General features: G+C 44.5%; 52 protein-coding genes and 1 tRNA gene (2 of these 53 only partly in view). 45 read left to right on the top strand and 8 right to left on the bottom strand.

What is annotated here, in order from left to right:
• From NUW02_02975 to NUW02_02920, 12 genes are all read left to right on the top strand, one after another.
• Nucleotides 1-1,450 carry part of the coding region annotated (locus NUW02_02975) for a hypothetical protein (protein ID MCR4274985.1) on the top strand (this coding region is incomplete at its 5' end). The annotated region extends 831 nt beyond the left edge of the window, so 1,450 of the 2,281 annotated nt are shown.
• Nucleotides 1,348-5,646: a LamG domain-containing protein gene (locus NUW02_02970; protein MCR4274984.1), complete on the top strand. Its 4,299-nt coding sequence runs from the start codon at nucleotides 1,348-1,350 to the stop codon at nucleotides 5,644-5,646. The genes NUW02_02975 and NUW02_02970, both read left to right, overlap by 103 nt.
• A gap of 68 nt (nucleotides 5,647-5,714) precedes the next feature.
• Complete coding sequence (locus NUW02_02965) at nucleotides 5,715-6,707, top strand: class A beta-lactamase-related serine hydrolase (GenBank protein MCR4274983.1); 993 nt, start codon at nucleotides 5,715-5,717, stop codon at nucleotides 6,705-6,707.
• 65 nt (nucleotides 6,708-6,772) lie between these two features.
• Nucleotides 6,773-7,192, top strand: a complete 420-nt coding sequence (locus tag NUW02_02960) for a hypothetical protein (protein MCR4274982.1) — start codon at nucleotides 6,773-6,775, stop codon at nucleotides 7,190-7,192.
• A 5-nt stretch (nucleotides 7,193-7,197) separates the two neighbouring features.
• Nucleotides 7,198-7,713, top strand: coding sequence for a hypothetical protein (locus NUW02_02955; protein ID MCR4274981.1), 516 nt, complete (start codon nucleotides 7,198-7,200; stop codon nucleotides 7,711-7,713).
• A gap of 186 nt (nucleotides 7,714-7,899) precedes the next feature.
• The gene (locus tag NUW02_02950; protein MCR4274980.1) at nucleotides 7,900-9,180 is read left to right on the top strand and encodes a dockerin type I domain-containing protein; all 1,281 of its coding nucleotides are present in this window, start codon (nucleotides 7,900-7,902) and stop codon (nucleotides 9,178-9,180) included.
• Between the two features lie 9 nt (nucleotides 9,181-9,189).
• Complete coding sequence (locus NUW02_02945) at nucleotides 9,190-10,080, top strand: hypothetical protein (GenBank protein MCR4274979.1); 891 nt, start codon at nucleotides 9,190-9,192, stop codon at nucleotides 10,078-10,080.
• Entirely contained in the window at nucleotides 10,040-11,104 is a 1,065-nt protein-coding gene (locus NUW02_02940; protein MCR4274978.1) for a hypothetical protein, read from the top strand. The genes NUW02_02945 and NUW02_02940 overlap by 41 nt, the downstream gene beginning before the upstream one ends.
• Nucleotides 11,105-11,113: 9 nt before the next feature.
• Nucleotides 11,114-12,007, top strand: coding sequence for a hypothetical protein (locus NUW02_02935; protein MCR4274977.1), 894 nt, complete (start codon nucleotides 11,114-11,116; stop codon nucleotides 12,005-12,007).
• Nucleotides 12,008-12,053: 46 nt separating this feature from the next.
• Nucleotides 12,054-15,611 (top strand): class I tRNA ligase family protein, encoded by a 3,558-nt coding sequence (locus NUW02_02930; protein MCR4274976.1) that lies wholly within the window; start codon nucleotides 12,054-12,056, stop codon nucleotides 15,609-15,611.
• A gap of 126 nt (nucleotides 15,612-15,737) precedes the next feature.
• Nucleotides 15,738-16,328 (top strand): recombination protein O N-terminal domain-containing protein, encoded by a 591-nt coding sequence (locus NUW02_02925; GenBank protein MCR4274975.1) that lies wholly within the window; start codon nucleotides 15,738-15,740, stop codon nucleotides 16,326-16,328.
• Nucleotides 16,329-16,485: 157 nt separating this feature from the next.
• Nucleotides 16,486-17,295 carry a hypothetical protein gene (locus NUW02_02920; protein MCR4274974.1) on the top strand — a complete coding sequence of 270 codons (810 nt, stop codon included), beginning with the start codon at nucleotides 16,486-16,488 and terminating at the stop codon, nucleotides 17,293-17,295.
• Between the two features lie 50 nt (nucleotides 17,296-17,345).
• Here NUW02_02920 and NUW02_02915 read toward each other — a convergent pair whose 3' ends face one another.
• Both NUW02_02915 and NUW02_02910 read right to left on the bottom strand, forming a co-directional pair.
• Nucleotides 17,346-18,167: an A/G-specific adenine glycosylase gene (locus NUW02_02915; GenBank protein ID MCR4274973.1), complete on the bottom strand. Its 822-nt coding sequence runs from the start codon at nucleotides 18,165-18,167 to the stop codon at nucleotides 17,346-17,348.
• A gap of 9 nt (nucleotides 18,168-18,176) precedes the next feature.
• A tRNA-Ser gene (locus NUW02_02910) sits at nucleotides 18,177-18,263 on the bottom strand.
• 249 nt (nucleotides 18,264-18,512) lie between these two features.
• On the opposite strand from NUW02_02910, the gene NUW02_02905 reads away from it, so the two are divergent.
• The 4 genes from NUW02_02905 to NUW02_02890 all read left to right on the top strand — a co-directional run bounded on the left by NUW02_02905 (nucleotide 18,513) and on the right by NUW02_02890 (nucleotide 20,589).
• Nucleotides 18,513-19,031 (top strand): hypothetical protein, encoded by a 519-nt coding sequence (locus tag NUW02_02905; GenBank protein MCR4274972.1) that lies wholly within the window; start codon nucleotides 18,513-18,515, stop codon nucleotides 19,029-19,031.
• A 147-nt stretch (nucleotides 19,032-19,178) separates the two neighbouring features.
• Nucleotides 19,179-19,667, top strand: a complete 489-nt coding sequence (locus NUW02_02900; protein MCR4274971.1) for a hypothetical protein — start codon at nucleotides 19,179-19,181, stop codon at nucleotides 19,665-19,667.
• 12 nt (nucleotides 19,668-19,679) lie between these two features.
• Nucleotides 19,680-20,126, top strand: a complete 447-nt coding sequence (msrB, locus tag NUW02_02895; GenBank protein ID MCR4274970.1) for a peptide-methionine (R)-S-oxide reductase MsrB — start codon at nucleotides 19,680-19,682, stop codon at nucleotides 20,124-20,126.
• Between the two features lie 40 nt (nucleotides 20,127-20,166).
• The gene (locus NUW02_02890; GenBank protein ID MCR4274969.1) at nucleotides 20,167-20,589 is read left to right on the top strand and encodes a DUF1761 domain-containing protein; all 423 of its coding nucleotides are present in this window, start codon (nucleotides 20,167-20,169) and stop codon (nucleotides 20,587-20,589) included.
• On the opposite strand, the gene NUW02_02885 is transcribed toward NUW02_02890, so the two are convergent.
• Nucleotides 20,586-21,266, bottom strand: coding sequence for a phosphoribosyltransferase family protein (locus NUW02_02885; GenBank protein ID MCR4274968.1), 681 nt, complete (start codon nucleotides 21,264-21,266; stop codon nucleotides 20,586-20,588). The two genes, NUW02_02890 and NUW02_02885, sit on opposite strands and share 4 nt — an antisense overlap.
• A 41-nt stretch (nucleotides 21,267-21,307) precedes the next feature.
• Between NUW02_02885 and pilM the strand changes: the two genes are divergently transcribed.
• The 24 genes from pilM (at nucleotide 21,308) to rpsR (ending at nucleotide 45,019) form a co-directional block, all read left to right on the top strand.
• Nucleotides 21,308-22,435 (top strand): type IV pilus assembly protein PilM, encoded by a 1,128-nt coding sequence (gene pilM, locus NUW02_02880; protein MCR4274967.1) that lies wholly within the window; start codon nucleotides 21,308-21,310, stop codon nucleotides 22,433-22,435.
• 219 nt (nucleotides 22,436-22,654) lie between these two features.
• Nucleotides 22,655-23,350, top strand: a complete 696-nt coding sequence (locus tag NUW02_02875; protein ID MCR4274966.1) for a hypothetical protein — start codon at nucleotides 22,655-22,657, stop codon at nucleotides 23,348-23,350.
• 6 nt (nucleotides 23,351-23,356) lie between these two features.
• Nucleotides 23,357-23,905: a type 4a pilus biogenesis protein PilO gene (gene pilO, locus NUW02_02870; GenBank protein ID MCR4274965.1), complete on the top strand. Its 549-nt coding sequence runs from the start codon at nucleotides 23,357-23,359 to the stop codon at nucleotides 23,903-23,905.
• A gap of 8 nt (nucleotides 23,906-23,913) precedes the next feature.
• On the top strand, nucleotides 23,914-24,276 hold the full coding sequence (locus NUW02_02865) for a hypothetical protein (protein MCR4274964.1): 363 nt from the start codon (nucleotides 23,914-23,916) through the stop codon (nucleotides 24,274-24,276).
• Nucleotides 24,277-24,301: 25 nt separating this feature from the next.
• Entirely contained in the window at nucleotides 24,302-26,098 is a 1,797-nt protein-coding gene (locus NUW02_02860; GenBank protein ID MCR4274963.1) for a GspE/PulE family protein, read from the top strand.
• Nucleotides 26,099-26,110: 12 nt separating this feature from the next.
• Nucleotides 26,111-27,184, top strand: a complete 1,074-nt coding sequence (locus tag NUW02_02855; GenBank protein MCR4274962.1) for a PilT/PilU family type 4a pilus ATPase — start codon at nucleotides 26,111-26,113, stop codon at nucleotides 27,182-27,184.
• A 78-nt stretch (nucleotides 27,185-27,262) separates the two neighbouring features.
• A complete protein-coding gene (locus tag NUW02_02850) occupies nucleotides 27,263-28,468 on the top strand; it encodes a type II secretion system F family protein (GenBank protein ID MCR4274961.1) in 1,206 nt (401 codons plus the stop codon).
• A gap of 385 nt (nucleotides 28,469-28,853) precedes the next feature.
• Nucleotides 28,854-29,384, top strand: a complete 531-nt coding sequence (locus NUW02_02845; protein ID MCR4274960.1) for a prepilin-type N-terminal cleavage/methylation domain-containing protein — start codon at nucleotides 28,854-28,856, stop codon at nucleotides 29,382-29,384.
• A gap of 148 nt (nucleotides 29,385-29,532) precedes the next feature.
• Nucleotides 29,533-30,348 (top strand): prepilin peptidase, encoded by an 816-nt coding sequence (locus tag NUW02_02840; protein MCR4274959.1) that lies wholly within the window; start codon nucleotides 29,533-29,535, stop codon nucleotides 30,346-30,348.
• Between the two features lie 29 nt (nucleotides 30,349-30,377).
• Nucleotides 30,378-31,040 (top strand): type II secretion system GspH family protein, encoded by a 663-nt coding sequence (locus NUW02_02835; GenBank protein MCR4274958.1) that lies wholly within the window; start codon nucleotides 30,378-30,380, stop codon nucleotides 31,038-31,040.
• Nucleotides 31,041-31,061: 21 nt separating this feature from the next.
• Nucleotides 31,062-31,664 (top strand): type II secretion system GspH family protein, encoded by a 603-nt coding sequence (locus tag NUW02_02830; GenBank protein ID MCR4274957.1) that lies wholly within the window; start codon nucleotides 31,062-31,064, stop codon nucleotides 31,662-31,664.
• A 29-nt stretch (nucleotides 31,665-31,693) separates the two neighbouring features.
• The gene (locus NUW02_02825; protein MCR4274956.1) at nucleotides 31,694-32,293 is read left to right on the top strand and encodes a hypothetical protein; all 600 of its coding nucleotides are present in this window, start codon (nucleotides 31,694-31,696) and stop codon (nucleotides 32,291-32,293) included.
• A gap of 61 nt (nucleotides 32,294-32,354) precedes the next feature.
• Complete coding sequence (locus NUW02_02820; protein MCR4274955.1) at nucleotides 32,355-33,626, top strand: hypothetical protein; 1,272 nt, start codon at nucleotides 32,355-32,357, stop codon at nucleotides 33,624-33,626.
• 73 nt (nucleotides 33,627-33,699) lie between these two features.
• Nucleotides 33,700-35,706, top strand: a complete 2,007-nt coding sequence (ligA, locus tag NUW02_02815; protein ID MCR4274954.1) for an NAD-dependent DNA ligase LigA — start codon at nucleotides 33,700-33,702, stop codon at nucleotides 35,704-35,706.
• A 423-nt stretch (nucleotides 35,707-36,129) separates the two neighbouring features.
• The gene (locus NUW02_02810) at nucleotides 36,130-36,720 is read left to right on the top strand and encodes a hypothetical protein (protein ID MCR4274953.1); all 591 of its coding nucleotides are present in this window, start codon (nucleotides 36,130-36,132) and stop codon (nucleotides 36,718-36,720) included.
• Between the two features lie 126 nt (nucleotides 36,721-36,846).
• On the top strand, nucleotides 36,847-37,134 hold the full coding sequence (gatC, locus tag NUW02_02805; GenBank protein ID MCR4274952.1) for an Asp-tRNA(Asn)/Glu-tRNA(Gln) amidotransferase subunit GatC: 288 nt from the start codon (nucleotides 36,847-36,849) through the stop codon (nucleotides 37,132-37,134).
• A gap of 8 nt (nucleotides 37,135-37,142) precedes the next feature.
• Complete coding sequence (gatA, locus tag NUW02_02800; GenBank protein MCR4274951.1) at nucleotides 37,143-38,558, top strand: Asp-tRNA(Asn)/Glu-tRNA(Gln) amidotransferase subunit GatA; 1,416 nt, start codon at nucleotides 37,143-37,145, stop codon at nucleotides 38,556-38,558.
• Between the two features lie 60 nt (nucleotides 38,559-38,618).
• Complete coding sequence (locus NUW02_02795; protein MCR4274950.1) at nucleotides 38,619-39,536, top strand: hypothetical protein; 918 nt, start codon at nucleotides 38,619-38,621, stop codon at nucleotides 39,534-39,536.
• A gap of 112 nt (nucleotides 39,537-39,648) precedes the next feature.
• On the top strand, nucleotides 39,649-41,586 hold the full coding sequence (locus tag NUW02_02790) for a DUF11 domain-containing protein (GenBank protein ID MCR4274949.1): 1,938 nt from the start codon (nucleotides 39,649-39,651) through the stop codon (nucleotides 41,584-41,586).
• Between the two features lie 86 nt (nucleotides 41,587-41,672).
• Nucleotides 41,673-42,731 carry an AI-2E family transporter gene (locus tag NUW02_02785; protein ID MCR4274948.1) on the top strand — a complete coding sequence of 353 codons (1,059 nt, stop codon included), beginning with the start codon at nucleotides 41,673-41,675 and terminating at the stop codon, nucleotides 42,729-42,731.
• Between the two features lie 7 nt (nucleotides 42,732-42,738).
• The gene (locus NUW02_02780) at nucleotides 42,739-43,566 is read left to right on the top strand and encodes a TatD family hydrolase (GenBank protein MCR4274947.1); all 828 of its coding nucleotides are present in this window, start codon (nucleotides 42,739-42,741) and stop codon (nucleotides 43,564-43,566) included.
• A gap of 111 nt (nucleotides 43,567-43,677) precedes the next feature.
• A complete protein-coding gene (locus NUW02_02775) occupies nucleotides 43,678-44,199 on the top strand; it encodes a 30S ribosomal protein S6 (protein MCR4274946.1) in 522 nt (173 codons plus the stop codon).
• 127 nt (nucleotides 44,200-44,326) lie between these two features.
• Nucleotides 44,327-44,797, top strand: a complete 471-nt coding sequence (locus NUW02_02770; GenBank protein ID MCR4274945.1) for a single-stranded DNA-binding protein — start codon at nucleotides 44,327-44,329, stop codon at nucleotides 44,795-44,797.
• An 18-nt stretch (nucleotides 44,798-44,815) separates the two neighbouring features.
• Nucleotides 44,816-45,019 (top strand): 30S ribosomal protein S18, encoded by a 204-nt coding sequence (gene rpsR / locus NUW02_02765; protein MCR4274944.1) that lies wholly within the window; start codon nucleotides 44,816-44,818, stop codon nucleotides 45,017-45,019.
• A gap of 259 nt (nucleotides 45,020-45,278) precedes the next feature.
• Here the strand turns inward: rpsR and NUW02_02760 are convergent, their stop codons facing one another.
• The 4 genes from NUW02_02760 to NUW02_02745 all read right to left on the bottom strand — a co-directional run bounded on the left by NUW02_02760 (nucleotide 45,279) and on the right by NUW02_02745 (nucleotide 49,664).
• Entirely contained in the window at nucleotides 45,279-45,839 is a 561-nt protein-coding gene (locus NUW02_02760; protein MCR4274943.1) for an elongation factor P, read from the bottom strand.
• 75 nt (nucleotides 45,840-45,914) lie between these two features.
• On the bottom strand, nucleotides 45,915-46,946 hold the full coding sequence (gene recA / locus NUW02_02755) for a recombinase RecA (protein MCR4274942.1): 1,032 nt from the start codon (nucleotides 46,944-46,946) through the stop codon (nucleotides 45,915-45,917).
• A 48-nt stretch (nucleotides 46,947-46,994) separates the two neighbouring features.
• The gene (locus NUW02_02750) at nucleotides 46,995-47,462 is read right to left on the bottom strand and encodes a hypothetical protein (GenBank protein ID MCR4274941.1); all 468 of its coding nucleotides are present in this window, start codon (nucleotides 47,460-47,462) and stop codon (nucleotides 46,995-46,997) included.
• Nucleotides 47,463-47,465: 3 nt separating this feature from the next.
• Nucleotides 47,466-49,664, bottom strand: a complete 2,199-nt coding sequence (locus NUW02_02745; GenBank protein ID MCR4274940.1) for a DNA translocase FtsK — start codon at nucleotides 49,662-49,664, stop codon at nucleotides 47,466-47,468.
• A 330-nt stretch (nucleotides 49,665-49,994) separates the two neighbouring features.
• Between NUW02_02745 and NUW02_02740 the strand changes: the two genes are divergently transcribed.
• From NUW02_02740 to NUW02_02725, 4 genes are all read left to right on the top strand, one after another.
• Nucleotides 49,995-50,744: a DeoR family transcriptional regulator gene (locus NUW02_02740; GenBank protein ID MCR4274939.1), complete on the top strand. Its 750-nt coding sequence runs from the start codon at nucleotides 49,995-49,997 to the stop codon at nucleotides 50,742-50,744.
• A 497-nt stretch (nucleotides 50,745-51,241) separates the two neighbouring features.
• Nucleotides 51,242-53,260: a peptidoglycan-binding protein gene (locus NUW02_02735; protein MCR4274938.1), complete on the top strand. Its 2,019-nt coding sequence runs from the start codon at nucleotides 51,242-51,244 to the stop codon at nucleotides 53,258-53,260.
• 168 nt (nucleotides 53,261-53,428) lie between these two features.
• Nucleotides 53,429-55,462: an O-antigen ligase family protein gene (locus NUW02_02730; protein MCR4274937.1), complete on the top strand. Its 2,034-nt coding sequence runs from the start codon at nucleotides 53,429-53,431 to the stop codon at nucleotides 55,460-55,462.
• Between the two features lie 2 nt (nucleotides 55,463-55,464).
• A complete protein-coding gene (locus NUW02_02725; protein ID MCR4274936.1) occupies nucleotides 55,465-55,641 on the top strand; it encodes a hypothetical protein in 177 nt (58 codons plus the stop codon).
• A gap of 108 nt (nucleotides 55,642-55,749) precedes the next feature.
• Here the strand turns inward: NUW02_02725 and NUW02_02720 are convergent, their stop codons facing one another.
• Complete coding sequence (locus tag NUW02_02720; GenBank protein MCR4274935.1) at nucleotides 55,750-56,202, bottom strand: GatB/YqeY domain-containing protein; 453 nt, start codon at nucleotides 56,200-56,202, stop codon at nucleotides 55,750-55,752.
• Nucleotides 56,203-56,249: 47 nt separating this feature from the next.
• On the opposite strand from NUW02_02720, the gene NUW02_02715 reads away from it, so the two are divergent.
• Nucleotides 56,250-57,671 carry the 5' portion of an HAD-IC family P-type ATPase gene (locus tag NUW02_02715; protein ID MCR4274934.1) on the top strand. It continues 1,242 nt past the right edge of the window, so 1,422 of the gene's 2,664 nt are visible here — the first part of the coding sequence; it begins with the start codon at nucleotides 56,250-56,252; its stop codon lies beyond the right edge, outside the window.

Genomic DNA, 57,671 nt, shown 5'->3' with positions numbered 1-57,671 from the left:
TGGTGCAAGCGGTATGGTGCTTCAAACAAACGGTACAGGTGTTGTCTGGGTAGCGACATCATCACTCAACATCACCGGTGCAGCAGATGGTTCATTCTCAACGACATCGGCGGACTATTACGTCGTGTCATCTTCAACAATTGCACATGCATCAGGTGTGACATCAGGCAACGTCTTGCAATGGAATGGCAGCGCGTGGATTTCTGTTGCAACGACCACACTCGGTATTATTGCGGCAGGTGACGGAACATTCTCCACAACGTCTGCGGATTACTGGAAAACGGTAACTGACTTCTTTAGTACAACATCAGTTGATTACTGGCAGACTGTCCGCAACTTCTTTTCAACCAGCTCAGCAAATGCGTTCATCAATGCTTCAAGTACCATTGCCGCAGCATCAGGAGTGACATCTGGCAACGTTCTCCAGTGGAATGGAAGCAAATGGGTCTCTGTTGCAACGACCACGCTCGGTATTATTGCAGTAGGTGATGGTACATTCTCTACAACCTCAGCAGATTACTGGCAGACGGTGCGCAACTTCTTCAGTACGACATCAGTTGACTATTGGCAGACGGTCAGGAACTTTTTCTCCACCTCAAGTGCTAATACTTTTGTGAACTCAAGCAGTACGATTGCACATGTGGGGAATGCGGTAACAGGAAACGTCATTTCTTGGAATGGAAGTGCGTGGATATCGGCCGCAACCTCCACATTTAAGATTCTTGCTGACGACATCACGCTGGGTGCCACCAACCTTTTCTACACGGATACTCGTGTTGCCACATATATCAATGCATCAAGTACCATTGCCAATCCAAGTGGTATAACCTCAGGCAATCTCATCCAGTGGAATGGAACGAAATGGGTCTCTGTTGCCACCTCAACACTCAACATCACAGCTGTTGGTGACGGAACATTCTCAACAACATCAGCCGACTATTACATTGGGGCATCAAGCACCATTGCTCATGCGGGTAATGCAATAACAGGCAATGTTATTTCGTGGAACGGAAGCGCGTGGATTTCTGCTGCAACATCAACATTCAAAATTCTTGCTGACGATATTACTCTCGGCGCCACCAATCTTTTCTACACTGACACCCGAGTTGCTACATATATCAACGCATCGTCAACAATCGCAAATCCATCAGGCATCACCTCTGGCAACCTTATTTCTTGGAATGGAAGCAAGTGGGTTTCGGTCGCAACATCCACACTCAACATTATTGGTGCCGCAGATGGAGCCTTCTCAACAACATCGGCTGACTATTACATTACCGCGTCATCAACTATTGCCAGTGCAGGAAATGCAACACCAGGACAAGTGCTTATGTGGAGTGCTGGAGCATGGATAGCCGCAGCAACATCATCAGCTGGAGGGGGGGTAGTTTACAGACTGCATACGATACGGGTGCAACAATTGAGACAGCGGCAGCGACACCTGTTGTGATTACCGAAACCGCAGGTTCAGCAATGACGCATGATTTGTTGCAGCTTACCGCAAACTCAGCAACGGGAGGTACGTTTTCAGGGGATGCTCTTCAAATCACCATGGATGCTGTGGATGCAAACGCGAATACAGGTAATGGACTTCATATTCTCGTTGACCAGTCGCAAGTGACGGGGTATCCGCTCCTTATTGAAGATGATGCGGGTTCTGACCTCTTCTCAGTTGCGGAAAATGGTGCTGTGGATGTGGGAAGCCAAACAACACGCGCAGATATTGAGGTGTACGGTGAAATCATCAAAAAAGGATTTACCGCAAGTACATCAATTCCTACGATTAACTCGATATTCGTATACGACACAACGAGGGACAGCGATGCCGGTAAATGGACCAACGATCTTTTGGCAATAGGAAAAAGCTGGTACATAGAAGCGAAGGACGATGCAATTGGGGATCCTTGTGTTCCCACAACAGATGATCGTTGTGGAACGTCCTCATTCCCGAAAAAGGCGGTTATCGTTTCCACGCCAACTGATGTCTACATCTTTGATGCAATGACAAATATCATGTGGATGCGATTTACACAAACGGGTGGTACGTTTGCCCTTGGAACCGACACAAACAACAACCCGTCTGGTGTCTTTGCACTCAATGGTGTTGTGTATGTTGGTACAAACGGTACGGGCGGTACTGGTCTGTATGCTTTTGATTTCTTCCAAGACCGACTCTTTAACTATGACTCTGTTGACCGAACACAAGGCGATCAAGACATAGCCAAGAGAAACACTGCTATTACGTATGCAACAAATGCCATTACTGATCTATCAATTACAGACAACATTGTTAACGATGTCCACGGGGCTGTCATATCAGGTTCAACAGGTGGTGTGAACTTGGCGGTGAACGGTAATACCTTCATTGCCGCTGCAACAGATCAATCGGTGGCACTCATTAACCTTTCAGCAGGAAGAGTTATTCGCTACGCTGACGGTGCCGCTACTGACGACACAAACCAAGTATGGGTCACAAAGAGAGGACGTTTGTATCTCACTAACGAGACACTTGCTGAAATTGAGCGTTATGATGATATTGAAGTCGCGACCGCAATTGACAACGCACCAAATGATATTTGGGATGAACAGGCGGCAAACACACCGCATGCCTTTAAGACAGCTCCAACATTTTCAACAAACCCCGATGCATTCTGGGTTCTTGAGCGTGAATCGTATGCTGATATTCTTGAGACAACAGGAAAAGGAGAGGTTTTGTTTGTTGGACACAGCCAAGGGTTGACTCAAATTCATGACATTGCAGTGGTGAGTGCAACAAACATAGGATGGTCAAAATTCTATTCAACGAGCCGTGAAACAGGGTATATGTCAGGAACACCGCGTGGATACTTTGGTTTTGATGAAACAACAGGTGACCTTACAGACTCCACGATACGAAACAGTATCCTTGAGGCGGAAGACCCACCAACATATAGTGTTGACGGTGTGTACGGAACAGGTCTTTCATTCAATGGAACGAGTGATTACCTGTGTTCTGATGCAAACAATGACGGTACCTGCGACACGGACGCGGACTTTAACGTCGGTTTGCTCTCATCCACGATTGAATTGTGGTTCAAGCACTCCGCGACAAATCCCGTTACCACGAACGATGTGCTTGTTGATAGGCGATACACCGCATTAAACGGTACGGAGGGTATTGGATATCGAGTTGAAATGAATACATCTGGACAGATTGTGTATGGTATTCAAGACACAGCGGCAACGGCGGGATACGACGACTCTGTCATATCAACGCTTGATTACGCGGATGGCCAATGGCACCACCTTGTGGCGGTCAACACAGACATCTCCATCTGTCTGTATATTGATGGCCGTCTTGCAGTAGCCTGTGATGCGACACTTGCAGCGACACTTACTCTTGACGCCTCACAGCCTCTTTTTATTGGCGCCGACGGTGGTGGTGCGGCCGGAGCAGACTTCTGGGCAGGAGAAATTGATGATGTGTACTTTGCAGCCGCCGCCGCCACAACCGACAGTTCGCTCATACAAGCACAGGTAAAACGTAAATACGCTGCTGGTAGGCAGGCATTATCACGAAGTTCAACTCGCCAAACAGACGGAGATATCTTCTCTGGAACAACTATTGGAAAGACAGGTGCTGGGTGGACTCCTAATCAGTTTGCAGGGAGTTTGGTTGAGATTACGGGAAACACTGGTGTTGACCAAACTCGTCGGGTCATCTCGAATACCGCAACAACACTTACTGTCTCTCCAGCATGGACGACAACGCCTGATGCAACATCAGACTTTGAAGTTATTCCAGAACAACTCTATGGTGGCACAGACTCTGTTACGTCAATTTCCGTCTTTGAGAACGCGTTTATTGGAAAAATGCGACAAATGTATGTGGGAACAAGTAATGGCTCGGACGTTGGTGGTGTTACCGTGTTCCAAGGGTATGGAAATACATATGTGACAGATGTATATCATGGAAACGCAGGAAAGACGACTGATGCGGGGGTTGCATGGTCAGCGGGAGACGCGGATGATGTTACGGCGATTGGTGCAGTTAACGGAACACTTGCTATTGGCTCACTACAGCACTTGTGGCTTGAAAAAGTGGATCAAAGTCTTGAACAAACCATTGACCTCATCAACAACAACTTGAACTCAATTGCGATGGAGCTTTTGGTGGACGGACTTCTTGGAACAACCCCAGAAGGAGGATTTCTCGGAGGTGCTGACCTTGCTGAGTACTATCCATCACAAGAAGCACTTACAGCAGGTACAATCGTTGGGCTTGATACTGCAATTCCGAACGGAGTCAAGGCATCAACGGAGACATATCAACGAGATGTTATTGGTGTTGTTGCAACATACCCTGGAATTATCCTCGGTCCCCAGACAGAAAATACATTTCCTGTTGCACTTGTCGGTCGTGTGCCAGTGAACGTTTCGCTTGAAAACGGCTCAATTAAAGCAGGGGATCGTATTACGACATCATCACGTGCTGGATATGGTATGCGTGCAACAAAGGCTGGCAGGGTACTTGGAGTTGTGATGGAGGACTTTACACCTGAGATGCGTGTTGATTGTCCTGATGCAGAAGAGGGAAGCAAACAGTGTGGACAGGTACTTGTCTTCGTCAACCTCGTTGACTACTCAGGTATGTCACTGTCTGTTCTTATGAGTGAGATGGAGGAAGGTCTTGTGGTCGGTGAACCGGCGGTTGTTGCATCATGTGTTGATGAAACTGGCACAGCAACGAGCACAAATGCCGATGGGCTTTGCAACGAAGGGTTTACACTTGTTGAAACAGTCGCGACAACAACACCCGGGCAGATTCTTAATGATGAAGATGAAGAAGATGGGGCACATCAAATCCTTGAATATCTTAAGGATGCACGTATAGGTGGAGACATAGAGCTTGATTCTGAGATATTTACCGACCGACTTGTTGCGGCGTTTGAAATCTACACACCACATGTCATTACAGAAGGTTTGACTGTCGATACAGTGTCGGCACTCAATGATCAGGTACTTTTTGAATCGGATGTCATCTTCTTTGGAACTCCGTACTTTACAACGGATACTGCCGGATTCGCTATAATACAGGAAGGTGATTCCGAGGTGTACATTCCATTCGAGAGAGAGTATCTTGAGAAACCGGTGGTGAACGCAAGTATGTCAACATCTGATGGAATTTCAGCTGGAGACGGTGCGAGCGCGGCCGTTATTCAAGCGTTCTTTGGAAATGACGTACGATTCCTTATTGATACTGCGTCTACAACAGGATTCACTATTATCCTCAACAAACCAGCCGAGGAAGACATAATGTTCAACTGGATAGCTCTTGCGGTGAAAGGGGCGCGAACGATTGAATCTGAAGGATTGGGCGAGATTGTTCTACCCGAACCAGCACCAGAGGAAGAACCTGTCTCAGAACCTGTCTCAGAACCTGAACCAGAAGTTCTTCCCGAGCCAGACCCTGAAATAATCCCTGAACCCGAAGTTGTGCCAGACCCTGAGGTAATTCCTGACCCAGATCCTGAAGTTCTTCCCGAGTCCGAACCCGAGCCGGAACCAACACCTGAACCCGAACTAACTCCAGGACCCACTCCCGATGAGGAACCTGTCACAGAACCTGAACCAGAGCCTACTCCCGAACCTGAGTCTGAAATCTAGAAAATAAACAAAAACACCCACATGAAAGGGGTGTTTTTGTTTGAGCGGAAACCACGTATACTTATTGTGTGAAAAAAACAAATATTAGCCTCATGTACCTTGGTGGAGTACTTCTATTTGTGCTTGGTTTTTTTGTGGGTAACATTTCAAAAACTATTCCAAATAGAGAATTAAGCGATTTCTCCTCAGAACTTCGTTTGGGAGGAAAACTTACAAACCCACTTCTTGAGTGTGAGATTGCTGTGTCCACAATCACTTCTCGTAAAGAGGACTTTACTCCAGAGCTGGAAGATTTTGTTGAAGAATTAAAGGAATCAACAAATATCTCCGATATCGCTGTATACTTCCGCGATTTAAACAACGGCCCTGTGATTGGTGTAAATCAACAGGAGCTCTATGCTCCAGCAAGTCTTCTTAAGGTTCCTGTCATGATTGCATATCTTAAGTGGTCTGAAGATGAACCAGATGTACTTGAAGAAAGGATTCTGTATGAGACACCTATGGACTTAGGATTTACTCAAGAATTTGCTCCGCTTGTCCCTCTTGAAATTGGAAAAACGTACTCAGCGAAAGATCTCATTGAGAATATGGTTAGATATTCTGATAACCAAGCCCTCCTCCTTCTCTATAATCGTCTACCAAGCAAATATCAGGAAGATCTCTTTCGATTGGTTGGTATTGATGTCAGTCTTATTACAGATCCAAAAGCAGTACTTTCAGTGAGACGTTATAGTATTTTTTTTCGCATTCTTTTTAATGCATCTTTTTTGTCTCGGACGCACTCTGAGTACGCCCTAAAATTACTCACCGAAACCACGTTTACAGGCGGAATTCGTGCAGGAGTTCCAGAGGAGATCACCGTTGCCCATAAATTTGGGGAGCGAAAAATTACTAATGATATCCAACAATTCCATGATTGTGGCGTTGTCTACTTCCCAGATCACCCTTACATGCTCTGCATTATGACTCGTGGAGAAAATCCACAAGAACTTATTTCTGCAATTAAAGACATCTCCACATTTGTTTATAAAGAGATAGAAAGACAGTATGGCCAAGACTAAAAAGCATGTAAGGACTCTTGTTCATCTCGCTATGCGTTATATAATAGGATTATAGATATACCTGTATGAAAAAATCCTTTGTAATAATTTTTGTTTTTGTATTTGTCGGTGCTCTTGGTGTAGCGTTTTATTTTTACCGAGAAGTAGCAACATTAAAACAGAATCCTCAGGCTGTGGCAGAAGAAGAGGCTGAGGAACTCGTTAAGGTTGTTGGAAAACTCATCATTCTTCCAAAAGATGAAGTTCCTACTATTGCAACAGTAAGCGACCCAGAAAAACTTAAAGACCAACCTTTTTTTGCAAAAGCAAAAATAGGAGACAAGGTGTTGATATATGCAAAGGCACAGAAGGCCTATTTATATGACCCGATTGTTAATCGAATCCTTGAAGTGGCGCCCATTAGTGTAAATACCGATGCAGGACTCGAAGAGTCAGTAGATGTTTCAGACAACACGTCAGGAGCGGCATCTGGAGAAACAGAATAAGCTGTATGGCAGGAAAAATAATCTCCAAAAAAAGAAATAATGATATGGATATGCGTGCTCCGACTCGTGCGGAAACAACAATTATTGAGGAACCTCAAATACCTACATATGATATTTCAGGCTCGGCTTCATTGATGGATGAACCACGACGTCTTCAGGGTCGTTCTCGCATAACTTTTCTTGTCTTTTGTATTCTTTTGCTCGGTGTATTTGGTGTAGCGGGACACTTTTATAAGGAATGGAATTCGCTTCGTCAAAATCCTCAGACGTTTAGTGAAGAAAAAACAAAAGAGGTTGTTGCACGGGTTCAGAAACTCATTGATGTGCCAAGTGGAGAGACGCCTGTCCTTGCTACGGTGAGTGATACATCAAATCTTGAAGATCAGGCTTTTTTTAAAAACGCAAAAGAGGGGAATATTGTTCTTTTTTATGCGGTTGCTCGAAAAGCGTATCTCTATGACCCTGCAGAAAATATTATTGTTGAAGTTGCCTCACTCGGGTCAAACGAAGAATCCCAGTAAAAACGACGTGGATAAGCACTCACAGATATTTTGTAGGGTGATATACTGAATACATCGGTATGTGGGGTTTTTGTACTCACATAATCGTTTAGAGACGCAAAAAAGGGGACAAAGTGCTTATTTACCAATCTGCACAAGAAGCCATTCTCTGTGACCCTAGAGATAATACAATAACCGCGCTATTTTGTGAAAAGGTTTTTCTTCATTTTTCTTTTGTGTGGAACGATATTTACAGCAGTTTTTGTGCGTGCAGATGAGTACACATCACCAAGCTATCGTGTTCTTGATCCGGTGATGTTCTCAAGCGGGTATGGTACATCAACGAGCTTTGGATTGTGGGGAAGTGTGTCGCAACCCGCAATTGCAACAAGTACATCTGCTCTCTACGAGGTTCGCTCTGGATTTTTATATTTTCCTTTCGTTACAACTCCGGTTTTAACGGCGTCATTGGTGGGAACTTCCACAGCTGTGGTGACATGGACTCCTGCGCAGGCATACCTCGGGTGGAGTGTGGGGAGTTATACGCACGGTATTGGCACAAACTCTTCTGGGCCGTACTCATACACACCTGTTGGAACAGACCTTGTGGCAACTTCAACAGGACTTACACTTGGCACCACGTACTACTTTGTAACGGTGGTGAACGACGCATTTGGAAATGCAATCGGCACGTCGTCGCCAGCAAGTCTTGCAATACCAGGGAGTCCGCCTGAGCCTGGTGACGATGATGATGGTGGGACAAGTGGCACCGTGCAAACTGCAACATCAGGAACCCTTTCTATTGGTGGGTTTGCACATCCAGACGGAACAGTGTTTGTTCTCCGTGATGGCGTACGAGTTGGAGAGATACCTGTTGCTAACAACGGAACATTTCTCATCACATTGAGCGATATACCGTTTGGCTCATACAACATGACACTCTACGGAGTTGATAATGAGGGGGTAAAATCAGGAGTGCTTTCATTTCCAGTTGTTTTTTATACACGGCGGTTACTCGTGTCATTACAGGGAATTTTTCTTCCTCCCACTATTTCATTTGAAAAAACTGACGATACGTCCACGGTGCGCGTTGTTGGTTCAACACTTCCAAACTCAGTGGTTGTGGTGACCATTACTCGAGGTGGTGCAGGGGCAGAGACACGCACCGCAACTGCTTCAAACACAGGATTCTATGAATTCTTTTTCTCAAAGGAATTTCTTACACAAGTGCAAACAACATTACGCTCACTCGCGGCGGTAGGGGATATGCGAAGTCCATTTGGTGTTGCGCTAAAATTTGTTGATGAGTACGGACCACGTGTACTCCGAGGTGATTTTAATAACAATGGTCGTGTCAATCTGACCGATTTTTCAATACTTGCGTACTGGCATGACAGAGAAAATGTGCCAGCACGGTTTGATTTAAATAGTGACGGAGAAATTACACTTGCGGACTTTAGTATTCTCACATTCTTCTGGACAGGATAATCCTATAATATGAAATCACTTCTTACACTTATTTTTCTTCTCAGTCCACTTCTTGCTTCGGCAACAGTTGTTACTATTGAGTCAACTGGTTCGGTTTTTGTAGGAGGCACACAATTAATCTCCGTTTCTCTTGATACAGAAGGAGAGCAGATAAACACTATTGAGGGTGATGTCGCACTACCTCAAGAATTTCTCACTATTAACAGTGTGCAAGATGCGAACTCTGTTATTAGTTTTTGGACGGAGACACCATCAATCAAAGAGGGGATTGTTCATTTTTCTGGGATTATTCCAGGTGGTTTTATAGGGAAGGGAATCATCGCCCAAATAGAGGTAACGGGAGTTCGTGAGGGTGTTGCGTCTCTACGTGTTCCTACATTCACGGTATTTCTTCACGACGGGGAAGGGACGGCTCAAAAAGCACGCGTGCAAGAAAACACTATTGATATTGTTACGCGTATCGGAAACGAACCAATCACTGTGACTGTACCTGACACTACACCGCCAGAGTCTTTTTCAATCGTGCTTGTTGAAGACGACGCGTCGTTTGAAGGAAAACGGGTTGTTATTTTTGCAACACACGATGAACAGAGTGGTATGAGCTACTACGAAGTACAAGAAACAGAGAACGATACACCGAGCGAGTTATTGTGGACTCTCGCACAGAGCCCATTTGTTCTTTCCGATACAAAAACGAAGTATATTTTTGTGCGGGCGTATGACAACGCAGGAAATAGCACTATTGTGCGGTATGACGGGGATCTGCGTTCTCCCCTTGAACGCTCACTGTATACTCTGGTATTTCTAGCACTAGTGTTATTATTGATTGTGGTCTTCATCCGACGCAAACATCATCGCTATGCAAGGCTCTCTCGGACAAAAAGATTCGAGAATAATTAGTATTCTCCCAATATTATTTCTTCTGTTTAGTGTTCTCACACCAGTTTCTATGGCGCGTGCTTCGTCGTTGTTTCTTAACCCAAGCAGTGGAACGTACGCAGTTGGGTCAATTATCCCCGTTGACGTTATTGTTGATACTGACGGCAAAACAATAAATGCGATTTCAGGGACACTAGAGTTTCCGGAAGGAGTGGTAAAACCCACATCAGTAAAAAAGAACGATTCAATTGTAACGCTCTGGATACAACAGCCAAGTATTTCTGCGGAGAGGTCGGAAATTTCATTTGAAGGATTGGTGTTAAATCCTGGTTTTTCTGGGCGTGGAAAAGTATTGACTGTGTACTTTGAGGTGTTAGGAACGGGTTCGCCGGTCATCGCTTTTTCTTCAGGACTGACACTTGCCAATGACGGATTTGGAACAAATATTTTGGAAACGCTCGCTGATGCGCGATATGAAATTTCAGGTATTTCATCTCCCATTGTTCGTGGCACCGATGGAAAGACAGAGCTCCCACTGGACCAATCTTCATTAGTACTTAGCTCACTTCGTCCACCGGTGATTACGGGATATACAAACCGTCCGAAAAATCTGGCAGATTTCTTTGTACAAGGAGTAACATATCCAAATGCGAAAGTTAATATCTGGCTTAAACTTTCAAGTGGTGACCCAAAACAGTACACTATAGCAAGTGATGAGGCGGGCAACTTTTCATATCGGTATGGTTCAACGAAGAATCTCGTGCCTCTTTTGCAGGCAACGGTGCTTTCGGGTCTGGGTGGATCACTGCGGGGTATTCCGTATCAATTTTGGCTTGGAGCGGTTGTGGAAGGTGTAGAAACACCACCGACGCAGGCGTTTGAGGTAACAGTGGGGGGTATCGGTATTCCAGAGATGCTCTTAATGGTGATTATTCTCCTCATTCTTGGTGTCGTCGGACTTCTCGTGTTTGAAATGATATTACTTCGCCGTGTGTACGAACACGACCATGAAAATTATAAAGAACCAACAAAAAGTGGTTCATAATAGTTGTATATGAATACATTACAAAACAAAAAACGGATTAGCTCGCTTCACGCGATTCACCGTGGCGTTCTCGTCGCCATTCTTTGTGTCGGAGTTCTTGGAACCCTTCTCGCGCTCCGGTTGTATTGGTATTCAGAATTCATATCTTTGTACAGTCGTGCAGAGACGATAGCGGCAAGTATTGACGTTTCGGACATTCTTTCTCTGAAAGGGGACGCCAGTGACCTTGCCAGTCCAGTATATATAAATTTAAAGGCACGTTTACAAAAAATACGGAGTGTTAATGAGGATGTGAGGTTCGTCTATATTTTTGGTAATAAAAATGAAAATGTTTTCATCTATTTAGATTCTGAGGACCCCGCCTCGCCGGACTACTCACCACCGGGGGACAAATATCCAGAGGCAACAATACAATTTGAGAAACTATTTCAAACAGGTCTGCCTTTTACTGAGGGTCCAAAAGAAGACCGGTGGGGAACGTGGGTAGCGGGTATTGCACCAATCAAAGATGAAAATGGAAAGGTTGTGGCGGGACTTGGTGTATACATAGACGCACGGATGTTTTACACGCATGTCTTATTTGGCACTGCTACTCCAGCACTTCTCACATTTATCATGTTTATCATCGTATACACAGGCCTTCGTGTTCGCAGAAAAGAAAAAGAAATACTCACTTCACACGCCAACACCGCATCTCTTCTTACTGAATACGTTAGATTACCGCTGACAGATGTATTGCCAAAAATAGGAGACATTGCATCTCGTGAAAACATTACCCCAGACCAAGAGACTGTATTACGCGGAGTAATTAAAGAGCTCTCAACTTCTGTAGAGGGTGTTGACCGCATTCTTGAAACAATCAAAAAAGGGGTACACACAAAACATTTTCCAAAGAAGGATTAGATTTTTTGGTTCTCCTCATACGTTTTAAAAAGACGCTCTCTTTGCTATGATGGTTGCTATGGCACATGAAGAGTACGAAAAAAGTGATGTGGCGAAAAAGGAGGAGGAAATACTACAACACTGGCAGGAAAAGGGTATTTTCCAAAAAACGCTTGCAAAAGAATCTCCAGAGGGAGAGTTCGTGTTTTATGAAGGCCCACCAACGGCAAATGGCCGTCCTGGAATTCACCATCTTATTTCGCGGGCATTTAAAGACGTTATTCCTCGGTACAAAACGATGCGCGGCTTTCACGTGCGTCGAAAAGCGGGTTGGGACACCCACGGCCTTCCTGTTGAAATTGAAGTTGAAAAACAACTCGGTTTTACACTAAAGAAACAAATTGAGGAATACGGCATCGCACAGTTTAATGAAAAGTGTAAAGAAAGTGTCTGGAAATATATTGACGAGTGGAGTTTGTTTACACAGCGTATGGGGTACTGGGTTGATTTAGATGACGCATACGTTACGTACTATCCAAGTTACATGGAATCATTGTGGAGTATTGTTGCACATGTACACAAACAGAATCTTTTGTATAAAGATTACAAAGTCCTCCCCTGGTGTCCGCGTTGTGGTACAGCACTTTCAAGTCATGAACTTGCGCAGGGGTATGAAGATGTGAAGGATATTTCGGTGTATGTGAAGTTTAAAGTTGTCGGAGAAGAAAATACGTATCTTCTCGCATGGACAACAACACCGTGGACGCTCTTAGGAAACGTCGGACTTGCTGTTGGAGAGGACATTGATTATGTAAAAATCTTTCTACGGGGAGAGTTTTTAATTCTTTCTAAAGAAATTTTTGACAAGGCGGTAGAAGATAATAAACACCCACTATTTGATCCTATTGGAAGTGATTTCAAATATGGGGGTAAGGATACAAGGATGCCATATATTGAAGATGGTCTGAGTACTCCACTAAAGGGCAAAGATTTGGTTGGTCTCTCCTACGAACCACTCTTCCCATTTCTTGAAAACCTTATTTCTGGTCCAGAAAAAGAAAAAATAGGAAATGCATATAAGGTGTATCCAGCAGATTTTGTGACGACGACAGACGGTACGGGCATTGTGCACACAGCGGTTATGTACGGACAGGAGGACTTTGAATTGGGTAACAAAGTTAGTTTGCCAAAGTGGCATCTCGTTGATGAGACAGGGCACCTTGTGAAGGGTACGGGATTATACGAAGGTTTGTTTGTACGTGATGAGTCCACGGCCGTTGAGGTCATTAAAGACCTTTTAGCGCGCAAGCCCAGTAGTCTTCTTTTTAAGAGAGAGAAATTTGAACATCCATACCCACATTGCTGGCGTTGCCACACGGCGCTGATTTATTACGCCCGTGATTCGTGGTACATCCGCATGTCGGAATTGAGGGATGATTTGGTGAAGGAGAACAAAAAAATTAACTGGGTACCAGAACACATTAAAGAAGGACGTTTTGGAGAATGGCTACGCGAAGTGAAGGATTGGGCATTTTCTCGCGACCGCTACTGGGGCACACCACTTCCTGTCTGGAACTGCGAACACTGCCACCACACAGAGGTGGTTGGGTCTATTGAGCACCTCAAAAAAATAACGAAATCACGCGGAAATACGTTTACCTTTGTTCGGCACGGAGAGGCCAACAATAATATTTTGGATATCGCGAGTGCAGACCCGAATGCTCCAGACCATTTGACCGAAAAAGGAAAGGAGCAGGTCATGCACGTGAGCAGAAAAATAAAGAAAGAGGGTGTAACAAAAATCTACACGTCGCCTTTCGTGCGTACACGGGAGACCGCCGACATCATTGCACAAGAACTCGGCCTTGTGGCAGATGCGGTTGTTGTTGACGAACGGATACAAGAGCTTAAGTATGGTGATTTCAATACAAAACCACACCACGACGTTTATTTGTATAGAAAAACCAACGGACTGAAGTATGGTGATAAACTTCCAAACGGGGAGAGTTATTTGGATGTACGTCGTCGTTTTTCAGAGTTTTTGTATGACATTGATTCTCAACATGAACACACACACGTCATCGTGGTAACGCACGGCGTTGCGTTTCCTACCATTTCGGCGATTTTGGAAGGCGCCGACGACAAACGGGCCGAGCATTTACTGACGTCGCCCGATCCGGAACTCGCTTGTGCAGTACCCGTTGCTTTTGTGCCGCTTCCACACAACGCTTCGTACGATATTGATTTACACAAACCATACATTGATGAAGTGCCCGTTGTATGTCCAAAGTGCGAATTTGAGATGAAACGCACACCAGAAGTAATGGATGTGTGGTTTGATTCTGGCTCAATGCCATTTGCACAAGATCACTACCCGTTTGAAAACGAGAAGTGGGTTGATGGAAAAGGCTATCCTGCGCAGTACATTTCTGAAGCAATTGATCAAACACGCGGATGGTTTTATACACTGCACGCCGTCGGTGTGCTCATGGGGAAGGGACGAGCGTTTGAGAACGTCATTTGTCTTGGGCACATTTTGGATGCTCAAGGTAAGAAGATGAGTAAATCAATTGGGAACGTCATTAATCCATGGGAGGCGATGGCAAAACATGGCGTGGATGTTATTCGTTTTTGGATGTACTCCGTTAATCAGCCGGGTGATACAAAAAACTTTGATGAAAAGACGGTGGACGAAGTATCCAAGAAGGTATTTATGATTGCGCGCAACGTGGTGAAGTTTTATGAGATGTATAAAGAAGAGACACCAATATCAAATATCAAATATCAAATATCAAAGCATGTACTTGATGTGTGGATTTTGAGCCGACTCGATGAACTACTCACGGAAGTAACGGAAGGTCTCAACACCTACCACACATTTGAGCCCACGCGGGCAATTAAAGATTTTATTCAAGATTTCTCTACGTGGTATATTCGTCGGTCACGAGATAGATTTAAATCAGATGATGCAGAGGATAAAGCACATGCGTTGGGAACAACGAGACACGTGCTCAAAACACTTGCCACAGCAATGGCGCCGTTCACTCCATTTTTTGCTGAGGAAATGTACAGCTCAGCGGGGGGTGAATTGGAAAGTGTGCACCTAGAGGAGTGGCCTTCGTATACCAAAACAGTAAAAAACAAACCAGAAAAGATTATTACGGGCATGCAAAAGATACGGGATGTTGCTTCACGGGCACTTGAAGCTCGCATGTCTGCGGGAATTAAGGTTCGTCAGCCACTCGCATCACTTTCGCTTCGTGGAGGAAATCTCACACTGCAGAAATTTCCAGAACTGGTTGCTTTGATTTCCGACGAAGTAAACGTAAAAGAGGTATTGTTTAAAGAAGATACGGGCTGGGATGTTGAACTTGATACGGCGGTAACGCCCGAGTTGAAAAAAGAAGGTGATGTGCGTGATTTGATGCGTGCTATTCAGGACTTTAGAAAGACATCAGGTTTGACCGCGTCTGACACACCAACACTTTCTGTTGTGACAAATGAAGAAGGCAAAAAACTTATTGAAGAACACAAAGAAGCACTCATAAAATCCACCAATCTCAAAGATCTCACGGCATCCGTTGGGGACATAGGTGCAGAGTTGTATATTTTCAGTATACATTAAGCACGAATAGTTAAGCACGAAATCCGAAACAAGCACAAAATAAGAATGTTCTAATGTTTAAAACTTTCAATAGAGGATACCCAGTGTTGTTTCGTATTTCGGTATTCGTATTTCGAATTTAGTTTTATGTATTCCAAGCACCACACAAAAGCAATCGTTCTCGGCGCATACAATGTTGGTGAGGCGAGTCGCACGTACCGATTGTTTACATCTGATATGGGAGTGGTACTTGCACGGTGTCAATCATCCCGCGAAGTTCGTTCACGCCATCGGTATGGTTTACAATTTTCTTCTGTTTCTGATGTGTCACTCGTGCGTTCGCGTGATGGGTGGCGTATTACCAATGTAACCCCGCTCTCGTCAGTTTTTTTCTCACACGAAGATAGACAAAAAAGAATGCTTGCAGTACGCATTTTACAACTAGTTCGACGATTGGTTGTTGATGAAGAGCAGGGAAGTGTTGTGTTTGATTTAGTGTGGAATGGACTTTCAGCCCTCGCTGGTCCCGATGTCACACAAGACAACCTCGCTTCGTTTGAAGTTCTTCTTGTGTTGCGTATTTTGCATGAGCTGGGTTATGTACAAGGTGACTCTGCTTATACAGAACACCTATCTCGACCGTATCATTTCTCTCTTGAACACATTTCATCTTTTGCACCCACACACCGAAAAGCACTTGTTGAAATCAATCGAGCGCTTGAAGCAAGTCATCTGTAGGGTCCCGTGTTTTCCGGTAAAGCATTGACCCGGTGGGGGTATCGAGGTTTAACCTTGATGACAACACACTGGGTTGACAAATACGTTATTCTTGCTATAATAGATACTGGAAATTGATCTTCGACATTTCAGTCGACGATTTTTAAAGGAGGCAGGGATGCGAAACAAACAGGAAGAGCAACGACTCGGTTCGCAATTGAACGACAGTCGGAAGGCTCGTTCGCGTTCGTTCTTGGTGGGTTTCATTCTGGCGGTCGTCACCATCCTTCTCGCCGTGATCTTCGGTTCGTGCGCGGCGCACAGCCAGGAAATCGAGCAGGAATCGGCCGTCACCTTCAGTGGTGGCATCGAGCTGTGGAGCAAGTACCTCGGCTCGACCGGAGGAGTGTTCCATGACAAGCCAGTGCTACAAGGCAACATGACACTTCTCTTCAGAAGTGGGTGCTACGGAGACCTTTGGTGGTCTCGTGCCAGGGGGCGCTGGTTGAACTCGTATGGCGACGAAGTCGACATCACGGTCGGCTGTGCGCCGAACGATTTCATTGATTTCGGAGTTGCCTACCTCTTGGTGTCGCACCTCTCACCTTCGGATGTGGGCTGGGTCTATGTTGACCTCTTCACATCGAGTTACAAGGAACGGGGGTGGTCGATCAAGGGATATCTCAAGATTGACTACTACTGGCCGCTTCAGGGCATCGAACCTCTGGCCGGGTGGAACACTCACCTCGGTGCGGAGGTCGGAAAGACCTTCGGAAAGTGGTCCTCGACATCGAGTCTCGAAGTTCTGCACGACACCGGTGCGTTTGGCGCCGGAGAAGGGCTCGTCTGGAGAGCGTCCACCGAAATCGCACGTGAGGTCGGCTCGTTATCGGTTGGCGTGGGAGTGAATTACTCCCGAGGCATCAACCTTCCCGACTGGGACGATCGCACTGGCGAAATCGCCACCGGACTGTTCACAAGGTTCTAACTGCTCAAGTCCGTGTTCTGGGGTTCAAACTCCCGGAACACGGACTTTTCTTATACAAGAGAAATATTTTTTCCTTGTCTTTTTATGAACCCTTCTTTCTTAAGCGTTTTGAGTACCCTTCGTATTTCAATTGGTTTTCTTTGTATGCGTGTGAAAAGTGTTTTTTCGGAAACATTTTTTTGAGACACTAGTTTAAGTATGTTTCCACGAAGTTGTCGGTTTGAATTGTTGAAAGGTTTTTGTTTTGTGTGGTGTGTGCTCTTGCGACTTGGGTTGGGAAGTGTTTTTTTGAGGTGTGAACCATAATCCATGAGCGCCCAGTACCATTCTCGTGGGTTTTTGTGGTCAAGAGTTTTTTCAATCAGTGGAAGCAATTCCTTATCGTGAATCATCCGCGTTGATTTGCGTTTCAATCTGCGTAAATCAGCGAAGTGTGTGAGAAACACACTTCTAATGTTTGTTTCAATACATACAACAGGTTTGTTGTATGCAAATGCCAAAAGAGCACCTGCGGTGTATGGACCAATTCCAGGAAGGGAAACTAGCTCACTGTAGGAGGATGGAAGTTTACTGTTGTGTTTTTGTACAATTTCTCGAGCTGCACGTTGCAGATTGAGTGCCCGGCGGTTGTATCCCAAACCTTGCCAGGCCTTAATAACATCAGATGTTTTTGCATTCGCTAAAACCTTGAAACTATTAAACTTTTTAACGAACAAACTATATTTCGGTATCACATGGTCCACTTGTGTTTGTTGGAGCATTATTTCTGACACAAGTATTTTGTAGGGGTCGTGTGTTTTTCTCCACGGCAATATACGGCCATGCGTTTGGTAGTATTTCCAAATGGCTTTTTTAAAAACGCTAAGCTTCATCTGATTCTGCGGAGAGGGAGGGATTCGAACCCTCGGACCAGTTTCCCGGTCAGCATCTTAGCAGGATGCTGCATTCGACCGCTCTGCCACCTCTCCAGGTGTTTCGGGAAATATGGTAGAGCGTTCGAACAAGTTCGTCCACTTCACCCGATTTCATCGGGTTCAGATTAAAGGTGTCTATACACCTTCAATCCGCTCTGCCACCTCTCCATACCGCACATAATGCCTGAAAAGAAGCCACTTTTCAATTGTTTCTAATAAAGGTGTATACTTACGCCATTATTAGTCGCTATGCTTTCTATATTAAAAAGGGCATTAAAAAGTAATTACTAATCATAAAACTGTATGAATAAAAAAGTTATTATCGGAATCGTAGTTGTTGTAGTTCTTATTGGAGGTTTTATGCTTTCTCGAGGAAAATCACCCATTGGTGGGGGACCTCTTGGTGATACTTCAGATTCTGTGTCGTCCTTAAGTGAATTGATGTCTCGAGGAAAGCCGGCAAAGTGTCAGTACACTATGGCGGGAGATGGATTCGACCAAACAAGTACTGTGTACTACGATGGAAAGAAAATGTACATGGAGAACACATCCACCGTTGGCGGTCAGGAAACAAAAACAAACATACTCATTGATGAAAATTTTCAGTACATGTGGTCAAATGACGGAACAAATCAAGGTATAAAGATACCTGTAGCGAAAGATGCCGCAGATCCATCGGCCGGCATAAACCCCAACTCACAAGTTGATTTTGGAGCAAATCTTCAAATGGATTGTGATAGATGGTCGGGGAATGATGGTGTCTTTACTCCTCCATCCAGCGTCACGTTTACGGACTTATCTGTAATGGGTGGTGAGTTTTAAGCACACGGCGGTTTGCGTTAAATACGCGGTTCGTTTATATGAAACAAACACTCCATTGTGGAGTGTTTGTTTGTTCTTACATTACAAGCGCGTGTTTGCTAGAATAGAGTTGATAAGAAAATATATTATTTGTTAATTGTATTAAATATGTCATCGCTATCAAAAAAAACAAAAATCATTATTGGTATTATTGTTCTCGTCATCATTATTGGTGGTGTGAAGTTTTTTGCGAGAGGACAGGCGGGTCCGTTTTCTGGAACAATGTTTGACCTCTTTGATCGTGGAGGAAAATGGAAATGTACATGGGAGCAGAAGACAAGTGACTTAAACGCACAAGGAAACATCTTTATTTCTGGAAAAAAATTCAAAAGTGAAACTATAAGTTCGTCGGGTTCTATAACCCTTGCCGCGCAGGCCCTAAGTGACGGAGAGTTTTTCTATGCATGGACAAGCCTTGCGCCTATTGGTATTCGCACGGATTTGAGTGAGCTTAAGAAAGAGGCACAAAAGAATACTCCACAAACAGGCGAGCTTGGTAAGGACTATACGTTTGATTGTCAGCCATGGAAGGTTGATGATGCCGCCTTCACCATTCCCATGGATATTGTTTTCTCCCCAGTTCCTCCACAAGAATAACAATACGTACATATGTCAGAACAACGCACACAAGGTTGGCGAGGTGCATTGACCCCAGAACAACGGCATGTTCTGTGGGAAAAAGGAACAGAGGCACCTTTTTCAGGTGCGTATGTTCATACAAATGAAAAAGGTGTGTATCGCTGTGTGTCGTGTGGGGCCGAGCTCTTTTCTTCGGAAACAAAATTTGACTCAAAAACAGGGTGGCCATCATTTGACCAAGCGCTCCCAGGTGCAACCAAGTTACAAAAAGATGAGGATGACCCGATGCATCGAACAGAGGTTGTGTGTGCAAAGTGCGGAGGACACCTCGGACATGTTTTTGACGACCCCTCGGCTAGCCCAGTAGGTGATTCTACTGAATCAGGCTCGGGGCAGGCAATTCTTCGCAATGATGGTACGCCAGCAACAAAGCGGTATTGTATTAATTCTGTGTGTTTAGATTTAGAACCTAAATAGTCAATTGATATTGGATATTAGTAATTAGCCATTATTTTGTATGTACATCTACATAAATTTTACGGCGATTTTTGCAGCAAGTGTTGCGTCGTTTCTTTTGGGGTGGTTGTGGTATAGCGATTTTATTTTTGGTCGTCGTTGGCGCACGTTAAATAATGTTTCTGAAGAATCGCACCAACAAATGTCAGGCGACAAGAAAAAAATGACAAAATCAATGGTGCTGTACTTCGTGAGCCTCGTGGTGATGGTTGGCGTGTTGGCCCGAACACTTTTCTACATGGGCGCGTACGGTATTGGAGACGGTATTTCAACGGCCCTCTGGATGTGGATTGGATTTGTTGTGCCAAGTATGCTTGGTATGGTGCTCTGGGAGAAAAAATCTTGGGAATACTACTTCATTAATGTTGGGTACTTGCTCCTTGCTCTCATTACATCGGGTGTGATTCTGACACTCTGGCGCTAGTGAGCAATCACAAGACAGTAAATATGACGGGCGCCTCCCGCACGAAGCGTGCGGGAGGCTTCTTGTAATGTCGCGCCTGTAGTTAGCACATCATCAATAAGAAGAATATTTTTTCCTCGCACAAGATTGCTGTCAGGTAGAGTAAAGGAGTCAACAATATTGTGTATTCGCTCACTTTTTCTGATGGCGTGTGTTTGTTTTTTGTGCGCCGACGCCATACACAATGCTTCATTTAAAAGTGTAAACGCAGAAGCATCAGTATATTTTAAAAATCCCTCCGCAATTTTTTCTGTTTGGTTGTAGCCACGGACTCGTCGATGTTGTTTGGATAGTGGTATTGGCACAACAACCCACGGTGTTCCAAGCATGATACTTTGGTGAGAGAGCTCTTCTCCAAACGTGTGCCAAAGAAGCTCCCCAAAAAGAATGCACAGATCTTTTCGATTTCGGTACTTTGCTGCGTGAATGGCATTTTGTACAAATGGATCTCGGTAAAAGTACAACACATACACATGGGGAAGAGGTAGCGGGTATTTTTCTGTATATGGACGGGCATACGCAGTAAATGTCTCAAGTGTTGCGTGAGTGAGTATTTTGGAAAATGGGTCATGAGAGAAGAGCACATTGGCACATAGACGCAGGAATTTTTCCAATACTGATACGAGTGTGTTTTTCATATGTGAGGAATGCTATACTACAGTCATAATGAACGGATAAAATGTCCTCTTTTTCAGACACACTTAAAAACATTACTGGCGACCTCTTTAAGCCAAAAGGGGGAAGCGTGCTGGGACTTGATGTGAGCTCTTCAACCATCAAGGTAGTTCAACTTGGGAGAAAGCACGGACGTGCGGTCCTTGAAACATATGGCGAGCTTGCCCTCGGTTCGTATGCGGGTATTGAAACAGGAAAAGCGACCAGTCTCTCGGCTGAGAAACTTGGTGAGGCCGTTGCAGATCTGATGAAGGAGGCAAAAGTAAGCACAAACATGTGTGGTGTTGCTATCCCACTCTCTGCAAGTCTTATTAATATTATTGAAATGCCCGATGTTGGCGAAGCAAAACTTAGAGAAATGGTTCCTATTGAATTACGAAAATATGTTCCCGTGAGCATCAACGAGGTGATGGTGGACTGGCGCATTGTTCCAAAAGTTGAATCCCAAGATAGAACAGAGCAGAAAGTGGATGAAACGAAGCAAAAAAAGGTTGAGATACTGACCGTCGCAATTCACAAAGAAACTATTTCCAAGTACAACACGGTTGTACAAAAAGCGAATTTGAACGCAAGCTTTTTTGAGATTGAAGTGTTCAGCACTATTCGAGCAGCTCTTGAAGAAGAACTTGCTCCAACAATGATTGTCGGTCTCGGTGCTGGAACAACAAAAATCTACATTGTGGACAGGAAAGTCTTACGCGAGTCCCATGTGATTAGTCGTGGCTCTCAAGAAATAACTCTCGCTCTTACAAAAGGTTTGGGTATTCCTGAACGACAGGCTGATGAAATGAAGCGCACCTATGGAGTTCTTAAAGACGGGCCCAACCCCGACGTTGGTCAGATCGTGTCTCTTGTTGTAGATTCTATTTTTGCTGAAGCCCAACACATTATGTTGTCGTATCAACGTAAACACGCACGTAATATTGGACGAGTAATTCTCACGGGTGGTGGTGTGGTCATTCCTGGAATGAACGAGCGGGCGCACGAAACATTTCAAGCGGATATTACTGTGTCTAATCCATTCAGAAAAGTTGAAGCCCCTGCATTTCTTGCAGATGTGTTGCGACAAGTTGGTCCCGAATTCGATGTGGCAGTTGGTGTGGCTCTACGGCGACTTGAAGAGCAGGGCTAAATAAGGGTTTACTAGCGACGAAGAGCGAGAGAAGTGAAAATACATATATTTTCATTTCCGAGCCGAGGAGCTAGCAAAGTGTGGAACACACTTTATACACAGTGGTTGTCGTTTGAAGCGGTTCTGTGGTTTATACTATGCTTGTGGTGTGTCTGTATTTTCAAAATCTTCCAAACCAACCACCAACCTCTCACCTCTAACCTCCAACATCCACTATTTATGGCTGAGCAATTTCAAACATCATTTATTCCAAAGAAGGTGGTGGAACAAAAAAGTAACCACGTTTCGATGGTGGGCATCTTTCTTACCATTAGTATTGTATTGTTGGTGATTTCTCTTGCATCTGTTGGTGGGGTGTTGCTCTATGAAAAGTATCTTACCAGCTCCCTTGCGAGCAAAAAAGAAGATCTCCAACAACAACGAGAGGCATTTGCACCAGAGCTTATTCGTGACATGGCGCGTTTGGACCGTAAGTTGGCGACGTCACAGCAACTTTTGAAAGGCCACGTATCGGTAACGGGTATTTTTGAATTGTTGCAAGACCTAACTCTTAAAACAGTTCGCTTTACCAACTTGGTATATTCTCAAGGCGACGAGGGTATACAGGTTACACTTAAAGGTGAGGGTCAATCATTTACATCAGTTGCTCTGCAATCGGATGAATTTGGAAAAAGTAGCGCTTTGAGTGAAGCAGTTTTCTCCTCGTTTCAGTTGAATGAGCGAGGAAATGTTAATTTTTCAGTAACGGCGATTGTGAATCCATCAGTTGTTTCCTTTACTGAGCGGAAAGAGCGTGGGATTGGGGCGGTGAGCGTTGAGGTGGTGCCAGACACAGTGAGTACGGCGGTGGATAGTGATACACCCGCAAGCGGAACAACAATATCACAAGATGCCACAACAGTTATTGGTGGATAAATATATATGCGTTTTATTTCAAGTATCATTTTCATAATTCTTTCTCTGGCCATCTTTTTTGGTTTTACAAATGGCAGGTATGAAAAAACCAAAGACGTGCGCTTGGAAATAGCTCGTTTTGACGATGCTCTTCAAAAGGCAAGCGATTTGGCTGTACTCCGCGATTCTCTCAAAGAGAAATTCAATTCGTTTTCACAAAACGACCTACATCGTCTTGACACACTTCTTCCTAATACTATTGATACCGTCCGTCTTATTATTGATATCAACGGCATTGCCCGCCGGCACGATTTGACTGTTCTCAACATTGTTGTTGATGGTGCTGCGGACACAAGTTCAAAAAAAACCACTATAGGACCACAAGAAAAACCGTACGGCACCATTCTGGTCTCTTTTAACATAACGACATCATACGATCGATTTAAGTCATTTCTTGGAGACCTTGAAAACAGCCTCCGTTTGATTGATGTGGACTCCGTTACGCTCGGGGAAGAAAATCCTATCACTGGAATGACGACATATGCAATTCGTGCAAAAACGTATTGGCTTCGCTAATTACTGATATGTTTCAAAAATATAAAAAAATCATTGGTGTGGTCCTCGGTATTCTCATACTTTTTGTGTTGTACTCTATGTTTTTCAAAAAAGCACCAGAGGCGACTCTGACATCTAGCAATACATCAACCGTTCCAAGTGCTGACAACGAACTGTTGTTATTACTTTCTCAACTCAAGACCATCGACCTTGACGGAGCCTTCTTCTCTGACCAATTATTCCTTTCCCTCACGGATTTTTCAGTTAGCCTCACACTGGAGCCACGACAAAGACCAAATCCATTTGCTCCTATTGGCTCGGATGGGGTAGAGCGCACTACCACTCAACCTACTCAACAGGGAACGTCCAGTGTAGAGAGCACGGGTCTGTAATGTTTCCGCACACGCGGTATACCACATGTCTTTTTTAAACGAACTTGCACAAAAAGGTGTTATTGATGAGTTGTCTGTGAGTGCGTTTGAGAAAGAGGCGCAAACAACAGGCAAAAGTATAGAGGACGTTGTTCGTGCCCATGGCGTTTTGCCTGAAGAAGTTCTCTTGGCAAAAGGGGTGCATTTTGGCCTTCCTACAAAAGCAATTACCGCACCCATTTCATTTGAGATTTTAAAGTACATTCCAGAAGAGTCCGCACAGCACTATCAAATTGCACCACTTTCCGTTACAGATGGGGCACTAGAAGTTGGTATTGTTGACCCTGACAATACGGAAGCACGCGACGCATTGCAGTTTATTGCATCAAAGATAGATATGCCGTTCAAGCTTTTTCTCATATCGCAATCCGACTTTGAAGGTATTCTCAAGAACTACGAAGGCTTGACGGGAGAGGTGACAAAGGCACTCACTGATTTGGAAACGGAGCTTTCTGATGAAGAAGAAGAATTGTCCCGCAAACTACAAGAGGCAGGAAAAAAAGGCAAAGATGGTTCAGAAACGGCGTTGGTAGAAGATGCGCCGGTAACAAAAATTGTAGCAACCATTTTGAAACATGCCATTGAAGGAGACGCATCAGACATCCACATTGAACCCACGGCAGAAAATGTCAGAGTTCGTTTTCGTGTTGATGGCGCGCTCTCAACAAACCTTGTTTTACCTTTGAGTGTGCACAGTGCTATCGTCGCTCGTATCAAGATTCTTTGTAACATGAAGCTTGATGAGAGGCGCAAACCGCAAGATAACCGATTTTCGGCACGAATCAGTGGTCGGAAAATAGATTTTCGTGTCTCAACATTTCCCGCATACTACGGAGAAAAAGTGGTGTTGCGTATTCTTGACTCAGAAAAAGGCGTGTTGCCACTTTCACAAATCGGTTTTTCTGAACGAAATCTTAAAATAATTCGTAACGCAATCACGCGCCCGTACGGTCTCATTCTTATTTCTGGTCCAACGGGTTCAGGAAAAACAACGACACTGTATTCAATGTTGCAAGAAGTGGACAGGGAAACACAAAACGTGCTCTCGCTGGAAGATCCAGTTGAGTACAGCATCGCGGGCATGAACCAGTCCCAAGTACGTCCGGAAATCGGATACACGTTTGCGTCAGGACTTCGCACAACACTCCGCCAGGACCCAGATATCATCATGGTGGGAGAAATTCGAGATAAGGAAACTGCACAGCTTGCCATTCAAGCCGCACTCACTGGCCACCTCGTTTTTTCTACGATTCACACAAACAATGCCATCGGAGCTATTCCACGTCTTATTGATATGGGTGTTGACCCGTTTTTGATCGGTCCAACACTTATTTTAACTATGGCACAACGTCTTGTGCGTAAATTGTGCCCAGACACAGGAAAGAAAATGCCCATGGAAGGTGGTTTGCAGGCGATGTTTGACAGACAATTTGCTGATTTACCAAAGGAGTATCGTTCCGAAATACCCACATCAACTGATTTGTATGGTTTAGAGCCAACAGACGATTGTCCAAATGGAACTCGTGGACGCGTGGCAGTATTTGAGGTTGCTGAAATGACCAAAGAGCTTGAACACATTATTCTCACCGATCCTGTTGAACCAAAACTATTCACAGCCGCACGTGCGCACGGTATGATTACTATGCGCGAAGATGCACTTATGAAGAGCATGCGCAAAGAAGTTCCTTTCGAAGAGGTAAATACCCTTGGAGGACTCTACGATACAGCAGATGAAACATTCTCTGTTGAGAATGTAAAAGAACAGGACACACCCGTGGTATAATAATACGCACATATGTCATCACACGACTACGCACAAGAACTCTTTGATTTACTCGACATCACCGTTAAAGAAGGTGCCTCTGATTTGCACCTTTCCCCCGGGTACAATCCAACCATTCGCGTTTCTGGCACACTCATTCCATTGGTGAAGAAAGATGTTCTTACACCCGAAGACACGGAAGGTCTTATGGGTGTACTTGTCACACCAGAGAACCGCGATATTTTTCTACGCAACAAAGAAATAGATTTTTCATACAGTTTTAAAGATGGGGAAGCGCGTTTTCGTGGAAACTGCTCATACTCTCGAGGAACAATTGATATTGTGTTGCGTTTTATTCCTAAAAAGATTCGCACCATCGAAGAACTTGCACTGCCATCTATTTTGGCGGACTTTGCACGACGTGAACAAGGATTTTTCCTTGTGGTGGGTCCTGTTGGCCACGGAAAATCAACAACACTTGCCGCAATGATTGATGTGATTAACTCTGAGCGAGCTGACCACATTGTAACGATTGAAGACCCTATTGAATATATTTTTGAACCGAAGAAATCAATGATTAATCAGCGTGAGATTCACATTGATACTGAAGATTTTCATATCGCACTTCGTCAAATGTTTCGTCAGGATGTTGATGTTGCCATGGTAGGAGAAATGCGTGGACAAGAAACCATCGCAACCGCCGTAACGGCCGCCGAAACAGGACACCTCGTGCTCTCAACACTACACACCAACAGTGCATCACAAACAATTGACCGTATTATTGACTCATTTGCTCCTGAACAACAAGACCAAGTGCGTCTTCAACTTGCAGGTTCATTGATTGGAATCTTTTCTCAGCGTTTGGTTCAGCGCGTGTCTGGTGGTCTTGTTCCTGCATACGAATTGCTCATTAACACGAAAGCAACGGCAAACCTGATTCGCGAGGCCCGCACGCACGAAATAGACACCGTTATTGAAACAGGTTCTGAATACGGCATGATAGATATGAATCGTTCTCTCGCAGAGCTCGTTCGCCGTGGAGATATTACTGTTGAGACAGCTCGCATTCACTCCCTCAATCCCGCGGTGCTGGAACGGCTTATTTAATATGAAAGTTATTCTGTATATTGGTATCGGACTTGTTGTACTACTCGCACTTCTTAAAATTGGCGGATAATATCTAGTATGATTTTTTCTTACACAGCACTTGATACAGAGGGGAATGAAAAGAGCGGAACAATAGACGCGATTAATGATGGTATCGCGATTCGTTCTTTGCAAGAGCGCGGTTTGGTTATTTCATCAATCAAGGCGGTCAATGCCGACAGAGGTCTTGGAAAAACATTTACGTTTGGTAGTAGTGTTTCCAACAAAGACCTCGTTATTCTTTCTCGTCAGATTGCGACACTCTTTGAAGCGCAGGTGTCAGCGCTCCGCGTATTTCGTTTGCTTGCTGAAGAAACAGAAAAACCAGCGTTGCAGTACGCGCTTCTTGAAATTTCAAATGATTTGCAGGGAGGAAGTGCGATTTCAAAAGCGTTGGAAAAACACCCAAAAATCTTTTCACTCTTTTATATCAACATGGTTCGTGCTGGAGAAGAATCGGGAAAATTGGACCAAACATTTTTATATCTTGCCGATTATCTAGACCGTACATATGAAGTAACATCAAAGGCGCGAAATGCGCTCATTTATCCAGCATTTGTTATTTCTGTTTTTATTATCGTGATGGTGTTGATGTTTACAACCGTTATTCCAAAACTTGGTTCAATTCTTGAGGATAGTGGGCAAGAGATACCTGCATATACCAAGGTGGTTATTGCAATAAGTTCATTTTTGGTGAATTACGGCATTTTCTTTGTCATACTGCTGGCAATTGGTGGTGTGTGGCTTTGGAAGTACCTGACGACAGGTGCGGGACAGATGTCTTTTTCACGATTAAAAATTTCCTTGCCGTATCTTGGTTCTTTGTACCGCAAACTCTACCTTTCTCGTATTGCAGACAACATGAACACCATGCTCTCGTCCGGTATTCCGATGGTTCGGGGACTTGAAATCAGTTCCGTGGTTGTGGGCAATATGCTCTATGAAGATTTGCTTAAAAAGGCGGTTGAGAGTGTGCGTGGAGGTTCAAGTGTCGCAGATTCGCTCGCCGGAAATGATCTTATCCCCAATATCATGACGCAGATGATTCGTATCGGTGAAGAAACAGGAGAATTGGCAGGAATTCTTAAAACGTTGGCGCACTTCTATGAACGAGAAGTGAAAAATGCCGTTGATACACTCGTTGACCTTATTGAACCAGCCATGATTGTGCTCCTCGGTCTTGGTGTCGGTACACTCTTAGCAGCCGTTCTTGTCCCAATTTACAACATTTCTGCGGGAATATAGGGGTGGGGAAATAGCAAATAACCAATAGCAAATAACCAATAGTAAATAACAAAAACCGAACTTTTGCAGAGCAAAAGTTCGGGGTACGGAGTGAGTCCTGGCGTACGAGAAACTCTCGGAGCCCTAAAGGATTGCGATTTGTAGCCCTGTTGACAGGGACAAATCGGGAGGCCGAAGAGGCCGAGCCCTAAAAGATTGCGATTTGTAGCCCTGTTGACAGGGACAAATCGGGAATGCGAGCGCTATTTCAGGAGAAATGGACGCGTGCCCTTGAAAATAAAGGCAAGTGAAGAGTTATACACAGGGCTCTTTCCGCTTTTCCTAATAGCGCCTATAATAAAAGGGCTTTATTAACGTAAGCGATTTATTAGTTCGCAAAAAAATTATGAAGAAATTCACACGAGGTTTTACCCTTATCGAGTTGCTTGTCGTGATTGCAATCATCGGCATCCTCTCATCAGTTGTTTTGGCATCTCTTAACAGCGCACGTGAAAAAAGTCGAGACGCAAAGCGTGTTTCTGACGTCAAGAACGTTCAGTTAGCCCTTGAATTGTACTTTGATTCTTGTGGTCAGTATCCAGACGCACTCCTTGCAACGGCAAACAATGGTTGTCCTACTGGTGTAGCATTCGGTGATTATTTGTCAGCAATGCCGGCTGACCCACTAGGAGGTGTATATCAGTACACTGGTCTCGACGCTTCTTGTACGAGTTACCACATAGGTACTGTTTTGGAGCAAACTGGTCACCAAGTTTTGTCTAGTGACTCCGATCTTGAATTGAGTATAGCTAACGAAGCTCGTGCAGACGCTTGTGTCGCAGTTGCAGCTTTTGACGGAGTTAGTATTGCTGCGGGCTGTGCCTCTGATGCTACTGCAACAGGTGCAACAGATCTCTGTTACGACGTAACACCTTAAGTTCTCTAGAAACTCTATTGCAAACAAAAACCCGCTTCTGGCGGGTTTTTGTTATGTGGAATTTATAGGAGTTGAACTCCTCCGGTGTCAGGGGTTTAACCCCTCAGGGGCTGAGGGGTTAAACCCCTTAAATGCTATACTTAAGGGCATGACATTTCTCTCGTTCTTCTTCATCTTTTGTCTCGGTGCAATTGTGGGGAGTTTTCTCAATGTCGTCATTCTTCGCTATAACACAGGACGAACTATTGCTGGTCGTTCAGGATGTGCACAGTGTGGAGCACAACTGCGTTGGTTTGAATTACTTCCTATCGGGAGCTTTCTCATACAAAAAGGGAAGTGTCGTACGTGTGGCTCATCAATTTCATGGCAATATCCTCTCGTTGAACTCCTCACAGCTATTTTGTTTGTTTTAAATTATTACCGTTTCGGTATTGAAAATCTAACAACTTTCGTTTTCTCACTCGTCATCTGGGCATTGCTTGTTGTGATACTTGTATACGATATGCGACACAAAATAATTCCAGATGCGTTTGTATATGCATTTATCGCTTTTTCGTTTATTGCGCTTTTTCTTCCCGCGCATACCGGAGAAAGTTTTGCTTCGCCGTCTCTGAATATTTTACTTGCCGGCCCACTCATTGCTCTGCCCTTTGCGTTTTTGTGGTTGGTATCTGGCGGGCGATGGATGGGATTTGGTGATGCAAAACTTGCACTCGGTATTGGGTGGGTCCTCGGAATTACAGGCGGACTCTCGGCGCTCTTTTTTGCATTTTGGATTGGCGCCGTGGTGAGCATTGTTCTTGTGTGTGTTGATTATGCTCAATATGCACATGCTTGTGCATTGTCTGAAGTGCACGGACGCTTTACAATGAAGAGTGAAGTTCCGTTTGCCCCCTTTCTTATTCTTGGTTTTGCAATTGTCTTTTTCTTCAACATAAATCTTGTGGCGTATTTAATGGGGTAGCACGAAACATGTACCACAAAACATGTAACATGAAACACAAAACAAATAACAAAATACAAGAACCAAATTGCTACATGCTACATGCTACGCGCTACATGAATGCCGGGTTCACCCTCATGGAACTCATTGTAACGGTGAGTATTTTTGCCCTCATTTCCACCGTGGTTCTTGTGCGCAATAGTCAGTTTGATAACGAGGTGCTTCTTGCAGATGTGGCATATGATGTGGCGCTCTCTATTAGACAGGCGCAAAATTACGGTATTCATGTGCTGGGACAGGGTACTAATTTTGATAATGCATATGGTGTGTATTTTGAAGCAGGCACGGATGCCACAACATACAAACTCTTTCTCGATCTTGACGGTAATTACGCATATAGTAGTAGCCCAGAAGAAACCCTTGAAACATTTACGCTAGGACGTGGTTTCACCGTGGCGCGTTTATGTGATTTTTCAACCGCGAAAACATGCGACAGCGAGCTAGAAAATGCGAATATTATATTTGAACGCCCTAATCCAGATGCAATTATAAACACAGTCTCAGGTGGTGTAACAAGAGCGCTTGGTGCTGTCGGTATTGAATTAGTTACTCCACGCGGAGGAAGTCGGCTTGTTGTTGTGGAATCAACAGGACAAATTTCAGTTTCTCGATTGGAAGAAGCACCAGCGGGGGTAGAAGAGGTGGGGATTTAAATGAAACACACAACATGTAACATGAAACACAAAACAAATAACAAAAAACAAGAATCAAATTGCTACATGCTACATGCTACACGCCACATGAATGCTGGTTTCACGCTCGTAGAAATGATTGTTGCGCTTTTTATCTTTTCTATTGTGATGATTGTTGCTGCAACTGCAGTAATAAGCATGCTTGATGCAAACAGAAAGGCGCAGGCAACAAAAACGGTCATGAACAATCTCAATTTTTCACTTGATGCCATGACGCGCGCCATTCGTGTGGGAGGAGGTTATTCATGTTCAGCAACACCAGGTGATGCGCTTGCAGACTGTGCGAGTGGCTCTGAAATATTTTCTTTCAACGATACCGACAGCGCGCCCGTCGTACCAGTGACGTATAAATTAGCAACAACAGTAGAGGGTAGAGGACAAATTATGCGCGACCGAGAAGGTGGGGGTTTTCTTCCCGTGACTTCTCCAGACGTTAATGTTACTACGCTCAAATTTTATCTTGAGAATGATGGTGGACAGCCACGAGTGCTTATTATTATGCGTGGAACTGCAGGAAAAACACCCAGAACAGAGGTAGCCTTCAATTTACAGACACTCATAACACAGAGATTTTTGGAGAGATAGGAATTTGAATGAAACACGAAACATGTACCATGAAACACACAACATGTACCATGAAGCACAAAACAAATAACAAAATACAAGAATCAAATTGCTACATGCTACATGCTACATGCTACATGAATACTGGGTTCACCTTCGTTGAAACTATTGTTGCCATCGCGGTGCTCATTGTCTCTGTGGTTGCTCCGCTGTCTCTTGCGGCACAAGGTCTCCGAGCGGCACGTATTGCGCGTGACCAGATAGTGGCGAATTATCTTGCACAAGAGGGGGTTGAATTTTTACGATTTAAACGCGACAGTGGTGCAATTACCGGTACAGGTGATTGGCTTTCTGTTTTTCCTGAGGGTTGTTTTAGTCCTAGTTCGTGCACAGTAGATATTCCTCAAAATACAATTACGAAATGTGAAGGTGTAAATGAGACCGTCTGTCCCGCTCTACAGTTTGACGACGCCACGGGTAAGTATGGATATGAGAATGGTTGGGTAGATACCAAATTTACACGAACAGTTTCGCTGTCATATGGAGAAGACCGCGATAGGGAAATTTCAGCAACCATTACCGTGTCGTGGAATGATGTGTTGGTGAATAGGTCTTTTGTACTGCACGAGGAGTTATTTAATTGGCAGTAGGGGGGAGAAGTAAGAAGTAAGTAGTAAGTAGGATGTAGTAAGTAGAAGGCAAAAAAGAAAAATGAAAAATACAAACAACAACACAATACAAAAAAAGAAGTTCCCATACTTCGTACTACCTACTACTTCCTACTATTCACGCGGGTTCACTCTTTTCTACGCAATGCTTATTTCGTCGCTCCTGCTTTCCATTGGGCTTGCTATTTTTAATATTACGTACAAAGAGTTTATTTTAACTTCAGGCGTTCGTGAATCAGAGGGTGCTTTTTATGCCGCAGATTCAGCTCTTGAATGTGCCCTCTACTGGGATTATGTGCACGACGGTAGTGGTGCGCCAGCATTCGGATTTTATGGTGACTCGCTTGCCAGTGGACTCGTCGGCTATTGGCGGTTTGAGGAAGTGGTGGATTCAAATCTTGACAAGGCATTTGATAGTAGCGGACAAGGGAATGATGGTACTCTTAACGACAAAATAACAAGAACGGATGGGCAAATTGGCCTCGCACTCCCATTTGATGGTGTGGATGATTTTTTTAATACTAATAACAAACTCTCTCTTGGAACTGATAATGAACACACTATTAGTGCGCGGGTAAAAGTGAACGGATTACCTATGGTCAAAGGTCAAAATGAGTGGGTGCTTCTTCTTGGTGATACTGGCAAAGGTCACCAGTGGCTTATTGATACCGACGGGATATTGCAGGTGAGTGGGTGGGAAGAAACACCAATAGCGACGAAGCCCCTTGGACTTGGGTGGAATCATGTTGTTGTGACGTATGACGGAACAAGTCTTGCGGTATATGTAAACAATGAATCACTTGGAACCACACCAGCAAATTTTGTAAGCTTACCCGCACCACAACTTACCCTTGGGCTGCCTTTTGTTGAAGGAGATGCATACTTTAACGGAGAACTTGATGATGTGCGTGTGTACAATCGGGAACTTTCTTCAGACGAGATTACGGCACTGTTTTCAGGGACCTCAAACAATATGTTTGTGCCTCCAGTTGCTTCTATAGAAGACGATGGCATTCCACTGACGTGTGCAGGCACAATCATTAATGAGACAACTATTAGAGAAGATGGAACAACAGGTTGGGTGCCAGCGGGCGGAGATGGGAATTGGAAGATTATTCTCGGCGAGGAGCCTCTTGATGAATCAATAACATTTTTTGATATATCGTTTGATGATGGCACTTGTGCTCTTGTTGAGGTAACGAAAAGAGCTATTGCGGTAGATAATTCCAGCACGGAAATCAATTCTCGTGGATATAACACGTGTGTACCAAATAGTAATCGTCGTCTTGAACGCGCACTTCACGCGACGTATTAAAACTCTTCCGTAAGGTTCGACCTTACGCTATTGGGGTCGAACCTCTCCTGTTTTCAAGGTACAATGGGGTGATATGGCCCCTGTCCACGTTCAAAAAAAGTACCAAAAACTTCTCTCCGAGGTGCGCAAACACGGTCGTTTGTACCACGAGCTTGATGCTCCTGAAATCAGTGACGAAGCGTACGATGCGCTTGTGCGTGAACTTTTGTTGTTAGAACAAAAATATCCGGAACTAAAAGTTGCCGACACACCAACAGAAAAAGTGGGAGGTACCGCATCAGAGGCGTTTGCAAAAGTACGACATGAGGTTTCGCAGTATTCTTTTGACAACGTGTTCTCGCACGATGAACTTGTGGAGTGGGATGCGAAAGTTAAGCGATTCCTTGAAAAAGAAGGAGTGAAACAAAAACCAACCTATTGTGCGGAACTTAAAATTGATGGACTCAAGGTGGTGCTCACGTACAAGAAAGGTACATTGATTCTTGCTGCAACACGAGGTGATGGAGAAATTGGAGAAAATATTACACACTCGGCTCGCGTAATTTCGTCTATTCCGCAGACACTCAAGAAACCCATTGACATTATTGCAGTCGGAGAGGTGTGGCTTGCTGAAAAAGAATTGCACCGCATCAATCTTGAAAAAGAAAAAAATGGAGAACCGCCTTTTGTAAATACTCGAAATGCTGCCGCGGGCTCTTTGCGCCAACTTGATGCGGACGTTACCGCTTCACGCAAACTAGAAACGTTCATCTATGATATTGAGAAAATTTCTTCTCAAGACACACCGACCCAAATCGAAGAACTACAAACACTGAAACGTCTTGGATTTGCTGTAAATCCTTTTCACCAATTATGCACAGGTGTCGATGATATTGAAACATATTACAAAGATGCTCTACAAAAACGCTCATCGTTGCCGTATCACATTGATGGGGTGGTGATTAAAGTGAATGAAAAAGAACTCCAACGCTCCCTTGGTTTTACCGCAAAAGCACCGCGCTTTGGCGTTGCGTATAAGTTTCCAGCACAACAGGTAACAACCATTGTTGAAGATATTGTGTTACAGGTTGGCCGTACAGGTGTTTTAACGCCCGTAGCGCACTTAAAACCCGTTTTTGTGGGAGGTGCCTCTGTCTCTCGAGCAACGCTTCATAATGAGGATTTTATAGGGGATTTAGACATTCGTATTGGCGATACGGTGGTTTTGCAACGTGCAGGAGACGTTATTCCTGAGGTTGTTCAGGTTCTCAAGGATTTACGTACGGGAAAAGAAAAAGTGTGGAAGTTTCCAACACACGTTGCCTTGTGTGGCGGAGATGGTTCAGTTGAACGTGTTGTCGGACAAGCTGCATGGAAGTGCAAATACGCGGGTTCGTTTGTGCAAAACAAAAGACGATTTGAACATTTTGTCGGCAAGCACGCCTTTGACATTGATGGTCTAGGAAAGGAGCAGGTAAAAGTATTTTTAGAGAATGGGATTATTTCTGATTTTGCGGATATTTTTACGATTACCAAAGGAGATTTGTTAAGTTTGCCGAGATTTGCAGAAAAATCCGCAGATAATTTGATTACATCAATTGAAAAAGCAAAAAAAGTATCACTTGCGCGATTGTTGATTGGACTTTCCATTGAACACGTCGGTGAAGAAACGGCAATTGATATTGCAAAGCATTTTAAAACGTTAGAAAAAATACAAAGTGCATCACGAGAGGAACTAGAAGCACTTGATGGGGTGGGGGAGATTGTGGCGCAATCGGTATACAAATGGTTTAGGAATGCGGAGAACAAAAAACTTCTCAAAAAACTTTTAAGGTACGTTACTGTGGAAGCTACAAGCTACAAGCTACAAGCTACCAAGCTTTCGGGTAAAACATTTGTGCTGACCGGGACACTCGCAACACTTTCACGTGACGAAGCCAAGGGGCTAATTCGCGCGAATGGTGGAATAGTTTCAAGTTCCGTTTCAAAAAATACGAGCTATGTTGTTGCGGGGTCTGACCCAGGAACTAAGTTCGCGGACGCCCAGAAACTTGGCGTGAAAATTATTTCTGAAAGCGAGTTCAAAAATATTCTTTCATAAAAAATCCTCCCACAAGGGGAGGAAAAAAGAAGTCAGACGTTGATGATGGGGTTGCCTCTCGGGCCCTGAGGACGTCTCTCCGAACGGTCGATTTCTTCAAGTGCCTTTTTCTCGTATTCCGGCCAGTCTTCGAATTTGATCCTCACAGGCTTGAGGGGTGTCAGTTTGCGCCTTCCTTTGGTAGCTGGTTTGCGTGTCTTGTGTCGACACATATACATCTCCTTTCCAAACAAATCTAACTATAGTATGTCATGGTACAAATAATCTTCAAATCCCAATTAAAAAAATATTCCCAAATATTGACAGAAACTCCAAGGGGCGTATTGTTCTATCGAATGCTCTTAAGGTAGGACCAACCGGATACCACGGCGCACGGCCATTCGGGCTGATGCTTGTGGTGACCACACACGAAAGGAGCTTCCTATGCCAAGACAGCAGGGTGCGCTCGCAACAGACGGACAAGGACGAGAGGTTGCACGACAGGCACGTGCTGTAGGAATTACGGCCAAGGTTTTTCAGGAGAGAGGTCTCCAGGGTCCTGATGCCGTCATTCCGATTGCCCTCGAGGCAATCAGGCAGGGGAAGACAATCCGCATCGTCGAGGTGGTGAAGAGGTCGGTGCTCGAGTACCCCAACTGGGTGCGCAAGCACCTCACGCCGGGGCTCGAGGCGCCAACGCTTCGCGATCCCGGCGAGACCGGTATCTGGCTCGACCTGCGGCAGCCGACCAGCAACAGGCCGACTGGTCACGAGGTGTACGCCGGTCTCAGGGCGGTGGATCTTCTCGGGCGATCGCTGTCGTTCGGTGACCTGAAGTGGTATGAGGCGAATCCCAACTGCATCCCCGCCGATTGGCGCGGAAAGGTGGTCTATGGCTGGGCCTCGGTCGTCCGCGACGACGAAGACGAGCTCCATGTCCCATACATGGACTGCGGTGTCAAACAGCCGAGCGTGTCCTGGCGCTGGCTCAATGACAGGTGGAATTACCGCGAGCCCGCCGGTCTCCGCAGGTAGTAGCAACTCAACAACTAAGTCCTGGTCGTTCGCAAGGTCGCCTAAGATGACCGTGTAGTTCTCAAGTTCACCCCGCCTTTGCGTTCGCGCAGGGCGGGGTTTTCACATATTTGGTACAATACAGACATGAGTATTTCTAAAGCAGATATTGAAAAACTTGCACAACTTGCCCGTATAGAGCTTCCTGAAGGTGAAAAAGAATCCTTGGCAAAAGACATGGACGCCATTATTGCGTTTGTGGACGAGCTCAAGGGCGCCAAGGTGAACTTGGATGACCACACATCGGTCGGTGTGCCACATAATGTGCTTCGTGAAGACGCACATCCGCACGAAAGTGGGGTATACACTGAAGCACTTTTGAATAATGCGCCTACTCGCGAAGGCAACTTTGTGAAGGTAAAAAATATTCTATGACGATAGATGTGACGAAATTATCAATTGTGGAGGTACGAAAGAAATTGAATGCAAAAGAATTCACTGCGGTGGAACTTCTGGACGCGTGTCTCGCCAACATCAAAGCAAAAGATGGAGAAATTCACGCATTTCTTGAAGTATTTACTGATGCACGAGAGCAGGCAAAAAAAGCAGATGCACTGATTGTGGAAGGGAAAGCAACGGCACTCACAGGAATTCCAATTGTTTTGAAAGACAACATGTGTATGGTAGGAAAAACAGCAACTGCCGGTTCAAAGATTTTAGAAGGATATATTGCGTCGTATGATGCAACCGCTGTTGCAAAATTAAAAACTGCAGGAGCCGTAATTGTTGGACGAGCAAACATGGATGAATTTGCGATGGGAAGTTCAACCGAGCAGTCTGCATATGGTCCGACAAAAAATCCACTTGATACATCACGCGTTCCCGGAGGCTCATCAGGAGGTTCTGCAGCTGCTGTGGTGATGGGTGGTGCACTTGTGTCTCTTGGTTCTGATACAGGAGGTTCTATTCGACAGCCAGCGGCATTGTGTGGTCTTGTTGGTCTAAAACCGACGTATGGAAGTGTATCGCGTCACGGTTTGATTGCTCTCGGTTCATCACTTGATGTGATTGGTCCATTTGGAAAAACGGTTGGCGACGTTGAAGCTGTGTTTGAAACAATTTCTGGTAAAGACACCATGGATGCAACAACAGTTGATGCCTCTGATTATCCAAGTGTTCCAACGGAAGTGAAAAAAATAGGTGTACCGCGCACATTCTTAGATGAGAACAAACTTCGCGATGATGTACGAGCGAATTTCGATGCCGCACTTAAAAAACTGAAAGACCTCGGATACGAACTTGTTGATATTGAGCTTCCACTTGTAAAATATTCTGTGCCGACGTATTACGTTATTTTGCCCGCTGAGGCATCTTCAAACCTCGCGCGTTTTGACGGTGTAAAATATGGTTTGCACACCGATGGTGATGATTTGATTGCGGATTACTTCAAAACACGCGGTGCAGGATTTGGTCCTGAACCACGAAGACGCATTATGATTGGCACCTATGTGTTGTCCTCTGGCTATTACGATGCATACTATAACAAGGCGAATGCTGTGCGACGCGGTATTACACAAGACTTTGTGAACGCATTCACGAAGTGTGATGTCATTGTGACACCAACAACAGCTGGTCCGGCGTTCAAAATCGGAAGCAAGGTGAATGATCCAGTTGCGATGTATCTTGAGGATATCTTCACTGTTTCATCAAATCACACAGGTATGCCCGCGATGTCAGTGCCATCAGGAAAAGTTCTGGAAGACGGTGTTGAACTTCCGCTCGGACTTCAGATTATTGCTCCGCATATGGGTGAATCACGTTTATTTTCGGTTGGTAAAAAGTTTTTAGGCGAGAAATAGCATCTCTACATACTACATATCACATCCTACATACCAGCTACCACATACTATTTACCACATATGGCCGACAAACCAAAAGACAAAGGAGGAAAAAAACCAAGCGCGCCACCACCGGCGCCAAATGCTACAAACACCATTGTTGGCATTCTTGTTGCATTGTTTTGTGTCATGTTCTTTTTAGGTGTTTTACAAAATCGGTTTGCGGGTGGTGGCCAATTTAAGCCCGATACCTGGGTGCGCAGTGTACTTTTTACTTTTTCGTCAAAAGTAGATGAGTACACCCCTGAAGGTGTACGTGTAAACACAAAAGAGGGAGTTGATGTGTGGGCGTCCTCAATACTCGACCGCATTCTCGGTATTCACGAAAAAGGTGCTGTTGGAGTGCTTATTTCAAAGCCAGTGCTGTATGGAAGTGATGTTCTTTTTAATGTTGATTTTGAATCAAATCCTGATGGGTGGGTGTACGCCCGTAGTCTAGAAAAACAAGTTTCAGGATGGATGGGGAGTGTTCGTTCTATATTTTTGTGGGTTTCAGGCAGTGTTACGCTTCTAGGTTTACTTCTAGCGCTGTATTCGTGGAGGAAGTGGCAGCACATTATAAAAAAACACAAAGAAGATATGCGGGCGCTTGAAAAGAAACTCGTAGGGGAAGACATTACTTCACACAATGAACGTTGGGAGCAGGTAGAAAAACTTACTGCGTCGGAAAATCCTGGAGATTGGCGTATTGCTATTATTGAAGCAGATGTTCTTCTTGAAGAGCTACTCATCAGTATGGGATATGATGGACAAACGCTCGGGGACCGGCTCAAAGCAATAGAAAAAAGTGACTTCACAACACTTGATGAAGCGTGGGAGGCACACAAAATCCGTAATCGAATTGCACACCAAGGATCTGACTTCATCCTCACACATCGAGAAGTAAAACGTGTTATCGATCTCTTTCGGACGGTGTTTCGAGAGTTTGATTACATATAAAGTAGGGTAGTAAGTAGAAAGTAGTATGTAGTGGCTGGTATGTAAGGAATAAAAAGAAGAGTTTTCCTAAATATACGTGGTCAGTGATTAGTTGTTACGTTATACTGAAAGCATGAAAGAACCCATTACAGACAATGATAGTCCGATAGAGTCCTTGTCAAAAAAACTCAACACCCCAGGACATGAATCGTTGTCAGAACTACACCGTGCCGGGTTTCATGAGGAAAGATTTGGCGAGGTACCGAGTGATTTTTTCCATGAACAGACACACCAACCCTCAATTATTATGTCAAAAATTTCTCGCCACCACACACCAGTAAAATGGTTTTTTGTCGGGGCAATCATTTTTTTTCTCGCATCTCTCCTTGCAGCCTTCTTCTTCTTTAGTGGAGATAGAAACCTTGTATCTGCCAACAAAATAGAAATTATTGTAACAGGACCAGTTGTCGCTGCGGCGGGAGAAATACTCCCACTCGCCATAGAGGTTCGTAATACAAATGCAACAGCACTACAGCTGGCAGATTTATTAATCGAATATCCACCAGGAACACGCGTACCAGACGACGTGACGACAGAACTGTATCGATATCGTGCATCTCTGGGGACCATTCCGTCAGGTGGACATGTTTCAACAACTACCAAGGCTATTTTATTTAGCGAAGAGGGAAGCGAGCAAAAGATTATTGTGAGTCTTGAATATCGCGTTGCAGGTTCAAGTGCCATCTTCTCTAAAGAAAGTAGTTTTTCTGTGCGTATCGGCGCAAGCCCGTTGACGCTCAAAGTCAGCGCACCAAAATCTATCAATTCTGGACAAGATATTGAACTGACGTTAGATGTGACCTCAAACACCTCGATTATCCTTGAGGATGTTGTCGTTGCTGCAAATTATCCCTTCGGATTTTCATTTGTAAGTGCCAGTCCAGATGCAACATTCAGTGACACCACATGGTCGCTTGGCGATATTGAGCCAAAAGGGAAACGAACCATTAAGATACGGGGCACACTCTCTGGTCAAGATGAAGAAGATCGTATTTTTAGGTTTAGTTCGGGTATTGCAACTGCGGGTGACACGACAAAATTAGGTGCAGTATTTGCACAAATAGATCACACAATACAGGTTGCACGCTCATTTATTGATACCAGTATGGTTATTAATGGAAGTTCGGATGATTCAGTCACCATGTACCCAGGCCGGACTGCAAAAGTAGACATTACATGGAATAACAATCTTTCAACACAACTTACTGACGGAGTGATAGTGGTTACCCTTGAAGGAGAGGCGGTCAACGAGAAAAGAGTTACATCTGCGGACGGTTTTTATAACTCGTCGAAGAATACTATTACGTGGAATAAAATTGATACCCATTCCTTAAAAACCATTGACTCGGGCTCACAAGGAAAGGTGTCTTTCTCTTTTGATATTCTTTCTACTGACGCATCTGGTTCGGGACGAATTGATCCAGAAATTACCCTCGCCCTTGCATTTACTGCAACAGCAGTTTCAGAAGGCGAGACTCCAGAGGAAGTGAGATCAGACACCACGAAGATTATTCATGTTGCCTCCGATGTGCGTTTGGAAAGCATAGCAGTGCGCACCATTGGTCCACTAGAAAACTCCGGTCCAGTGCCACCCGCTGTTGAACAAAAAACGACGTACACAATTATCTGGTCAATAGCAAACTCGGTCAACGATCTCACAAAGACAGAGGTGCGAGCGGTGCTTCCTGCATATGTGTCGTGGGAGAATGTCACAAGCCCAAGTTCAGAAGATATTACATTTGAAAGTTCTACAAAAGAAGTGGTGTGGAGTCCTGGAAAAATTCGTGCGGGAACTGGTTTTAGTACTCCAGCAAAGACCGTTGCGTTCCAGGTCGGGTTAACTCCATCAGCAACTCAAATAGGCACGGTTCCAATTCTTATAGAGGATGCAACGTTGTCAGCAACAGATGGCGCTGTCGGAGGCACTGTTGGAGACACGGCGCCCGAGGTGAACACTAATTTGAATTCAGACCCAGGTTTTGAGGGGACATGGAGTCGTGTTGTTGAATAAGAGGCACCCTTTTCGTTAGGGTTTCCTGTGGTATACCCCGCACTACGCTTTGGAAAAAAGCGTAGTGCGGGGTATACTTTTTAAATATGGAAACACAAAATGTTCGATTTTCGATAGACACTCTTTCTGTGTTAAAAGTTCTCCTTATTCTTGTGGGGGTGTATGTGCTCTATCTTTTAAAAGATATTGTTTTGGTGGTGCTTACTGCGGTTGTAATTGCATCAGCGATTGAACCAGCCGCGAAGTGGTTTATGAAGTATCATTTTCCACGAACACTTGCGGTGGTCATTATTTATCTCATCATTGCCATAACGCTTTCCGGACTTATCTACTTTCTGTTGCCATCACTTCTGAGCGACTCAGCAAATTTCCTTTCTCAAATTCCTGATTACATTGGCTCCCTTGATACACGTCCCATTCTTGAGGGGCTCGGGGTTCCAGAATCCTCAATGGTTATTCAAAACATCTCAAATACTCTTTCTGCGGGAGACTTGCTTTCCTCGGTGCGTTCATTCGTCACTATTCCTGGAGGCGCGTTTCGTGTACTGAGTACTGTTTTTGGTGGCGTTTTTTCATTTGTTCTTATGATTGTGTTGTCGTTCTATCTCACCGTTCGAGAAAATGGTATCTCCGACTTTTTGCGGATTATTACTCCCCACACACATATTGCGTATGTGTTAGAGCTGTGGAAACGTTCACAGCGAAAAATAGGGCAGTGGATGCAGGGCCAACTCCTTCTTATGCTGTTGGTGGGCGTGCTGGTGTATCTTGGACTTACTATTCTTGGTGTTAAACACGCGTTTCTCTTTGCCGTGCTATCTGGATTGTTTGAAGTTATCCCTCTGTTTGGTCCTATTCTCTCAAGTATTCCAGCGGTGCTGGTTGGGTATACACAAGCAGGTTTATCTTTTGCACTACTTATTGTTGGACTTTTTGTCATCATCCAACAATTTGAAAATCATCTCATTTATCCGCTTGTGGTAAACAAGGTTGTTGGTGTTCCAGCAATTGTGGTTATTCTTGCACTTGTGGTAGGGGCGCAACTCGGAGGATTTCTCGGAGCACTTCTCTCTGTTCCTTTGGCGGCAGTTCTCATGGAATTGATACAGGATTCAAGACGACGAGCTCTTGTGGACAAAGTGTAAGCTCTCCATGCAGTATTCTCTTTTTGATATTCACTCGCACCTCACCTTTGCTGATTTTGACGTAGACAGGGACGACATTATAGAGCGCATGAGGGTTGCAGGAATTGGTACGATAGCCGTTGGGACAGATATACAGACATCTAAAGATTCCATTGCGCTAGCCAGAGAACACGAGCATATTTTTGCAACTGTTGGCATCCATCCTGCGCACGGAGGTGTGCATGCTGATTTTGCTGGACTTCCAGAACTTGTCGGGCATCCAAAAGTTGTTGCGATAGGGGAGTGCGGGCTGGATTATTTTCGGATTACCGAAAATAATCCAGAAGGACAAATAGCAACTATCAAAGAAAAACAAAAACAACTTTTTATCCAACACATTGAACTTGCGCGTGAGCACGCGCTTCCGCTGATGATTCATGCACGACCATCAAAAGGTTCCATGGATGCGTATGAAGATATTCTCGCACTGCTCGAAAGCACGAAGCATGAAGCACGAAGCACGACACAAGGAGATGTGCACTTTTTTGCGGGCTCTGTTGCTATTGCGCGACGTTTTCTTGACCTCGGGTTCTCGCTTTCTTTTGATGGTCCGATTACATTTGCGAGTGACTATGATGAGGTTATTCGCTTTGTGCCGGATAACATGATTATGGCTGAAACAGATGCTCCATTTGCAGCCCCAGCACCATTTCGAGGAAAACGTAATGAACCGCCTTATGTGTGCTACGTTGTTGAAAAAATAGCTCTTCTTCGTGGAATTTCGGTTGAGGAGTGTTCTCGTATGCTCACTAAAAATGCCCTTCGGGCATTCCATATTGATGGAGAGGTGCTGTAATGCGGGCACGTAAAGAATCCCATACTACCCAGTAGAAATATGAAATTTTGATAAAGGATATCAAAAATCCCTCTTGCGATGGGCAAAAACATATGCTACGCTAGGACGCCTATGGTAGAAGAGAAAGAAATACAAACTGAAATAGACACAGATGCAGACAGCCGTTTCTACGAGCTGGGCTTTCATATTGTGCCTCAGGTTGGTGAAGCCGGCCTTGCAAAGGAGGTAGACGTTCTTCGGGCAATGCTTGAAAAGAACGGTGCCAAGATTATCAGTGAGGAATGGCCACAACTTATGACACTTGCATATCCTCTTGTGCGCGATATTGCCCGCACACGACACACCTGTACGACTGCATATTTTGGATGGGTTGTTTTTGAAGCACTTCCAGACCAAGCACATATGATAAAGGAAGAGACTCGTCGCAATGAACACATTTTGCGCCACCTTCTTGTTAAAACATACGCCGATGCTCCAGTTGTTCGTCATCCAGTTCACGCGGGTCACACAGACCACAAAGCCCCTGAAGAAAAGGAGATTCTTCATGAAGAAAAGAAAGTAGAAACCGCTGAGGCTGTTGTTCCAATGACGACCGAACAAATGGATGTTGAAATAGAGAAGTTGGTTGTGTAAGCACGAATGTCGAAGCACCAAACTCGAAACAAATTCAAATAACCAAAATTCAAATGTTTAAAACTTTAAAACTAGAAACTCCGGATTTGTTTCGGATTTCGATATTCGGATTTCGAATTTAAAAACCATGTATATCAACAAAGCACTTTTGTATGGCAACCTCACACGCGATCCGGAGCTCAAATCGCTCCCATCAGGTTCTTCTGTGTCTACATTTAGTATTGCAACAAATCGTGTGTGGAAGGACAAAGAGGGTAACAAGCAAGAGTCAACAGATTTTCACAATATCGTAGTGTTTGGTAAGCAGGCAGAAACTGTTTCTCAATATCTCCGCAAAGGTTCTTCAGCGTTTGTTGAGGGGCGAATGGTAACACGAAGTTGGGATGCGCAGGATGGTTCAAAGAAGTATCGAACAGAAGTCATTGCAGATCGCGTCCAGTTTGGTCCTCGTTCGGGTGGCTCTTCAACAGAAGGAAAATCATTTGCAGGTCCTCAAGATAAAGGAAATGCACAACAGCAAAACGCCCCAGCGATAGATACCATTCAGTATCCAGACGCACAAGACGAAGGCATTAATCCAGAAGATATCCCATTTTAAGATATAAGAGAAATTCGTATGAAAAAAAGTTGCTTTTTTAAAGAACAAAACATCAAACACATTGATTACAAAGATATCAAGGTGTTGCGTCGTTTCATCAACCCATACTCACGTATGAAGACACGACGATATACGGGTGTGTGTGGTACACACCAGCGCGAACTTGCTGTTGCGATTAAGCGGGCACGTTTTATGGGACTACTCCCTTATATCGCTGGCTAGACGAACGTGCGCTTAAAATTTTCCATCTACTTTGTTACGGGCCCCAGCTCGTCGCTTCGTCGTACTTCAAGTACGCCTGTGCTCCTCGTTTTCCCGTGCCTCGTATCTGGAATTTTTAACCGCGCGTTAATTGTACTTATCTATACCTATGAGACGCAGTCATCTCGCGTTTGGAATTTTTAAACACGCTTTAACTTCAAACAAAAACTCGTCCAATTGGACGAGTTTTTTGATATTTGATATTTGATATTTTAATACCCTACACTCGAGAAACGTATTCGCCAGTTTCCGTGTTGATTTCAATAACATCTCCCATTTCAACAAAGAGGGGAACGTTAATCATTGCGCCCGTTTCAAGTTTGACGAGTTTGTTGCCACCTTGGGATGTGTTGCCTCGAATATTTGGAGGTGCCTCAACAACCTTGTATTGCACTTTGATAGGAAGTTTGACACCAATTGGCTTATCATCAAAAAATAAACCAACAATCTCCATTTTTTCTTTCAAAAATTTTCCCTGGTCACCAAGTATGTTTTCATCAAGTGTTATGCGCTCTGCTGGTTTTCCGACGGCGTGAAACCACCACTGTCCCTTACTGTTGTAAATAAAAATAAGTGGTCGACTTTCAATTTCAGCTTCCTCAGCTTTTTCTGATACATGGAATGAGTACTCGGTCACTTTTCCCGTGATGAGATTTCGCAGTTTAGTAGCATTAACCGGTTTTCGTTGTTGTTTACGAAACACGTGCGAATCGAGCACTATATAGGGCTCGTTGTTGAGAAGAATGACCTTTCCGTTGCGGATTTCGTTGTATGTAAGCATAAAATCTCACGTTAACGCCCACCTCAGCGTGGGTGGGCGTCCCTACCGTACCAAAAAAATGATAGAATGGCAAGTTTAAACCTCCTCTACACCGTTCAATTTCTCCATAATCTCTTTAGTGAGTTTTTTAGCGATATCCTTGTTTTCAATAAGAAACTGTCGTGTTGCATCATACCCGCGTCCGAGAGCAACGGTGCCGTACTTATACGATGCACCACTTTTTTCAATGAGTTTGTATTTTTCTCCAAGTGCAATGAGTTCACCTTCGCGAGAAATACCGTTTGGAAAGACAAGGTCAAACTCCGCCTGTCTAAATGGTGCAGCAACTTTATTTTTTACCACTTTCACTCGCACACGACCACCAACAACATCCTCACCTTTTTTAATTTGGGCAATACGTCGAACATCAAGACGAACTGAGGCATAGAATTTGAGCGCGTTTCCTCCCGGGGTAGTTTCTGGATTACCAAACATGACACCAATTTTCATACGGATTTGGTTGATGAAGATAACCACCGTCTTGCTCTTTGCAACAATGCCTGTGAGTTTGCGCAGTGCCTGACTCATAAGGCGTGCCTGCTTACCAACGTGCTGTGCCCCCATCTCGCCCTCAATTTCATCTTTTGGAGTAAGTGCCGCAACAGAGTCAACAACAATCACATCAATTTTTCCTGTGCGCACGAGGGACTCTACGATTTCAAGTGCCTGCTCACCGAAGTCCGGTTGAGAAATAAGAAGTTCATCAATTTTAACGCCGAGGCGTTTTGAATATTCTGGGTCCATGGCGTGTTCAGCATCAACATAGGCGCACACACCGCCCAATTTTTGTGCCTCAGCAACGATATGGAGTGCGAGTGTCGTTTTTCCAGATGACTCTGGTCCATAAATTTCCACAATGCGTCCGCGTGGAATACCACCAATACCGAGCGCCGCATCAAGGGAAAGCGATCCAGTTGGTATTGCCGCAACATCAACGTGTGGTCGAGCACCCAACATCATAATGGCATCCTCACCAAATTTTGTTTTGATTTGCTTAAGTGCGTCTTCAATTTGTCCAACGGTTTTCTTCAGTTCTTTTGGGGCTTTTGGTTTTTTGTTGAATGCCATATATATGTGTAATGAGCCATTAGTATACTCGCTGGTAATAAAATTTTTCTAAAGTGTCGTATTTGCTTCCAGTGTTGTTGTGCTACTTGTTCCAACACTATCTTCCTCACTTCTCGTACCACCGTCTTCCAAAGAACGTGTACTAGACCCCACCTCCAACATGCTTTCGGGAGATGGTGTGTATATACCACGTACATACTGCACTTTCTTTCTTTCATACCGGTCGGTAACAGCAAGTGTGAGCACATTATATCCCGACATGAGCAAAACGTCTTCCTTAAAATGTCCTGTCTCGTCAACAAAAATAGGTCTGTCGTTGAGGGTTATGGCGGTGATGTTGGTAGCAGTTCCTTCAATGGTAAGCATTTCCGTTTTCACAGAAAATCCGTCAATAGGCGCCGTAATAATTAATTGTGGTCCATGAATGTACGCACGCGATTCATAGTACGCATACGACACCAAAAGAGCGACCACCAGTAAGACAAAACCATATGTTCGTGTTCGTCTCAAGAGCATGATCTATTCATTACTCTCATTAGAATCTGTTTCGCTACCTAGTTTCCCAACAAGTACACCGCGTGGCTTAGAACCGTCTGCTGGCCCAATAACTCCGCGTTCTTCCAACACATCCATTAAACGAGCCGCACGAGAATATCCAATGCGCAATTTTCGTTGCAAGTATGATGTTGATGCTTTTCCTGCCTGCACAACCGTTTCGCGCGCATCCTCAAAGAGGTCATCATCTATTTCATCCTCATCACCAAACTCGCCACTTCCCGATGTAGTCGGAGCGTTGAGGTCAAGCGAGAGCTCTGTGTCCGTATCTCCGTTGTCATGTTTTCTCAAAAATTCAGTCACGGCCTTTACCTCATCCTCTGAAATGAATGCGGACTGAATACGTTTTGGTTTACCCATATCTCCAGACATAAAGAGCATGTCTCCAGCACCGAGAAGTTTTTCGGCGCCCGACGTATCAAGGATGGTTCGCGAATCAATCTGTGAAGATACTTGCATGGCAATACGTGCAGGGATATTTGCCTTGATGAGTCCTGTGATGACATTTACCGATGGTCGCTGTGTTGAAACGATAAGGTGAATACCCACAGCGCGTGACATTTGAGCAAGACGAACAATACCGGCCTCAAGCTCACGTGGATAGGTGCTCATAATGTCGGCGAGTTCATCCATAACCACAATGATATACGGCATCGTCTCGGGCATATCAATAGAAAGTTCTTCATTGGCACCTTTAAATCTTTCAAGGGCAGGAGAGAGAATGGTGCTGTGATACGAGGCGATGTCGCGCACCCTTGACTCTTCCAAAACGTTGTAGCGGCGCTCCATTTCTTTCACAAGCCATTTGAGTCCAAGAATAGCTTTTTTCGGGTCAGTAATAACAGGGGTGAGGAGGTGCGGAATGCCGTTGTACATCGTTAATTCCACACGTTTTGGGTCAATCATCACAAAACGCATGACATTTGGCCCGTTGCGGAACAGGAGGGAATTGATGAGCGCGTGAATGGTGACTGATTTTCCCGAACCTGTGGTACCTGCGATAAGTATGTGTGGCATTTTGGCGAGGTTTGCAAAGATTGCCTTACCATCCACATCACGACCAAGTGTCATAAAGAGTCGATGTTCAGATGATGTGTACTCTTCAGTTGAGAGAAGATTTCCAAGACCAACGGTCGTCTTTGCAGAATTAGGCACCTCAATACCAACGAGTGCCTTTCCGGGAATCGGCGCTTCAATGCGAACGGGGTGCGCCGCAAGTGCAAGTTCAAGATTTTTTTGAAGTCCAAGAATTTTTGATAGACGCACACCTTCCGCAGGTTTCATTGCGTATCGAGTAACCGATGGTCCAATAGAAATTTCATCCATCGCAACATCGATGCCAAAGTTTTGTAACGTGCGTTTGATGATGTTTGCATTTGCCTTGATGTCACCAACACCGGGCTTTCCAGAATCTTTAGAGAAGATAGAAAGTGGGGGAGGGATATACGCTCCTGCCATTGTGGCAAATATGGGTGAGAACTCGGGCTCGCCATCCGCTTTCTTTTTTGTAAATGAGAAGAGGCCTCCCTCCTTTTTCTCACCAGATGTATTTGATGTATCTCCTTGGGATGCTACCTCCAGTTTCTCGTGAGATTGTTTTTCTTCAACTGCAGCTACAGACGCATTCACATCGGTCTGTGCGAGCGCGATCGCTGCCAACTTTTCATCTCGGCGTCTCTTCCACGCATTAATGACAGAGAGTGGGTGTGTGTTTGAAAGCACTAAAATTGAAATGAAGAAGAGGGCAACAAGGACCACTATTGCTCCCGATGTCGCAAACAAGTACACGAGTGGGTGTGCAATCCATATACCAAGATATCCGGCACTTTGTGGAAAAAGTAGTTCAATAACGCCGAGGCCCGATGCAACAAAGAAGAGCGAGCCAATGATGTTGGTCAATGCAATATTTGCTTTTTCTGTTTTGAAATAGCCAATTGCAAGAATAAAGGAGAGGGTGGGGAGGAGATAGTAGCCAACACCAAGGAGGCCTGAAAAAAGTGAAAATACTTTTTCCCCAACGATACCTGCCTTCGTAAATGCGGAGAGTAAAAGGAATACACCGAAAACACAAAAAATGACAGACAGTACCGCATACCTCGTCTCCTCCTGAAGACCAAGTTTGAAGAAGGGCCCCTTCTTTTCTGCTCTTTTTTTCTTTGACATATAAGCGAATTGTACCACGCCACGGCGGTGTTGCTGGTGTTGATCGGGTGCAAAAAGTGCCTGTGGATAACTTTACGCTCGCCCCGCCCTCCCACAAACACGTGTCGCCCGCCTAAGGCGGACGCACTCGCTCTCGCCCTCACGGGCTCCCTGCCTGCCGGCAGGCAGGCGAGGGGTTTGTGTATAGGGCGGGGCTCGCTCCGTATGCCCCGTATCTTGTCAGGTTTTGTTACATGTTTCATGCTACATGTTTTGTCCCTGACCTTCTTGTCTTTTAAACAAGGTGGAGTATTATTCTGAATGTCTCTTACGTCATTGAATAAAAGACATATGTTTCATCAAAAGGACAACAAAAAGGACATTTCAACGGAAGTATTTCCTGTTGTACCTAAAAATGGAATTCATGACGAAATCTCTTCCTACTCACAAAAGATAGTAACAGCCATATATCTTGTAACAGGTCTCATGGACACTCAGGACCCGCTCAGAAATCGCCTCAGGTTAAAAGCTCTTGATATAATGTCTTTTATCTCTTCATACTCAAATCTCAACGACAAAAAGACGAACGTATCTTCCCTTGACGTCATGGGCGCCACCAAAGAGGCAGTGTCTTTAATAGAGGTTGGTTCTTCCTCCGGTGTCATCTCACCCATGAATGGGGATATCCTTATACGAGAGCTCCGGTCTCTTATTGTTGCTTTTGATACATATGCAAAGATATCAGATATCCACAGCTCCTCACTGGAATCACTTTTTTCTGGTGGACTTACAATCAAACCTCTGCCAGCTATGTATAAAGGACATGTTGTTAATCAAGGATATCAAGAAAAGCATGTAAAAAATGTCTTTAAAAAGAAACAGCATTCAATAAAAGGTGAGTCAGGTGTTAATGAAAGAAGGGACAAGATTCTCTCTGTTGTGCGAGAAAAAGGAAATGTAATGATAAAGGACATTTCTAAGCACATTCCTAACTGCAGTGAAAAAACTATCCAGCGCGATCTCATTGATCTTGTATCTCAAGGACTTCTTGAGAAACGTGGAGAACGCCGGTGGACAACGTATTTTGTCCACGAGGCCTAAATTACAGAAGCCTGTTCTAGGCCTCTAAACACACCCCCAAACATGTAACTTCAGGCCATTTTTCGTGTATACTCACATCAGACCACGGGTGTGCCAAAACACTTGGTAAAGAAAGGTGTTTCGTGGTATAGTGGACGAGCCGTTAATTGGGAATATAAGGGTACAACTACAACAAAGAATTTTGCGTTATCCACAAAGTACTTTGGTAGTGTACGCTTGTGAACATATAATGGTGTATTGCAGTGGCGGATGTTATTTCAGAACGATTGTTCCTTAACAATTTCATAACCCAGAAATCACACAATTTCAGTACGCTTTTTCAGAATGAATGACGCGCTTTGTAAGACACTAGCCGTGAGCCGGCCCCTACTTCTTGTGAGCTACCCTTTAAGCACAGCACCCATGTGGGGCGTTGTGAGTGAAGGAGTTAGTTAAACGTTATAAGCATTTATTAGTAGATTATCAATTACTCTCTAACGAGAGAAAATGAATTAGATATGTTATTTAAAAAACTCAGCTTGGTGGGACTTCTCGCTGTAGTTGCATTGGTTGCCGGAGGATTTGCTCCTAAGGCACAAGCAGCAACAGCAGACGAACTCCAGGCGCAGATTACAGCGCTTCTTGCACAAATCGCTCAATTACAGGGTGGTGCGTCAAGTAGCATCGGATGTTACGCGTTCACACGCGATCTTACAGATGGCGTTTCGGGTGCTGACGTCTCAGCTCTCCAAAGCTATCTTGCAGAAAAGGGCATGTTCGCAGTTGCTCCAACAGGATTCTTTGGTCCTATTACAAAGGCAGCGGTTGCTTCATGGCAAACAGCTAATGGTGTTATGCCAGCAGCTGGATACTTCGGTGCGATTTCTCGAGCAAAATACGCATCAGTTTGTGGCGCACCACTACCTCCAGCAGGTGACGATGATGATGATGACGATGACACATCAAGCAACGTGCTTGAAGGTGGCGCAGGTTCAGTCGCTGACTATAACCTCATGTCAAGTCTTTCCAACGAAGAAGTTGGAGAAGATGAAGAGGACGTAGAAGTTGCTGGACTTGAAATGGAGGTTGACGAAGGGTCAGACCTCGCATTTACAGCAGTTCGCCTCGTCTTCAATGAAGGTACGGGAGCTACAGGTGACTTTGAGGATTACGCAAACGAGGTCTCAATCTGGCTTGACGGTGAAGAAGTTGGACGTGTTGACGCAGATGCGTTTAACGACGACAACGACTGGACAAAGACCGTTTCACTTGACGATGGTGCAATCATCCTCGCAGATGAAACAGGAGAGCTCACAGTAGCTCTTTCAGGAGTAAGTAACCTTGACACAGCCGACGACGGCGATGAGTGGAACGTTGATTTCCGCCAAATTCGCTTTGAGGATGCGGATGGTTCTCTTATTTCTGAAGACCCAGGTATGGCTGTAACGACTTTCTCATTTGAGTTGTTCGCTGCAGCAGCAAGCACAGAATTTAAGATTTCTGATGGTGCGGATGAAAACACTGTCAATGACGCGCACATTATTAACGTGCACGCTACTGACTCAACAGACAATGAGGACATTCTCTCATTCAACGTAGAGATAGAAGGAGATTCAGACGTCGTACTTGATGCGATTCCTGTTAACATTGCAGTGGGAGGAGCCCAAGACAACGTTGACGAAATGATCTCCGGTCTTACACTCTTGATGGACGGAGAAGAAGTCGGAACAGCATCTATGGCTGATGACTGTAACGCAGCTACTGGTGAAGACGCAGACTGTGTGGCTGTAGGTACAGCTGAAACCTATCTCTTCGACAATCTTGACCTCACACTTGATGCAGGTCAGGACTACGAATTCCTCGTTCAAGCAGACTTCTTTGGTATCACCGACACTGGTGACCTAGCAGCAGGTGACACCGTTCTTGCCACATTTGGTGAGACACAAACTGAACTTGCTAGCTTTGACGCTGAAGATGAGTCAGGTGAGGACTTGATAAACGGTGACAAGACAGGTACGGTTGCAGGAACAGCGTCAGAAGTTCGCGATATCGGTATCATTGTTACCTTTGTTTCAGCAGACGAAGATATTAGTGAAAGCACAGGTGCAAACAACGATGTTGGTACATTCACATTGAAGTACCGCGTTGAAGCATTTGATGGAACAGTTTTTGTTTCAGCAACTGCAGCACCAACGATTGGCACAACTATCCTTGGATCACAAACAGATGCAACTGGCGCAACCCTCTACAACATTACATTGGGTGGCACAGCAACTGTTGATGATGCTTCAGACCTCGTTACCTTCTCTACAACAGGTGGTGGTACTGACGCAACCGGCGATGTTGAGCTAGCAGACAGTGAGTACACTGAATTTACACTCACTGTTGCTCGAACCAACGATGACGTTGGAGACGCAGGTATCTTCCAAGTGCTTCTTAAGGCAATTGGTTGGGACGTTGACACTGGAGATGCTAAGGCAAACACATATACGTTTGACCTTGACGACTTCAAGACAACTCCAGTATCTCTCAACTAATCTAGCTTTTGCTAGCGTGTAGTTAGAGTAGATAGCAAAAACCGCCCCTCGGGGCGGTTTTTGTATTGAGTGAGTTAAAAAAGTTTGAAAAGCCACACACTTACTGCATGTAAACAAAAACCGCTCGGTCTAGGGGCGGTTTTTGTGCTGGTGTGATAACATATTCCTGTGAAAAATGTTCAACAAAAAATGAGCCTCATGGGAATTATAACCACGCTATGTATACTTGTTTTTCCTTTTGTTGTCTCTCGCCACCTTGTGTATGGTGGGACAAATGCAAAATTTTTCTTCGTTGATTTTGTGTTTTCTGTGATTTTCTTTCTTTCTGCATATCTGCTGGTTTTGAAAAAACACACCATTCTCTTACAAAAACGTTGGCTTCTTGGAGCACTTTTTGTAACTGTAGTGTTTTTTTATCTCTCAGTATTTTTTGGAGTTTTTCCAGAAGCCTCTTTATGGTCTGACATCCTTCGTTCCTCAGGTTTGTTCTTTCTCTCATTTGTTGCTCTTTTTGCGTTTTGTGCGAGTGAAATGTTAACTGTTCGTGATTGGAGTATGGTTCGTCGAACAATTGCTGTTTCAAGCGGACTCTTTGCTCTCCTTACGTATTTTAGTGCAAATGGTTTGGGTGTGATTGGACGTTTATTTACAATCAATTTTGAAATACAAGGACTCACATTTACAAACACAACATTTGCTGGCGCGTATTTACTTATTGCTCTTTTGGTTACGGCAATTGAGTGGACGAGGTCTGAAAAAAGGTCACGAGCACGTTATGTTTTTGGAACGCTTGTGGTAGTACAGATGCTTTCCCCGCTTCTTTTTGGGGAACGCATATGGAGAGGATTGCAGGGTGTTTCCGGTTTGCTGTCAGATCCTGTAAATATACTTGGCGCCGCTCGTGCATCAAGTGTCACCATGTTTCTCGTTGTGTTGTGCTGTGTGGGTCTTATGCTGATCCATCGTTTTGTCACTGTGTCGTATAAAGCACGTGCATCGTGGGTATGGAGCGCTCTTATTTTTGTTGGAGTCTTTAGTGCCATCGGTCTTCTTTTTGTTCCGGGGAGTATTGTGCAAGAGAAATATGTTGAACAATCTTCCGCTGCACGTATTATTGTGTGGGAGGAAGGATTCCGTGCATTTGCGGAGCGGCCTCTTCTTGGGTGGGGTCCTGAAAACTTCCGTTTTGCACACGAACAATATTTTGATAGCCGGCTCTATAGTAAAGAGAACCTCGGAGAGGTGTGGTTTGACCGCGCACACAACGTTGTTGTTGATACACTTGTGACAGTTGGTATTCTTGGCGCACTTAGCATACTTCTTCTTGTGGGGTTCTTCTTGAGAACGATATTTTGTGCGCATCGTGTGGGTTTGATTGGATATGGGGAAGCATGTCTACTAGCCATTCTTCCATTTGCACATTTTCTCCAGCTTCAGACGGCGTTTGATACCGTCAGCACATACACCATTCTGGGAATTCTTCTCGGGTATGGCCTCTGGCTTGAAAAAGAAACGGTTGCATTACCACAACCGTCAAAAAATGTTCCCGAAAAGTACGCTCTTTTAAGTAAAAGTATTGGTGTGGCACTTATGCTCGCGGGTATTTTTGGTTTCTGGGTTCTTGTAGGAAAAGAGTATGGGCGTCAAAAGGCGCTCTTCCAGATATTTGACGCAAAAGATACCGCCACGCAAATTGAGCATATTGAAAAAGCACTTTCGCGAAGGTCTAATTTTGAAGCAATGCGCCTTGCGTCTGCCTCGCTTATTAGTGGGTCATTCGATTTTATTCCGAAAACTGCTCTAGAAAAACAAGGCGAGGTTCTTGGTGTGGTTCTTAAACAACTGGATGCGTATGGTGTCGTATATAAGACATATCTTGAAATTATGCCCACTGATTACCGCGCACACATGAGTTATGCCTACCTGCTTATGGTTGAGACGGTGTATGGAAAAAATCGTCTTGAAGAAGCGCGGCAGGAAGTGGAAATGGCACGACCGCTTTCTCCGGGAAATCCACTCACACCCGTTATGGATGCGCTCGTGACGCTATATGCCGGTGATATTGTTGGCGCACGATTGATTATGAAGGAAAGTCTTGGTACAAATCCAGATATAGTCTTTTCTCAAGAAGTAGCGGACTACATTGAAAAACAGGCAAAACAATTTCCAGTCATTTCTGTTCTTAAATTGAAGAACCTCTAAGTATGAAGAATCTCTTTAATCACAGTTTTTTTCACTTCATGTTTGGTTTTGTTATGGTTCTCTTGTTTAGTTTTGTGGTTCTTTTCGTGGTGAATTATTTTATGCAATTATTTCCACGCTATGCAGAAACGGATATCCCATTCAGTACATGTATTACAAATACAGGAGAGGAGTGCTAGGTGGGTAGATACTGGAGACTAGATATTGGATACTGGAAATTTAAAAAATACAAAAACCGCGCGATACTTCGCGCGGTTTTCTAGTATCTAGTTTCCAATCTCTAGTATCTACTTCAGTATTTCATTCACCACTTCTTGCACAATTTTGCCGTCAGCTTTTCCTTTGAGCTCTTTCATTACAGCGCCAATGAACACACCTTTTTGTGATGCATCAGCATTAAGTTCTTCTTTTTTCTTCTGTACAACAGCCACAATTTCTTCACGGCTCATTTGTGCAGGGAGAAATGTTTCAATAATAGCCAGCTCTGCCTTTTCGCCCTCGGACAAATCTGTTCGTCCAGCGGCGTCAAATTGAGAAATAGACTCTTTATGCTTCTTTGCTTCTCGAGAAATCACCGTAAGAGCGACGTCATCAGAAAGCTCCCCATCTGGTTTTTCCTTCATAACGACCAGCTCGTTAACAAATGCAGCAAGAAGCCCGCGCAATACAGAGAGCCGAACAGCGTCTTTTGCGCGCATGGCGTCCTTGATACCTTCTTTTATAGTTGTGTGTAGCGACATACATTTTTTCTTAGTGGTTATAGTCAGTATGGTATCATACCTCATATATGGAGGCACGAGCATGGCACGCACACCCAATAGCAGATGTTGCCGAATGGCTCGGCGCAGATACCACCAAAGGATTGTCTATTGACGAAGTACATCGTCGTCAAAAACTCTTTGGACCAAATCACTTTGAGAAAGGTGTTCGGCTGTCGTTTATTCGAAAAGTGTGGCGCTACCTCAAAAGCCCCTTTGTTCTTATACTGGGGCTGGCATTTGTGGCGACTCTTTTTTTGGGCTCATACACAGATGCAATTGTTATTGCACTTGCCATTGTCATTAACATTGCCATTGGAGTATTCCAAGAGGGAAGAACAGACAGAGCGTTTGAGCGCCTCACATCTTCACAGGAACGTTTTTCGTTGGTGGTTCGTGATGGGCGTATTGTTCGAATACCTTCACGGCAGATTGTTCCAGGAGATATCGTGGTTATTCGAGCCGGTGAGGTGATTCCCGCTGATACGCGACTATTTGATGCGCGGGATGTTTTTTGTAATGAAGCACCACTGACAGGTGAACCTATGCCTGTTGAAAAGACAACAGAAGTTGTTTTTTACAATGCACCACTGACAGAGCAAAAAAATATGGTGTGGATGGGAACATCTATGGTTTCGGGGAATGCCCGTGGACTTGTTACGACAATAGGCACAGCAACTGCGATGGGAAATATTGCAGAACAACTACTCACCACGCGCGACGACCAGACACCTATTCAAAAAAATATTGCAAAACTCGCTCGGTTCATTTCCATTGTGGTTGCTGGTGTAACGGCAGTTGTGTTTGTGCTCGGTATACTTCGTGGTGAATCTATCAGTGCGATGCTCTTGCTCGCTGTTGCTGTTGCAGTATCAGCGATTCCAGAAGGATTACCCGCTGCGGTCGCGGTGTCACTTGCCGTTGGTATGGAACGACTACTTGAAAAAGGTGGTCTTGTGCGTACGATGATAACTGCTGAAACACTGGGGAGTACGACATTTATTTTGACTGATAAAACAGGAACACTCACGCGGGCAGAAATGACGTTTAGAAATGTATACACGGCAGATGAAGGTGCGCTTTCACTCGGAAGTACTGCACAGCACGTTCTCCGTCTCGGCATGCTCGCATCGGATGTTGTGTTTGAATCATCCACAGAAACCGATGTACATGTGAATGGACGTCCAATGGAAAAAATTATGACCGAAAGCGCGCTGGCTCTCGGTGTTCCACGCGCTGTGTTTGATACGCACGTAACCGTTGGGGCTGTACCTTTTAATTCAAAGGAACGATTTGCTGCCTATGTTCGTGTTGATACTGAGACCAAAAAAAGACGTATGTATGTTGCGGGAGCTCCAGAAATTTTACTACATGCGTCAACATGGCAAGGTACTGACGGAAAACAGAAACTATCAAAGGAAGAGAGAGATGAAACGCATGCTTTCTTTGAA

This window comes from Candidatus Campbellbacteria bacterium, from assembly GCA_024653945.1.
In the GTDB taxonomy this organism is placed as follows: domain Bacteria; phylum Patescibacteriota; class Minisyncoccia; order Phycocordibacterales; family EsbW-18; genus EsbW-18.
The sequence above is the reverse complement of the archived record's forward strand: the minus strand, read 5'-3'. Positions and strand labels throughout refer to the sequence as shown.

Excerpts from the sequence above, each read along its gene's own strand:
- NUW02_02970 (MCR4274984.1), top strand. The coding sequence starts at position 1,348 with ATGGATAGCCGCAGCAACATCATCAGCTGGAGGGGGGGTAGTTTACAG.
- NUW02_02960 (MCR4274982.1), top strand. The coding sequence starts at position 6,773 with ATGAAAAAATCCTTTGTAATAATTTTTGTTTTTGTATTTGTCGGTGCT.
- NUW02_02955 (MCR4274981.1), top strand. The coding sequence starts at position 7,198 with ATGGCAGGAAAAATAATCTCCAAAAAAAGAAATAATGATATGGATATG.
- NUW02_02945 (MCR4274979.1), top strand. The coding sequence starts at position 9,190 with ATGAAATCACTTCTTACACTTATTTTTCTTCTCAGTCCACTTCTTGCT.
- NUW02_02940 (MCR4274978.1), top strand. The coding sequence starts at position 10,040 with ATGCAAGGCTCTCTCGGACAAAAAGATTCGAGAATAATTAGTATTCTC.
- NUW02_02935 (MCR4274977.1), top strand. The coding sequence starts at position 11,114 with ATGAATACATTACAAAACAAAAAACGGATTAGCTCGCTTCACGCGATT.
- NUW02_02930 (MCR4274976.1), top strand. The coding sequence starts at position 12,054 with ATGATGGTTGCTATGGCACATGAAGAGTACGAAAAAAGTGATGTGGCG.
- NUW02_02925 (MCR4274975.1), top strand. The coding sequence starts at position 15,738 with ATGTATTCCAAGCACCACACAAAAGCAATCGTTCTCGGCGCATACAAT.
- NUW02_02920 (MCR4274974.1), top strand. The coding sequence starts at position 16,486 with ATGCGAAACAAACAGGAAGAGCAACGACTCGGTTCGCAATTGAACGAC.
- NUW02_02915 (MCR4274973.1), bottom strand. The coding sequence starts at position 18,167 with ATGAAGCTTAGCGTTTTTAAAAAAGCCATTTGGAAATACTACCAAACG.
- NUW02_02905 (MCR4274972.1), top strand. The coding sequence starts at position 18,513 with ATGAATAAAAAAGTTATTATCGGAATCGTAGTTGTTGTAGTTCTTATT.
- NUW02_02900 (MCR4274971.1), top strand. The coding sequence starts at position 19,179 with ATGTCATCGCTATCAAAAAAAACAAAAATCATTATTGGTATTATTGTT.
- msrB (MCR4274970.1), top strand. The coding sequence starts at position 19,680 with ATGTCAGAACAACGCACACAAGGTTGGCGAGGTGCATTGACCCCAGAA.
- NUW02_02890 (MCR4274969.1), top strand. The coding sequence starts at position 20,167 with ATGTACATCTACATAAATTTTACGGCGATTTTTGCAGCAAGTGTTGCG.
- NUW02_02885 (MCR4274968.1), bottom strand. The coding sequence starts at position 21,266 with ATGAAAAACACACTCGTATCAGTATTGGAAAAATTCCTGCGTCTATGT.
- pilM (MCR4274967.1), top strand. The coding sequence starts at position 21,308 with ATGTCCTCTTTTTCAGACACACTTAAAAACATTACTGGCGACCTCTTT.
- NUW02_02875 (MCR4274966.1), top strand. The coding sequence starts at position 22,655 with ATGGCTGAGCAATTTCAAACATCATTTATTCCAAAGAAGGTGGTGGAA.
- pilO (MCR4274965.1), top strand. The coding sequence starts at position 23,357 with ATGCGTTTTATTTCAAGTATCATTTTCATAATTCTTTCTCTGGCCATC.
- NUW02_02865 (MCR4274964.1), top strand. The coding sequence starts at position 23,914 with ATGTTTCAAAAATATAAAAAAATCATTGGTGTGGTCCTCGGTATTCTC.
- NUW02_02860 (MCR4274963.1), top strand. The coding sequence starts at position 24,302 with ATGTCTTTTTTAAACGAACTTGCACAAAAAGGTGTTATTGATGAGTTG.
- NUW02_02855 (MCR4274962.1), top strand. The coding sequence starts at position 26,111 with ATGTCATCACACGACTACGCACAAGAACTCTTTGATTTACTCGACATC.
- NUW02_02850 (MCR4274961.1), top strand. The coding sequence starts at position 27,263 with ATGATTTTTTCTTACACAGCACTTGATACAGAGGGGAATGAAAAGAGC.
- NUW02_02845 (MCR4274960.1), top strand. The coding sequence starts at position 28,854 with ATGAAGAAATTCACACGAGGTTTTACCCTTATCGAGTTGCTTGTCGTG.
- NUW02_02840 (MCR4274959.1), top strand. The coding sequence starts at position 29,533 with ATGACATTTCTCTCGTTCTTCTTCATCTTTTGTCTCGGTGCAATTGTG.
- NUW02_02835 (MCR4274958.1), top strand. The coding sequence starts at position 30,378 with ATGAAACACAAAACAAATAACAAAATACAAGAACCAAATTGCTACATG.
- NUW02_02830 (MCR4274957.1), top strand. The coding sequence starts at position 31,062 with ATGAAACACAAAACAAATAACAAAAAACAAGAATCAAATTGCTACATG.
- NUW02_02825 (MCR4274956.1), top strand. The coding sequence starts at position 31,694 with ATGAAACACACAACATGTACCATGAAGCACAAAACAAATAACAAAATA.
- NUW02_02820 (MCR4274955.1), top strand. The coding sequence starts at position 32,355 with ATGAAAAATACAAACAACAACACAATACAAAAAAAGAAGTTCCCATAC.
- ligA (MCR4274954.1), top strand. The coding sequence starts at position 33,700 with ATGGCCCCTGTCCACGTTCAAAAAAAGTACCAAAAACTTCTCTCCGAG.
- NUW02_02810 (MCR4274953.1), top strand. The coding sequence starts at position 36,130 with ATGCCAAGACAGCAGGGTGCGCTCGCAACAGACGGACAAGGACGAGAG.
- gatC (MCR4274952.1), top strand. The coding sequence starts at position 36,847 with ATGAGTATTTCTAAAGCAGATATTGAAAAACTTGCACAACTTGCCCGT.
- NUW02_02795 (MCR4274950.1), top strand. The coding sequence starts at position 38,619 with ATGGCCGACAAACCAAAAGACAAAGGAGGAAAAAAACCAAGCGCGCCA.
- NUW02_02790 (MCR4274949.1), top strand. The coding sequence starts at position 39,649 with ATGAAAGAACCCATTACAGACAATGATAGTCCGATAGAGTCCTTGTCA.
- NUW02_02785 (MCR4274948.1), top strand. The coding sequence starts at position 41,673 with ATGGAAACACAAAATGTTCGATTTTCGATAGACACTCTTTCTGTGTTA.
- NUW02_02780 (MCR4274947.1), top strand. The coding sequence starts at position 42,739 with ATGCAGTATTCTCTTTTTGATATTCACTCGCACCTCACCTTTGCTGAT.
- NUW02_02775 (MCR4274946.1), top strand. The coding sequence starts at position 43,678 with ATGGTAGAAGAGAAAGAAATACAAACTGAAATAGACACAGATGCAGAC.
- NUW02_02770 (MCR4274945.1), top strand. The coding sequence starts at position 44,327 with ATGTATATCAACAAAGCACTTTTGTATGGCAACCTCACACGCGATCCG.
- rpsR (MCR4274944.1), top strand. The coding sequence starts at position 44,816 with ATGAAAAAAAGTTGCTTTTTTAAAGAACAAAACATCAAACACATTGAT.
- NUW02_02760 (MCR4274943.1), bottom strand. The coding sequence starts at position 45,839 with ATGCTTACATACAACGAAATCCGCAACGGAAAGGTCATTCTTCTCAAC.
- recA (MCR4274942.1), bottom strand. The coding sequence starts at position 46,946 with ATGGCATTCAACAAAAAACCAAAAGCCCCAAAAGAACTGAAGAAAACC.
- NUW02_02750 (MCR4274941.1), bottom strand. The coding sequence starts at position 47,462 with ATGCTCTTGAGACGAACACGAACATATGGTTTTGTCTTACTGGTGGTC.
- NUW02_02745 (MCR4274940.1), bottom strand. The coding sequence starts at position 49,664 with ATGTCAAAGAAAAAAAGAGCAGAAAAGAAGGGGCCCTTCTTCAAACTT.
- NUW02_02740 (MCR4274939.1), top strand. The coding sequence starts at position 49,995 with ATGTTTCATCAAAAGGACAACAAAAAGGACATTTCAACGGAAGTATTT.
- NUW02_02735 (MCR4274938.1), top strand. The coding sequence starts at position 51,242 with ATGTTATTTAAAAAACTCAGCTTGGTGGGACTTCTCGCTGTAGTTGCA.
- NUW02_02725 (MCR4274936.1), top strand. The coding sequence starts at position 55,465 with ATGAAGAATCTCTTTAATCACAGTTTTTTTCACTTCATGTTTGGTTTT.
- NUW02_02720 (MCR4274935.1), bottom strand. The coding sequence starts at position 56,202 with ATGTCGCTACACACAACTATAAAAGAAGGTATCAAGGACGCCATGCGC.